This is a genomic window from Brevibacillus laterosporus (assembly GCA_007833815.1).
Taxonomy (GTDB): Bacteria; Bacillota; Bacilli; order Brevibacillales; family Brevibacillaceae; genus Brevibacillus_B; species Brevibacillus_B laterosporus_D.
The window spans coordinates 3,640,416-3,698,086 of the sequence record CP033464.1 but is presented as its reverse complement, the minus strand read 5'-3'; the positions used below and the strand labels follow the sequence as shown (position 1 = coordinate 3,698,086).

Below are 57,671 nucleotides of genomic sequence, written 5' to 3'. Positions count from 1 at the left end.
ATATGCTCATCTAATGTGTCCATTACATCTAATAATGGATACCTATCATTAATCGGCATCAACTTACTTCGTTGTTCATTAAAAGGAGAATGTAACGAAAACGTCAAATTGACTTGCGGATAATTCAGAGTCATTTTTTTTATACTTGGTATAATACCAATAGTCGAAATAGATAACCTACGAGGGCTTAAAGCAAACAGCGTAGGATCAGTGAGTACATCTAAGGCATCAAAAACTTGTACATTGGCTAACGCTTCTCCCATCCCCATAAAAGAAATACTATCAATTGAGTGACCTTGTAAGTAAAAATGGAGGATTTGGTCAGTTATTTCATCTGAGGTCAAATTTCTTTTTAATCCAAGGTCACCTGTTGCACAAAATTTACACCCAAAATTACATCCGCACTGAGAAGATATACAAAATGATTCCCAATACATGAGGCAAATCGTACGGGGGCAATAGGATGTCAAAAACGCAACGTTTGATCGAAATGATGATGACAATTAATGCGAAACGAAAATTTACGGCACGGGAACTGGCTCAAGAGTTTGGAGTCTCTTATCGGACGATTTTGCGCGATTTGAATGAATTAAGCGTGTTAGGCGTTCCTATTTATTCGGAGGTGGGAGCAAGCGGCGGCTATTATTTATTGCAGGACCGCATGCTGCCTCCTATCTTTTTTAAAGAGTCAGAAGCAGTTGCTATGTTTTTTGCCTATCAATCGTTGCAGTTTTTTGATTCCTTACCTTTTCGATCAGAAACTAGAACCGCGTTAAAGAAGTTTTATCACTATTTACCGGAAGATGTAAAAAGACGAATTGATCAGATGCAAGATCGAATTGTCTTTTGGAATCCTACTTATTCGCAATCCTCTCTTCATTTAGAAGTTCTACTAGAAACAGCTATAGACCAATCTGTTATTACTATTCATTACGATGGAAAAAAGGGCATCACCGAGCGAATGATACAACCCATCGGTTTATACAGCTATAATGGATTTTGGTATTGTCCAGCTTATTGTCTACAACGTCAAGCTTATCGAATGTTTCGCGCTGATCGCATTAAACAGGTGGAAATTCCATCTACTGAAGCGAATGTATTGGAGCAGGATCACGGGAATGCCTCTTTTCCGAAAAAAGCGTCGGTAGAGCAAAGCTCAGCTGGACATAGGAAAAAACAGTTATTTGGCTCCATTATGGACTGGATTACATACAGTGAACAGAACGGGAGAAATCTCGTTCCTTTTGCCGTTGAGCTGACAAGAGACGGTACGAGACAGGCAAAATCAGTGTTGGACTTAGTACGTGTGGTTGAAGAACGAAAGGATGGGACAGGCTGGATAGATACGAAGATCCCCCGCTCAGAAATCCCTTTTTTTGCTGAGCTTATCTGGAATTTAGGTTTGGAGGTCACAGTCAAGGAGCCGAAAGAACTCATTACCTATATGAAGGAAAAGATTGAAAAAATGAGAAAGCATTATGGATAAAAGGTGTTTTTGACAATCTTAAATCATGACAGGAATTGTCACTATTAGCTGGTAGAGTTAAGAACAGAAGGATACATGCGAGATGAGAGGATGAAGAAGTATGTCCAATGTTTCCGTGTTACGTGATGAATTATTTCACCAAATGAAAGTAGGCATTCAAAGTACGATCTTACTTCTCCAAAAAGTCAAAGAGGACGACTGGGAGTACAAACCCGTTCCAAACATGCGCAGTCTACACGAACTAGCCTGTCATTTGGTAGCGATACCAGAAGTAGACCTCCTGATCATGCAGGAGAAAGAGGAGGAAACGATTCGACAGGTGGAACAAAAGTACAATAGGATGAACACGTCTACGTTACTTGCACAAGCAATGGAACAAGGGTATCAGCTGTGTATTGATTATCTGTCATCTTTATCAGAAGAAGAGTTTCTTACCAAAAAAACAACGCCTTTTTATCATGATCAAGCGGGTACTCAAGCCCACTGGTTTACGGAGAGTGTCACGCATATCTTTCACCATCGATCGCAGTTGTTTACCTATCTAAAGATACGTGGATATGAAGTGAACATGTTTGATCTATATGTTTAATTGTTGCTTGTAGTGAGTTTGGGAGATAATTAGATGGAAATCATTGTCGGGATCGTTGAAAGAGAAGGGATTGATTACGTATTCCTTCTCTCGCAGCGTCCTTTTTTATGTACAAGCTATTTTTTCTAAGGTGAACATACAGATGAATGGTGTGAACATGCGAAGGTTTGTTGCAAAAAGAAAGTGCCGGGATTACAACATCATTGTTTGAATGAGTAATGTTCGTGTGAAAGCACTCCTTTTTCAAGCTTTATATTAGTTATGGTCAAGCAATTCATAGGTGGGAAATTCAAGCTATGGGTTTAAGTTTGAATGAACAAAAAACACTAGTTCGATGAGCCGGTTGGTTAAATCGTCTTTGTTAGGAGATTTCAGACTGAACGATAGTAGTTCATCGTTCTGGAGGAGGCCAGAGTAATACGAAGAATGGTTTGATCGATTAAAAAGTAGATGATAGAATTTGGAACTATAAGAAAGCCGAACCCACCATTAGCACGGTAATCACCGGCTGTTTTTTTGTTCGAGCCTTCTTAATGATATGCCAGGATGGACCCTTCAAAGATTTGATAATGTAAAAATAAATGAATAAATGGGAGAGGTACATATATGGACTATACAACAAGAAGAAAAATCCGCGAGCTAGGAATAACTGTAGGATCATTACCAACAGGAATGAAAAATTGCATAACCGATGTGAGCGGAGTACGTATCGGGCATGTCACCATAGATCGACCACTAGATGATCCTGAGCAAGACTATGCGTGTACCGGGGTAACTGCTATCCTACCGCATGGAGGCAATTTATTTCGTGAAAAAGTGACAGCCGCTAGCTATGTAATTAATGGTTTTGGCAAAACAACAGGTCTAATACAGGTAAATGAACTAGGGGTATTAGAATGCCCAATCATGCTAACTAATACGTTTTCGGTACCAGCTGTCATGCAAGGCACACTTCAGGAAATGTTAGAACAAAATCCAGAGATTGGAGACACGACAGGAACAATCAATCTGGTAGTGGGTGAGTGTAATGACGGGTACCTAAACGCGATACGCAAATGTATGGTTCAACCAGAAGATGCTGTACGTGCGATTAAGAATGCGACAGAAGAACAAGCACAAGAAGGAGCTATTGGCGCAGGAAAAGGTATGGTCTGCTTTGGATATAAAGGGGGAATAGGCAGTTCTTCTCGATTGATCCATGTAGGTGATGAGACATATACAGTTGGCGTACTTGTGTTAAGCAATTTTGGAAAAAAAGAAGAATTTCAAATAGATAGATATAAAGATCAGCTAGTAAGGATAGATCATCAAACGAAAGCTATTGATCATACATCAGATGGCTCTATTATTATTGTTCTTGCTACAGATGCACCGGTGAGTGATCGTCAATTATTGAGAATGGCGAAGCGATGCGCAATTGGACTTGGGAGAACGGGTAGCTATTATAGTCATGGTAGTGGAGATATTGTGATTGCCTTTTCAACAGCTCGTAAGATTTCCCATCGTAGTGAACAAGTTGTGGAGAGTCGGGTGCAGGTTCGTGAAGATCATCCCGTGATGAATCAATTGTTTACTGCTGCAAGTGATGCGACAGAAGAAGCAATCCTGAATTCACTGTCTCAAGCCGTGACAACTAAGGGTCGTATTGGAAGAGTTGCTGAAGCTTATCCATTTACATAAGCAAAACGACAAGGAGAAAGGAATCAATTACCTCCAAGGGTAGTTTGACATGAAACCAAAAGGTGTCATATAATCGTAAATGAAACTAAAAGGTGTCGTATTAAAAGGTTATAGCTAGAAGGGGTAATTTGGAAACGATGGCACAAAATAAGACATCAAATAGACCCATTAGTAATGTGGAATAGACCAGATATGGTCAGCTGCACGTTCTCATCCAGCAGATAAAGTCCAAGTCAATCATATTCGGAGGTAAACAATATGGAAACGAATAATCCTAACACTCTGCCTGATATTCGCCAAAAAGTAGTTTGTAATGCTCCTATTGAAAAAGTATGGGATGCTGTTGCTACATCAGATGGAATTGCCGCTTGGTTTATGCCTAATGATTTTCAGCCAATTGAAGGGTATGAATTTCAGTTGAATGCTGGTCCTTTCGGCATGTCTCCTTGTAAAGTAGTGGAGCTTGATCCGCCTCATCGTCTTTCTTTTACATGGGGAAAAGATTGGACACTTACTTTTGAACTAACCGAATTAGAGAAAGGAAAACAAACGGAGTGTACACTCATCCACAGTGGTTGGGACCCAGATAAAATTACGGAGTTTGGTGAAACACATACGCTTGTACGAGACAGAATGGCAAACGGCTGGGTAGGTTTGCAAAAAGCATTGATCACATACGTAGAGGCCTAATATGGCAGTACCAGCTCCTAAGTACGATGTGTTTCAAGCCATCGCTGATCCAACTCGCCGGCAGCTACTAGAATTGTTAGGTGATCAAGAGCTATCTGTTACCGTAATAAGTAGCCATTTCCCCATGACTAGGACAGCTGTATCTAAACATTTACGAATTTTGACAGAAGCTGGGCTACTTACAGAAAAAAAAGTAGGACGTGAAACAAGGTATCGACTTAAAGCAGAGCCGTTGCTCGAATTAAAGAAGTGGCTCGATTACTATGAACGTTTCTGGGAAAATAAATTGTCTGCATTGAAGCGGTTTGTGGAGGCAGATGAAAGCAAAGAAATAGGTCGCTGAGAGGCGGCCTGTTTTACGTATCAACATAGCTCTGTTGTGGAGCTTACTTTAAGAGTGGTTATACAGAGTCGAGTGGACAATTGGTAGGTATCAAGAAAAACGGTCTTCTAAAATGAATAACAGCCAAATAGAACTTGTGTTCCTGTGCCGTGAAAATCGGCATTTCTAATCTTTTTATAAAGGATTTTAATGGACTTTAAGGAAATTAAAGTTAAAAATTAACGGACTTTTCTTGATTTTGGGGAATGTAAATACCTATTTCGTTCTTTTGGTGAAAGTCTAAAACAACATGTATATACTAGCTTTGGATTTAGTATATCTGTCTGTATACTACCACTGAAATCGTATAGGTATAAGGATTAGAAGGTGTTTACTATTCGAACTAATAGCGGCATGTAAATAGAATAATACGTTTTAGAACAAATGTTCCTATATTGAGAATTTCGGCATTTTTAACAGAAAACCAAGCTATTAAACACAAAAAACCTGGAGGGAGCATGAAGATTCTCCTTCAGGTTTTTTGTGTTTTTTATTAACCATCTTTAAATGTGGAACCTGAATCTTATTCTTATTTCTCTATGAACTGAGTTACTCAGCCCACGTTATTTTTTGAATACATTTCCCCAACTGCATGGGAATGACTGAGTCATCTACGTTTGGTATGACTTCAGGCTTGAGTAGCTGATGCTTTTTCATCTGATAATAATCAAATAATGCTTGCTCTAGTGTCATGTGGTGCTGTACCAAAAAAACAGGATTGAGCAAATTTTGCAGTAAAAGTTCATCCTGAACAATCAATAATGAAGGATTAACAGGAAGAAATACGCCTTCGCTATGACCAGCTTCATAAAACTTTTTTAAATGATCGTTACGCACTTTCTGCGCTTCAACAATTTGCTGGTATAAATGAGGATACATGTTTTTTAGATCCTGTAATAATAGATCAGATAAAAAAATGGCGAGTACAACTGAGTTTTCAAAAGCTTTTTGAAAACGTCGAACATAAGAAACAGACAGGTTCTCTGATAGCTCATTAAAGTTCTTAAGAATATAATCCACGTACACTTCTACTGTAGATTCTATGATTTCTTTTTTTGAAGAAAAATATTTATACATGGTTGCTTTACTGATATCCATATACTTTGCCATGTCTTCAATTTTTAACGAGCTGATCCTTTGCTTCTTAATAAAGGGGAGAATTTTAATAATCAACTCTTTTTTCATTTCTTGCTCATTTATTCGTGATCTGCCACGAGTGTTTCTCACTACAATGCCTCCCAATCTAGAACATCAAAATACATTATAACGCAATCTCATAAAATAAACATGCCACTAACATTTAACTATACTAAATAAACAAAAAAAGTTTAATTAATTCATTTTGTATGGTAAGATAGGCATGAAAAGATGGAATTATAGTAAAAATTAGGGAGGATATTACAAATGAATGAAGCAACCAATAATCAAATTTTACTTACAAGTAGACCAGTTGGCACTCCAACTAGCAACAATTTTGCAATCATCACATCCTCTATTCCTCAACCAAATGACAATCAACTTTTGATACGTACGCTTTACTTATCTGTTGATCCTTACATGAGAGGTCGAATGAATAATCAAGAATCATACATACCTCCATTTCAACTAAATGAAGTTCTTACAGGTGGAGTAATTGGAGAAGTCATAGAAACGAAATCATCAGATTTTCAAGTAGGGGATGTTGTTCTCGGACACTTGGGATGGCAAAATTACTCAGTAGCTGATGCTAATCAAGTAAAAAAAATAGATGCTGATTTAGCACCGATTACAACTGCTTTGGGTGTACTCGGGATGCCTGGTATGACTGCTTATTTTGGTCTATTAGATATCGGTCAACCTCAGGAAGGGGAAACTGTTGTCATTTCTGGTGCGGCAGGAGCAGTTGGGATGCTTGTGGGACAACTAGCAAAAATGAAAGGCGCACGGGTTGTAGGGATTGCTGGTTCAGATGAAAAAATCCGTTATTTAATCGAAGAGCTCGGATTTGATACAGCAATTAATTACAAAACAACATCAAATATCCAACTAGAATTAGCGAAAGCATGTCCAAACGGTGTTGATATTTATTTTGATAACGTGGGTGGTACAATATCAGACGCTGTCTTAAGCTTAATTACTCAGGGAGCGCGCATCCCCATTTGTGGTCAGATATCTCTATACAATTCAGAGAAGCAAGATGTTGGGCCAAGAATACAAGTACAGCTTCTAAGAAAAATGGCTACAATGAAAGGCTTTTTGGTGGGTCAATACACAGATCGTTATGAAGAAGGAATGACTCAAATGGCCCAGTGGATAAAAGAGGGAAAAATCAAATATTCAGAGAATATTGTGGAAGGACTTGAAAACGCACCTAAGGCTTTCTTGGGACTGTTTTCTGGAGATAATACAGGAAAACAATTAGTAAAAGTAGCAGATTGTTAGAAATAAAATAAATGTAAACTAGAATAAGGAATAAATAGAATAAAGTAAAAAATTAAGACCTTCCACAAGAAAGGTCTTGATTTTTTATCGATCTGGCAAGGGATTGTTAAGATATTGGTATAATTGTCAGAATATTAAGACTTATTATCCGTTTATTGTAATTGCGTGAAAGATATTGTAAATTTAGATATAATACATAAAAAGTCAAGTTTTGTAAAACTAGGTGAGTAATACCACTTTGCTAAATAGTGGTTTCCAGCAGAAACAATTTTTCGGGCAAGAGCAGTGAAACGGATGCTTGGAGAAAAAGTAACATTTTATTTTCGTAATATTTCGGGTTTTATAATTCATAGGATTATTACAAAAGATTGATGATTATTTCTACTATGACCGATATAGTATAAGTAAGAGTTAGTTATAGGATTTAACAAAAAATCCATTATGTTACTAAAAAGATATAGAAAATGCTGTAGATGGCGTGAACAATCCTCAATGTAACCTCTTAGACCTACACAAAGTTCCCTCTGTGATAGACTCCTGCTTTTTTAAATTTATAAAACAAATTCATATTTTCGTTTCTATAATATTGAGTAAACCGCTACCTGAAAATACATCCCATTTGAACTCACGTAAAGGTGAATACGAGGAGGTGTTACATATCGTCAGTACAATTAATTGATGACATGATCATAGTACTGTAGAATTTGTCCGATCACAGGAGGTTAAACTGTAATGGTGAACAGTCATACACGAACCACACCGTACCCGTATGATAAAACAATTCATCAACTTTTTGAAGATCAAGTTGAGAAGACCCCAGACAATCCTGCCATCATCTTTGAAAAAGAAAAACTTACCTATCGAGAGATTAATTGCAAGGCGAATCAACTCGCACGATTATTGATTGAAAAAGGCGTTCAAACAGACCATATTGTCGGGATTTTTATGGAAAGATCAATAGACATGGTCATCTCTATTTTAGCGATTTTAAAAGCTGGTGGGGCATATGTTCCCATTGATATTGAATATCCACAAGAAAGAATTCAATATATGCTCAGGGATAGTCAAGCCAAAATTGTACTAACTCAGAAGTCTCTAGTGGGCCTTATTCGTGAAGCTGATTTTCATGAGCAAGTTGTTACTCTTGAAGAGCAGACAATGATCATACAAGATGATGTAAACCTTAATCTGCCGTGTAATGTTAGTGATTTAGCCTATGTTATATATACATCTGGTACTACTGGCAATCCAAAGGGAACAATGCTGGAGCATAAAGGAATTGCAAACTTAATCGATTATTTTAAAAAAATTCTTGAAATCACACCTGAAGACCGGGTTGGACAGTTTGCCAGCATCTCTTTTGATGCATCTGTGTCGGAATTCTTTATGGCATTATTAACAGGCGCTAGCTTGTACATCATTCCTAAGGATACTATAAACGATTTCGTGACATTTGAAGCATATATGAACCAAAATGAAATTTCTATTATTACATTACCACCTACGTATCTTATTCATTTAGATCCAGACCGTATTTTATTCTTACGCAAGCTAATCACTGCCGGTTCAGCTACTTCTTTTCCCCTAGTGAATAAATGGAAAGATAAATTAACATATATCAATGCATATGGTCCAACCGAATCCAGTATTTGTGCGACCACATGGATAGCAAAATCAGAAGAAGTAGAAAAGCAGTCGGTTCCGATTGGATCACCCATCCAAAATACACAGATTTATATAGTCAATCAAGCTCTAGAAAACGTACCATGTGGTGAAATTGGTGAGCTATGTATTAGTGGAATTGGATTAGCTAGAGGATATTGGAATCGTCCAGATTTAACTACTGAAAAATTTGTCACTAATCCGTTTGTACCAGGTGAAAAAATGTACAGAACGGGGGATTTAGCGAAATGGTTTCCCGATGGCACGATTGAGTATGTAGGACGTATGGACCATCAAGTAAAAATCAGGGGTCACAGAGTTGAATTAGGAGAAGTAGAAACTGTTTTATACCGGCATTACAAGATAAAAGAGGCTGCTGTCATTGCCAGGAAAGATGCGCATGAACAAGCATACTTATGTGCCTACTTCATCGAAACAGAGCAAATTTCGATTGCAGAGCTAAGAGAGTATGTAGCAAGAGAACTTCCGATGTACATGATCCCTTCTTATTTTGTACGCCTAGATAAAATGCCGCTGACACCTAATGATAAAATTGATCGAAAAGCATTGCCTGAGCCTGATACTACCTATCTAGAAACGACAGAATTTGAAGCGCCGACTACTGAAAAAGAAGAAATTCTTGCAGATATTTGGCAGAGCGTATTAGGGAGTAACCGAGTCGGTATTACAGATAACTTTTATACACTTGGCGGGGATTCTATTAAAGCCATCCAAGTAGCTGCCCGATTGTATGCCCATCAGCTAAAGCTGGAGACAAAGGACTTACTCAAGCATCCAACAATTAAAGAGCTTGTACCTTTATTAAAAAGTACCAATAGAAAGAGTGAACAAGGAATCGTGGAGGGGGAAGTGGGATTGACTCCTATCCAACGCTGGTTCTTTGATCAACAATTTACTGACATGCATCATTTTAACCAATCTTATGTGCTTTATCATTCAAATGGAATTGATGAATCTCTCATTCGAAAGGTTTTTGACAAAATTATTGATCATCATGATGCTCTTCGCATGGTGTATAAACAGCAAAACGGGAATGTGAGCCAAATAAATCGTGGTAGAGAAGGTTCGTTATACGACTTTTTTACACTCGATTTACGTGCTCATCCGGATGAGCAGCAAGCGATCTATGAGGAGTCCTGTCGTTTACAAAGTCAGATCAATTTAAATGAAGGCCCGTTAGTAAAGCTTGCGTTATTTCATACCCAAAACGGCGATCACCTATTTATTGCCATTCATCATTTGGTAGTAGATGGCATCTCATGGAGAATATTGTTTGAAGATATAGGTACGGCTTATGCACAAGGCTTGGAGCATAAAGAGATTTGTTTACCTGAAAAAACGGATTCATTTAGAGACTGGTCATTGCAACTAAAGGAATATGCCAATAGTAAAGAGTTATTAAACGAAATCTCCTATTGGGAAATGCTTGAATCAACTGCAAATAATGCTCCACTTCCCAAAGACTTTGAGAATACCTCAGTCAAACAAAGTAGTATACACCATATGAAAATGGAATTATCACTAGAAGAGACGGATAACTTGTTGAAAAATGTGAATCATGCTTATCGAACAGAAATTAATGATATTTTATTATCCGCATTGGGACTTACGTTACAAGAGTGGGCTAAGACAGATCAAATCTTAATCAATTTAGAGGGGCATGGGCGTGAGGAAATCATCGAACAGGCTCATATTTCAAGAACAGTAGGCTGGTTTACTTCCCAATATCCTGTTTTACTTGATATGCACAAATCAGATGATCTTTCCTACCATATAAAGGTTGTAAAAGAGAATCTGCGTAAGATACCTAACAAAGGTATTGGTTATGAAATTTTAAAATATATCACAACAAAAGAATTGAAACCTTCTCTATCCTTTAAACTGACACCCGAAATTACTTTCAATTATTTAGGACAATTTGACTCTGATTTAGATCGTAAATCGTTTATCCGTTCTCCATATAGTGGAGGAAATTCTCTTGGAGCTGACGGTAAGAATAATATTAGTCCAGATACGGAGAGTTATATGGTTCTAAATATCACGGGAGTCATTGAAGGCAGGAGATTGAACCTATCGTTTTCTTATAGTGACCAACAATATAAGGAAGAATCGATTATAAAACTTAGCGAGAGATATAAGCATCATCTCCTTCGTTTGATTACGCATTGTGTGCAGAAACAAGAAACAGAACGTACTCCAAGTGATTTTAGTATTAAGGGATTAGAATTAGAAGATGTGGATGATATTTTCAGTCTGTTAGAAGAGTCAATAAAGTAATAAATAGTTAGCTATAGAGCTTTGAGGGATATGCATATAGTTTCGTTCCATATTATTGTATGAAAGGCAAAAAATAAGAAGTGAGGGGTGCTTGGGTGAGTACTTTTAGGAGAGATCAGGTCCAGGATATGTATGTATTGTCTCCTATGCAAGAAGGGATGCTGTTTCATTCCCTACTAAATAGGGAGAATAACTCACATTTAGTACAAATGTCTATTACCATCCAAGGAAAAATGGATGTTGATCTTTTTACCAAGAGTTTACACATGCTAGTAGATCGATATGATGTATTTCGGACCACTTTTTTGCATGAGAAATTGAAGAAGCCCGTGCAAGTAGTGTTGAAAGAACGACCAATTCCCATCCAATTTCATAATTTGACCGCGTATGATGAGCAACAAAAGAAAGAACGAGCTGAACAATATAGAAGAAATGATCAGAAAGCAACGTTTGATATAACCAAAGATCCTCTCATGAGGGTAATTATCTTGCAAATGAGCGCGGATGATTATCAGGTCATTTGGAGCTTTCATCATATTATTATGGATGGTTGGTGCTTCAGCATTATTTTTGATGATCTCTTACAGATCTATCTCTCTTTAAAAGATAATAAATCTTTGTCGTTACATCCGGTGCAAGCATACAGTACGTTTATTAAATGGTTGGAGAAACAAGATCAACAAGCAGCACTTCAGTATTGGCTGAAATATCTGGAGAATTATGAAAATCAAGCTGTATTACAAAAAAATGGAGCTGACAAGGAGCAAGAGGATTTTTTACCTAAGCAATATCATTTTTCGTTTGGTCGTTCGCTCACACAACAATTACAGCAAATCGCTCAAAATAATCAAGTGACACTTCCGATTGTTTTTCAAACCATTTGGGGGCTTGTGCTTCAAAAGTATAATTCGGCAACAGATGTGATATTTGGGTCAGTTGTTTCAGGTCGTCCATCTGAATTAAGTGGTATCGAGAGAATGGTTGGACTCTTCATTAACACCCTCCCAGTGCGTGTTCACTCGAAAAAAGATCAATCCTTTGGTGAGGTTGTGAAAGATGTTCATCAAAGAACGCTTAGTTCTCAGCAGTATGAGCATGTTCCTTTGTATGAGATTCAAAACCATTCTGAATTAAAACAAGATTTGTTTGATCATATTGTTGTTATCGAAAATTATCCACTTGTAGAAGAATTGAAAAAGAATAGTGTCATGCAAGAGGTGGAGTTTTCGGTTCATTCTGTCGAGATGTTTGAGCCAACCAATTATGATTTAACAATCATGGTGCAACCAAGAGAAGAAATCCATATTCGATTAGACTATAATTCTGCCGTTTTCGATACTACGTTTATGAAAAGAATTGAAGGGCACATGAAAGAAATAGCTGCATGCGTAGCAAATAATCCAAACGTGCAGATCAAAGACATTACTATGCTCACGGAAGAGGAATATCAACACGTGGTCGTGGAGTTAAATAACACGGAAGTTCAGTATCCGGATAAAACCATTCATGAGCTATTCGTAGAACAAGCAGAGAGAACACCTGAGCAAATCGCTGTTGTTTTGGAGGATAAGCAACTAACATACAGACAATTAGATGAAAAATCTAATCAATTAGCTAGATTCTTAAGAAAAAAAGGAATTAAGTCAGATCAGTTGGTCGGGCTTATGATGGATCGGTCGATTGATATGATTGTGGGTATATTAGGAGTTTTAAAAGCTGGTGGGGCATTTGTACCGATCGATCCTGAATATCCAGAAGAAAGAGTTAGCTATATGTTGGAGAATAGCGCGGTACAGCTCTTTCTGACACAGCGGCATCTAATGCATAAAAGTCCTTCTGCAATAGAGATAGTGGACATTCAAGATAGTAGCATCAACCTAGAAAGTATGGATCATGTAGAAAACCAGAATAGCTCAAATGACTTGTTTTATATCATATATACATCAGGAACAACAGGTAAACCAAAAGGGGTCATGCTTGAACATAAGAACATGGTTAACTTGATGCAGTTTACCTTCTCGAAGACCAATATTTCATTTGATGAAAAAGTATTGCAGTATACGACATGCAGTTTTGATGTATGCTATCAGGAAATATTTTCTACATTACTAAGTGGAGGACAGTTGTATCTCATTACTGATGACATGAGACGTAATGTAGAGAAGCTATTTACCTTCATTGAGAGAGAAAAAATTAGTATTTTGTCATTGCCTGGTGCCTTTCTAAAATTTATTTTTAACGACAAGGGTTTTGCTACGATTTTCCCAACTTGCATTAAACATATTGTTACTGCTGGGGAACAATTAGTTGTAACTCTTGAGCTGAAACGATATTTACGCAATCATCGGGTTTATCTGCATAATCACTATGGTCCATCGGAAACACATGTTGTGACAACATATACAATTGACCCTAACAACGAAATTCCTGAGATCCCGTCCATTGGTAAACCAATTTCTAACACAGGTATTTACATTTTGGATGAGGAACAAAAGCTACAGCCACAAGGTATTGCAGGTGAATTATTTATATCCGGCGCCAACGTGGGAAGAGGCTATATCCATAATGCTGAGTTGACTGCAGAAAAATTTAGTATAAATCCTTTCAAACCAACTGAAAAAATGTATCGGACAGGTGATTTAGCCCGTTGGTTGCCAGATGGAAATATTGAATATCTAGGCAGAATTGATCAACAGGTAAAAATAAGAGGTCATCGTATAGAGCTTGGTGAAATCGAATCACACCTACTCAACCATAAGGATATAAAAGAAACGGTTGTAGTGGATCGAATCGATGAAAACCAAGCAAAATATTTGGTTGCATATATTGTTCAAAGTAAAGAAGTAAGTGATATTGAACTACGTGATTATTTAGGTAAAACTCTTCCTGACTATATGGTTCCTTCTTTCTTTGTAACACTGGAAAAAATCCCGCTTACACCCAATGGAAAGATTGATAGAAGATCGCTTCCAAAACCTGAAGGAACGATAGGTACAGGGGTAACGTATGTAGCTCCTACCAATGAACTGGAACAAAAGCTTGCAATTATTTGGCAAAGTGTTCTGGGTATCCCTCAGATCGGTATTCATGATCATTTCTTTTCACTGGGTGGCCATTCTTTGAAAGCGATGAGTCTTATTTCACTTATACAGAAAGAATATGGGGTAGATATTCCACTACGAATACTATTCAAGACCCCGACTATTCAAGCAATTGCAAAATATATAGAAGGTGGACATATAGACGAGAGTTATACAGCTATTCCATCAGTACCAGGTAAGGAATTTTATCCAGTATCTTCCGCACAAAAGAGAATGATTATTTTAAACCAAATTTCTCAAGAGGGTACGGGGTATAACATCCCTACTGTAATGGTAGTAGATGGTACGTTAGATTATGGGCGCTTTGAACAGGCAGTTGAGAGCTTAGTCCAGCGCCATGAAATTCTACGTACTTCTTTTCATACCGTAAATGGGGAAGCCGTTCAACGTGTGAATCAGGATGTCAAAATCAAAATAAACTATTTGGAGTCCATAGAAGAGCAAGCTGAGCAGGTCATAGAGGAATTCATTCAGCCGTTTACTCTTGAATCAGCTCCGTTAATTCGTGTAGGTCTAGTCAAGCTGAACAAAGAACGCCATTACCTACTCATTGATATGCACCATATTATTTCAGATGGAGTATCTTCAAACATCTTTATTAATGAATTAACCAGATTTTATCAAGGTGAATCACTTCCTGAGCTTCGAATTCAATATAAAGATTTTGCAGTCTGGGAAAATGAGTTCTTCCAAACCGAAGCTTTTAAAAAGCAGGAAGATTATTGGGTGACTGCTTTTTCAGGAGAAGTTACACTTTTGAATCTGCCAACTGATTATCCAAGACCTACTATCCAAAGCTTTGAAGGTGACCGCTATTCATTCGGGATGGAAAAAGAATTAGTAGATGGATTATATCGAATAGCTTCAGACAGAGGGACAACACTCTATATGGTCTTGGTAGCGATTTACAATGTCCTGCTTTCGAAATATTCCGATCAAGAAGAAATTATTATAGGCACACCGATCGCGGGTAGATCGCATGCAGATACAGAAAATCTTCTAGGGATGTTTGTAAATACATTGGCAATGAGAAATAAGCCTGTGGGTAACAAATCATTCACGGAATTCCTTGCTGATGTAAAGAACAATGCTTTGCTTGCTTTTGAAAATGCTGATTATCCATTTGAATTATTGGTAGAAAAAATCGATCTATCAAGAGATATGAGTCGAAATCCTTTGTTTGACACCATGTTTATTCTACAAAACACGGATCACAACTCTTTTGAAATAGACGAAATGAAGTTTACTCCATATGTGCCAAAGGGCAAGCATGCTAAATTCGATTTCTCATTAGAGGCAAGTGAAGAAAAAAATGAAATGAAGTTCTGCTTTGAGTATTCCACGAATTTATACAAGAAAGAAACAATAGAAAGAATGGCAAATCATTGGCTTCAAATCATCCGTACTGTAGTCGAGAATTCAGAAATCTCCTTGTCTGAAATCGACATGCTAACAGGTGCAGAGAAACAGCTTTTGATCGAGGAGTTCAATGATACGCAAGCTGAGTTTTCACCTGATCAAACCATCCAACAACTATTTGAAGCCCAGGTAGAAAGACTGCCTCACGAAATAGCTGTTGTGTTCGAGCAGACTCAATTGACATATCAAGAATTAAATGAAAAAGCGAACCAGCTTGCGAGATTGCTACGTGAAAAAGGTGTCCAATCCAATCAGCTTGTAGGCATCATGGTAGAACGATCGCTAGACATGGTAATAGGCACGTTAGCGATTTTAAAATCAGGCGCAGCCTTTTTACCGATTGACCCTGAATATCCAGAAGATCGTATTCGGTACATGATAGAAGATAGTCAGGCAAAATGGGTGCTTGCGCAGCCGCATGTAATGAATAAGGTAGCGTGCAATACTGAGTTTATTAATGTGGGCGATCAGGTTATAGATGGCATGGCGCGTACTAATCTACTTCCTATCAGTCAACCTACTGATTTAGCGTATGTGATTTATACGTCGGGTACGACCGGTAAACCTAAAGGCGTTATGCTAGAGCACACCGGAATAGCTAATTTAAAGACGTTCTTTGAAAATGGTCTTGGCGTAAGTGAACAGGATCATATTGGACAATTTGCTAGCAATTCGTTTGATGCTTCTGTATGGGAAATGTTCATGGCTCTATCAACAGGTGCCAGACTAACGATCATTTCGAAAGAGACAATTACAGATTTTATGAAATTCGAGAATTATGTTAGTCAGCAAGGCATTACCGTACTTACCTTGCCTCCAACGTATGTCATTCATCTGGAACCAGAACGTATTCCATGCCTACGCACTCTTATCACGGCAGGGTCGGCTACGTCATTTGGTTTGGTAAATAAATGGAAAGACAAAGTGACCTATATCAATGGATATGGTCCGACCGAAACCTCCATTTGTGCTACCTACTGGAAGGCACATGCAGAAGAGAATGCAGGGCAGTCTGTTCCTATTGGTGTTCCCGTTCAAAATGCGCAAGTTTATATCGTAGATCAACGTCACCAGCTACAGGCGATTGGGGAAGTAGGCGAAATGTGTGTAGGTGGTGTAGGGCTAGCTAGAGGCTATTGGAATCGACCCGAACTCACCGCTGAGAAATTTGTTGATAACCCGTTTGTACCTGGCGAAAAAATGTATAAAACAGGAGACTTAGCACGATGGCTTCCCGATGGAAACATTGAGTATCTTGGCAGAATCGACCACCAAGTGAAGATACGTGGCCATCGAGTAGAGCTAGGTGAAATCGAGAGTCTTTTGTTACAACATCACCAGATAAAAGAGGCTGCTGTTCTAGCACGTGAGGATCACCAAGGACAATCTTATTTATGCGCCTACATTGTTTCAGATGAAAACGTGGCTATGGCAGAGATACGAGGATATGTAGCAGATGAACTGCCAAACTATATGATCCCTTCCTACTTTGTACAACTAGATAAAATGCCATTAACACCAAATGATAAGATTGATCGTAAAGCATTACCAGAGCCAGATAAAAATCAGGATTCAGGAAAAGCATATGACGCACCACGAAATGAATTGGAACAATCGCTAACAGAAATTTGGCAAGAAGTTTTAGGGATAAAAAAGATCGGGATCAAGGATAACTTTTTTGAATTGGGTGGTGATTCACTAAAAGCTATGTCAGTGATCACCCAGATGCATAAAAAGCTTCAAATTGAGCTACCTTTAAAAGTGTTGTTTGAAGCCCAGATAATTGCGTCCCTATCAGAATATGTGTCTCAATCTGAGAAGAAATTATTTACTTCCATTCCATCAGTACCACAACAAGAATACTATCCTATTTCGTCTGCTCAGAAACGGATGTACATTCTTCACCAACTAGAGGGTTTAGGTATCAGTTACAATATGCCTGGAATGATGGTAATTGAAGGGACATTAAATAAAGATCGTTTCAAACATGCGTTGCAAAAGGTGATTAATCGACATGAGAGCTTGAGAACAAGTTATCTCGTGATAAAAGAACAAATCGTTCAAAGCATTCAAGAACATGTAGAGCTTGATATGGGGTATATGATAGCCTCAGAACATGAAATAAGTGAAATTTTCCATTCATTTGTGAAGCCATTTGATCTTACTGTCTCCCCACTTTGCAGAGGCGGTCTAGTGAAAGTGGGAGAGGAACGGCATATCTTCCTGTTTGATGTTCATCATATTGCTTCAGATGGCACATCTATCGGGATTATTCTCAAAGAAGTAGCAGACATTTATGAGGGCAGAGAACTACCTCATCTACCTATTCAGTATAAAGACTTCTCTGTATGGCAAAATGAATATTTCCAAACAGATGCCATAAAAGAACAAGAAGATTATTGGTTGAGTACGTTCGTAGGTGAGATTCCTATAGTGAACCTGCCAACAGATTATCCTAGACCATCTATTCAAAGCTTTGACGGTGATCAATTTATGATGGGAATGGGAAAAGAGATCTTTGATGGTTTGCATAAGGTGGCAGCTGAAGCGGGCACAACGCGCTATATGGTTTTGTTAGCGGCTTACAATGTACTACTTTCCAAGTATTCTGATCAAGAAGATATTATTGTTGGCGCTCCTATTACGGGAAGGTCACATGCAGATTTAGAGAATGTCGTCGGAATGTTTGTTAATACACTAGCGATGAGAAACAAACCAGCCGGTAATAAAACGTTCAAAGAATTCCTAAAGGAAGTAAAACAGAATGCGCTACAAGCCTATGAAAATCAAGATTACCCATTTGAAGAGCTTGTAGAGAAACTGCAACTGGAAAGAGACCCGAGCAGAAATCCGCTTTTTGACACCATGTTTATTCTGCAAAACAGTGATGTGGAAACAAGAACCTTTGATCAGCTTGTGATGCGTCCATACGAACAAGGAGACAGCGTAGCAGTATCCAAATTTGATATGGCTTTTCATATGACGGAAGGGCCTGAAGAAATCCTATTCCGTATTGAATATGGCACGAAGCTGTTTACTCGAAAAACCATCGAACGAATAGCAGGTCACTTTCTACAAGTCGTACGAACAATCATTGCTAATATGGAAGTTCCTTTATCTGAAATCGACATGCTAACAGAGGCGGAGAAACAACTTCTGTTAGTGGAATTTAATAATCATTCAGCTGATTTTTCATCAGATCAAACCATCCAGCAATTGTTTGAAGCACAAGTAGAAAAACATCCGCATGAAATAGCTGTTGTGTTCGAACAGACCCAATTGACCTATCAGGAATTAAATGAAAAAGCGAATCAGCTTGCGAGGTTACTACGTGAAAAGGGCGTACAATCTAATCAACTAGTAGGCATTATGGTGGAACGATCGCTAGACATGGTGATAGGTACGTTAGCTATTTTAAAATCAGGCGCAGCCTTTTTACCGATCGACCCTGAATATCCAGAAGATCGTATTCGCTACATGATAGAAGATAGCCAGACAAAATGGGTGCTTGCCCAGTCTCATGTGATGAATAAGGCAAGTTCGGATGCAGAATTCATCAACGTGTCAAGTCAGCTTCCAGCTACCATAGCTACCACGAATCTTGACTCAATTACTCAACCAACCGATTTAGCGTATGTGATCTATACGTCTGGTACGACTGGTAAACCAAAAGGAGTTATGCTAGAGCATACCGGAATAGCTAATCTAAAGACCTTCTTTGAAAATAGCCTTGGCGTGAGTGAACAGGATCGTATCGGCCAATTTGCTAGCAATTCGTTCGATGCCTCCGTCTGGGAAATGTTCATGGCTTTATCAACAGGGGCAAGACTAGATATTATTTCCAGAGACACCATCAACGATTTTGTGAAGTTCGAGAATTATGTTAATCAACAAGGAATTACTGTTCTTACCTTACCACCAACGTATGTCATTCATTTGGAGCCAGAACGTCTTTCAACGTTACGTACTCTTATCACTGCGGGCTCAGCTACATCGTTTGGTTTGGTAAATAAATGGAAAGACAAAGTGACCTATATCAATGGATATGGTCCGACCGAAACCTCCATTTGTGCTACCTGCTGGAAGGCACATGCAGAAGAGAATGCAGGGCAGTCTGTTCCTATTGGTGTTCCCATTCAAAATGCGCAAGTTTATATCGTAGATCAGCGTCACCAGCTACAAGGCATTGGCGAAGTAGGCGAAATGTGTGTAGGAGGCGTAGGGTTAGCCAGAGGGTATTGGAATCGACCGGAACTAACCGCTGAAAAATTTGTTGATAACCCATTTGTACCTGGTGAAAAAATGTATAAAACTGGAGACTTAGCACGATGGCTTCCCGATGGAAACATTGAGTATCTTGGCCGAATTGACCATCAAGTGAAGATACGTGGTCATCGAGTAGAGCTAGGTGAAATCGAGAGTCTTCTGTTAGAACATCACCTGATTAAAGAGGCTGCCGTCCTAGCACGTGAAGATCATCAAGGACAATCTTATTTATGTGCTTACTTTGTTTCAGATGAAGCTGTGTCTGTCGCAGAGGTAAGAGGGTATATAGCTGATGAATTACCAAACTATATGATCCCAGCCTATTTTGTGCAACTAGATAAAATGCCATTAACACCAAACGATAAGATCGATAGGAAAGCATTGCCAGAGCCAGATAAAAATCATGATACGGGAAAAGCCTATGACGCTCCTCGAAACGATTTAGAACAATTGGTAACAGAGATTTGGCAAGAAGTCTTAGGCTTAGAAAAGATCGGCATAAAAGATAACTTCTTTGAATTAGGTGGAGATTCAATTAAAGCCATTCAAGTTTTGACACGTCTTACTACTGCTGGTTGGAAATTAGAAATGAAAGATTTATTCCAAAATCCAGCTATTGAGCAGGTCATTCCTTTCGTGACACCTAACCATAGAAAAAGTAACCAAGGTGTAGTAGAAGGTGAAATAGAGCTAACACCTATCCAAAGCTGGTTTTTCACAAGTCAATTTACTGATATGCATCAATGGAATCAAGCAGTTATGCTACATGGGGAAAACGGCTTTGATGAAGATGCAGTAGCTCTCGTATTCCAAAAAATCGTGGAGCATCATGATGCATTGCGAATGGTATACAAACGTGAGAATGACAGAATCATACAGTGGAATCGTGGAATCGAAAACGAAAAATTCCAGCTTCACAAGTTTGATGTAAGAGAAGAAGAAAATGTAAATGAAAAAATTCTTGAATTAACAAATGAAATCCAGAGTAGCATCGACCTTACAGAAGGGCCATTGATGAAAGTAGCGATTTTTCAAACAAAAGAGGGAGATCAAATGTTAATCGCTATTCATCATTTAGTAATTGACGGTGTTTCATGGAGAATTTTGTTTGAGGACTTTGCCACCGCTTATTCTCAGGCACTTCAAAAGCAAGAGATTACATTTCCAGATAAAACAGATTCGTTTAAAGACTGGTCTATTCAAATGCAAAAGTATGCGAATAGTGAGCTGATTATCAAAGAAGTTGAGTATTGGGAGAAGCTAGAGAAAACAGCAAAGGTTACGATGCTACCAAGAGATTTTGAAGTAGCAGAAAATAAACAAAAGAACACTCGCATCCTAAAGACTGAACTTACAATGGAACAAACAGAGAATCTGTTACGAAATGTGAATCATTCGTATCACACTGAGGTAAATGATATTTTGTTAACGGCGGTAGGTCTAACGTTTAAAGACTGGGCCAAAACCAATCAAATGATCATCAACCTAGAGGGACACGGACGAGAGGACATTTTGAATGATATGAATATTTCTAGAACGGTAGGATGGTTCACCTCGCAATATCCTGTTGTACTAGATCTGGAAAAGTCAGAAGATATTTCGCTTCAGATCAAGCTGGTCAAAGAGAACTTGCGACATATACCAAACAAAGGGATCGGTTATGACATCCTACGTTACGTAACGATAAAAGAGCTCCGTCCATCCCTATCCTTTGGGCTACAACCGGAAGTAAGCTTTAACTATTTAGGACAATTTGATTCTGATGTAAAAACTGGAGTATTTTCGCTTTCCCAAAACGAGACAGGTAACCTGTTTAGTCCAGAGTCTGAAAGACCATTTTTGTTAGATATTTCATCCGTTGTAGAAAGTGGAAAACTGCAAATCAGTATTGGCTATAATAGCCTTCAATACAAGGAAGAAACGATTGCAGCACTAGCGGAAATGTATAAGAAACACTTGTTGCTCATTATTGATCATTGCATGTCCAAAGAAGTAGGAGAACTCACCCCAAGCGATTTGGGAGATGATGATCTTTCATTCGAAGATTTAGAGAACATACTTGAGTTAATCTAAATAAACGGATTATACAAATGGTTCCTCCAATAGAAGTTGGCACGATGTGATTTCGTTGGAGGAACAGCTATTTTTCTCTTTTCATATCACGTAGCTGAGGTGCAAAAATGAAAAAACAAGATAATATTGCAAAAGTTTACCCATTAACCCCATTGCAAGAAGGAATGCTGTTCCATTCTATCAAGGATGACAATACAAGTGCTTACTATCTCCAAATGTCTGCTACCATTCATGGCGATTTTGATCTTCAATTGTTTGAGCAAAGTATGAATAAACTGATCGAAAACTATGAAGTTCTCCGTACAGCATTTGTTTATCAAAACTTACAACGTGCGAGACAGGTTGTGTTTAAAGAAAGAAGAATGAATGTATATTTTGAGAATATCACGCGTTTTGCGGATGATGAGCAAAAAGAATATATTGAAACGTACAAAAACAGCGGTAAAGAACAAGGATTTGATTTGGCTAAAGATGTATTAATGAAAGCAGCTATTTTTCAAACAGGTGATAAATCGTATCAATTTGTTTGGGCTCTGCATCACATCATCATTGATGGCTGGGGATTAGGAATTCTTATTCATAAACTTCTTGGCTATTACGCGGTCTTAAGAGCAAATGAATCCATTCCTCGCGAAGCAACCAAACCGTATAGTGAATATATCAAATGGCTGGAAAAACAAAATAAAGAAGAAGCATTGAAGTATTGGAACAATTATTTAGAAGGCTATGAATTGCATACTGAATTCCCTAAAAACAAGATTCAAGCTGGGAAGGAAAACTACGAACTTGAGGAAACCCTTTTTACATTAGATCAGGGCATAACAAAAAACCTCATGCAGATCGCGAATCGTAATCAGGCTACTTTAAGCAATGTATTCCATGCCATTTGGGGCGTTTTGGTTAGCAAATATAAAAATACGGATGATGTTGTATTTGGCTCGGTTGTCTCAGGTAGACCTCCAGAAATACAAGGCATTGAAAATATGGTAGGGCTGTTCATCAATACCATTCCGACTCGTTTACATAGCAATGGTGTGCTCTCTTTTCATGAAGTAATAAAAAGTGCACGGGAAAATTCAATCCAATCTACAAAGTATGACTATGCCCCTTTATATGAAATTCAAAGCCAGTCATTGGTTAAACAAGAACTCATTGATCACCTTGTTACGTTTGAAAATTATCCAGACAATAACATGGAGGCTTTAGAGGAATCTTTAGGGTTTAGTATACGCATAGACAATGGAGAAGAGCAGACAACGTATGATTTGAATGTAGTTGTTGCAGTAGCACCGTGGAATGAAATGATGATTAAGCTAAGCTATAATTCTGCTGTTTATGATTCAGCCTTTATTACTAGAATGCAGGGCCATATCAAAAATATTGTTGTTCAGGTGATCGAAAATCCTGATGTATTACTAAAAGATATTACGATACTGACCGAGCAAGAAAAACAACAATTAGTAGTGGCCTATAATAACACGACATCTGAATACCCACACTCTAAGACGATCTATGAGTTATTTGAAGAGCAGGTGGCTAAAACACCACACCAATTGGCAGCAGTATGCCTAGAAGAACAAATAACCTATCAGGAGTTAAACGAAACCTCCAATCAACTGGCGCATTTGTTAAGAGAGAAAGGAGTTACTGTCGATAGTGTTGTTTCAATTATGGTAGAACATTCCTTAGAGCTAGTTGTGGGGATACTGGCTATTTTAAAATCTGGGGCTACATATTTACCTATTGATCCTGATTATCCAGAAGATCGAATTCAGTATTTGCTAGAAGATAGTCAAACAACTATATTGCTTACACAGCAAAAGCTTTCACATAAACTTGATTTTAACGGAGAGATTCTTTACCTAGACAATCAAGAGCTGTACCAAGGAAATTCTGCCAATCTTGAATGTGTAAACAAAACGAGTGACTTGGCCTATATCATCTATACCTCAGGTTCTACTGGAAATCCTAAAGGAGCCATGATCACTCATCAAGGGCTTGTCAATTATATTTGGTGGGCCAAAAAAGTGTATGTGCAAAATGAGACGGTTCATTTCCCACTCTATTCTTCCATTTCGTTTGATTTGACAGTCACGTCAATTTTTACACCGCTTGTTTCCGGTAATACGATCCACATTTATAGAGGAGAAGACAAGGTACAGGTCATTCAAGACATCCTCAAAGAAAATAAAGTTGGAATCATTAAGTTAACACCAACACATCTAAGGTTAATGGAAGAGTTCGATGGATCAACTAGCAATATTAGAAGATTTATTGTTGGCGGTGAGAACTTACATACACAGCTAGCTAACAAAATATATAGCAATTTCGGTGGAAATGTCCAGATTATGAATGAGTATGGGCCTACTGAAACCGTAGTAGGTTGCATGATTTATGTATTTGACCCTAACAATACTGCACAAAATTCGGTCCCGATTGGAGTACCAGCCGACAATGTCAAAATCTATCTATTAGATGATGCCTTGCATCCCGTGCCTATCGGCTCAATTGGAGAGATGTACATTGCTGGAGATGGAATTGCCAGAGGATATTTGAATCGCCCTGATTTGACAGCAGATAAATTTATGGAAAGTCCCTTTATACCGGGGGAGAGAATGTATCGGACAGGTGATCTTGCGAAATGGTTGCCAGATGGAAATATGGAATATGTAGGAAGAACCGACCATCAGGTAAAAATTAGAGGGCATCGGATCGAAATGGGCGAGATTGAAGCAAAATTAGTACAGCATCAAATGATCAAAGAAGCTGTCGTTATTGTAGAGAAAGATGAATCATCTCAAAACGTTCTATATGCTTACCTTGTTTCTAATGTTGAGTTACCTATTTCCGAACTCCGTGAACATGTAGGAAGCACCTTGCCATCCTATATGATCCCATCCTACTTCATCCGATTGGAAGAAATCCCTTTAACATCCAACGGTAAAGTAGAAAGAAAAAAATTACCAAAACCTGACGGTGTGATTCGCACAGGTGTGGAATATGTGGCACCACGAAACCTAATCGAAGACCAAATGGTTACGATTTGGAAGAGTGTATTAGGTGTAGATGAGATTGGCGTTTTGGATAACTTTTTTGAATTAGGTGGACATTCTCTAAAAGCGATGACGGTTATTTCGCAGGTATCTAAGGCATTCAATGTTGATTTACCCTTGAAGGTACTATTTGACACACCTACCATTGCTGCCATTTCTCATTTTATTGCCAACACTGAAAATGGAATGTACTCTGCTATTCAACCTGTAGTAACACAAGAATACTATCCAGTTTCTTCTGCTCAAAAGAGAATGTATATCCTTCATCAGCTTAATGAGGATAGTGTTAGCTATAATATGCCAGGCGCTTTAATCATTGAAGGAAATTTAGATACTCAGCGTTTTGAATATGCAATGAAAAGTATAGTGAATCGACATGAAGCATTACGTACTTCCTTCCATTCTGTGAACGGAGAACCGTCACAAAAAGTGCATCTTGATGTTAATTTACAAATGATTCGGATGGATTCCACGGAAGATCAAATAGAACAAATTGTTAAGGATTTTATTAAGCCATTTGATCTATCTGCTGCTCCTTTGCTTCGAGTCGGCTTGGTTACTCTGGAAGAGCAGAAGCATCTCTTCATCATGGATATCCACCATATCATTTCCGATGGAGTATCTATCTCTGTGTTTGTCGAAGAATTTATGAAGCTCTATCATGGTGAGACCTTGCCTGAGCTACGCATTCAGTATAAGGATTTCGCTGTTTGGCAAAATGAGTTGTTCCAATCTGAGATATTTGAGAAACAAGAGAACTACTGGGTCGGCACATTAAAAGGTGAAATCCCGGTACTTCAGCTACCTACGGATTCGCGAAGACCATCTGTTCAAAGCTTTGAAGGTGATGGTGTTGATTTTGTTATTCCAAAACAAATGGCTTCTGGTCTATACGACGTAACAGCAAAATCGGGAGCTACCTTGTATATGGTGTTGCTCTCTGCATACAGTGTGCTTTTATCCAAGTATGCTGGGCAAGAAGAAATTATTGTAGGCTCGCCAATTGCGGGAAGAAGACATGCTGATGTTGAGCGTATTATGGGAACCTTTATTAATACACTTGCAATGCGAACTTACCCAGAAGCAAGTAAAACAGTAAGCGAGCTTATCGCTGAAGTGAAACAAATGACACTAGGCGCGTATGAACATCAAGATTATCCATTTGAGGCTTTGGTTGACAAATTGGATTTACCTCGGGATTTTAGTCGAAATCCGTTGTTTGATACAATGCTTGTGTTGCAGAACATGGACCAAACCACATTTGAGCTGGATCAGTTGACAATAACACCATATGCCTTTGTTCACTCCATCTCTAAAGTGGAAATTACACTTTTTGCTACTGAAGAAAACGGAGAAATTCATTGCAAATTACAATACAGTACAGCCTTATTTAAGCGTGAGACCATCCAGCAGGTTGCTAATCATTTCCAAATGATACTACGTGCTTTTGTTGAAAATGTAGAGCAAAAACTTGTCGAAATCCCACTTCTAACCAAAGAAGATCAAGTGAAAATTATGGATAAGACATCTGGGGTGATAGCTGATTTTCCACGTGATCTAACCTTGTATAACTTGTTTGAATCGTGCGTAAAGAAATATCCGTTACAAGATGCAGTTGTGTTCGGAAAAGAAAAATTAACTTATCAGGAACTACATGAAAAAGCAAATCATGTAGCAGCTCTTTTACAAGAAAAAGGTGTAAGTTCGAATAAGATTGTTGGAATCATGACACCGCCATCCTTAGAAATGATTGTCGGAATCATGGGGATATGGGGAGCAGGTGGGGCTTATCTACCAATCGACCCTGATGCTCCAGAAGAGCGGATTAGCTATATGTTAGAAAACAGTGATGTAGATGTCATTCTTACTTTGAGCGATTTGTCAAATACTCTTCCAACGACAGTAAGCACGATCTCGTTGAATAAAGTAATGACGAAGCATGATTTGCGTTTACCAAAAGTAACGGAGGTAAGCTCAGAGGATCTTGCTTATGTCATTTATACATCAGGAACTACAGGAGTGCCTAAAGGAGTACAGATAGCTCATCGGAATGTAATAAACTACGTATCTGCATTTTCACGTCAAGCTCATTTAACACCTGAGGATAGAACGGTACTTGTCTCATCCTACGCATTTGATTTAGGTTATACAGGAATTTTTTCAGCTCTTTTGTCAGGCGGTCAATTACACTTATTAACAAAAGATGAGTACATCCATACTGAGCATCTAATGTCGTATATGAGAGAGAATCAGATTACGTACGTAAAAATGACTCCTTCACTGTTTAGCGTGATTGTGCAAAGTGAATCTTTCATGATGACAAATGATTGCGATTCTCTGCGGCTAATCGTTATGGGAGGAGAGCCAATTCGAGTTGCTGATGTTACAAGGTATCTTGAAAAATATTCCTCTGCACAAATCATGAATCACTATGGGCCAACTGAGACGACCATTGGATGTGTAACTCATCTATTGGATACAAAAAATATTACTGAATTTGTAGAACGACCATTCATCGGAAAACCGATTGCGAATACGCAGGTATACGTGCTTGATGGAAGGAACCAAATCGTGCCATCAGGTATCGTTGGAGAGTTATGCATTAGTGGTGAGGGTGTTTCCAAAGGCTACTTGAAACAGACTAGCTTAACAGAGGAAAAATTTGTTCCAAATCCATTTATATCAGGTGCCAGCATGTACCGCACTGGAGATTTGGCGAGATATTTGTCAGATGGAAACGTAGAGTTTTTAGGTAGAGCAGATCATCAGGTAAAAATGGCAGGATATCGTATTGAGCTAGGTGAGATTGAGAAGCAATTATTACAGCACGAGTTCATTAAAGAGGCGGTCGTTATTGCTCAACAAGCGGACAATTCTCACTCGCTGTATGCTTACATTGTTTCGGAACAAGAAATAACTGTATCAGATTTGAGAGCGCATGTTGGAAATGCTCTACCAATCTATATGATTCCTTCTTATTTTGTTCGGATGGATAAAATCCCGCTTACTCCAAATGGGAAGGTGGATCGTAGTGCCCTTCCTAAACCTGATGGTTCTATTGTTACAGGTGTAGAATATGTAGCTCCTCGTAACCATATTGAAATGCAGGTAAGTGAAATATGGAATGAAGTTCTATCTGTAAACAAAATCGGAATGGAAGATAACTTCTTTGAATTAGGCGGTCATTCATTAAAAGCGATGAACATGATCTCTAAGATAAATAAGGTGTTTCAAGTAGATGTACCGTTTAGAATGATTTTTGAAAATCCAACGATTGCAAAATTAGCTACATACATCGCAAATGCTGACAAGGGCGATTATTCGGATATTCAACCAGTACAGCCTCAGGAATACTATCCTGTTTCATCCGCTCAAAAGAGAATGTATATTCTTCGCCAGTTAGCTGGGGCTGATCTTGGTTATAACATGCCAGGGGTAATGTACATTGATGGCAGTCTGGATGTACAGCGTCTTGAATTTGCAATGAAAACGTTGGTTCAAAGGCATGAATCGTTACGAACTTCTTTCCACTCCATGAACGGAGAAATTGTTCAACGTATACATGAAAATATTGATTTACCAATCTCCTATTCAACATCAACAGAAGATCAGGTAGATACACTTGTTACTCAATTTATTCAGCCATTTGATCTTTCGCTTGCACCACTGTTGCGTGTGGGAATTGTCAAGTTAACAGAGGAGCGTCATCTCTTCTTGTTAGATATGCACCATATTATCGCGGATGGGGTTTCATTAGGAATCTTTATCAAGGAATTTGTGCAGCTGTATCAAGGTAAGGATATGACTGAACTTCGTTTACAATATAAAGATTTTGCTACTTGGCAAAACAAATGGTTTGAATCTGGTGTTTTGAAGAAGCAGGAAGCGTATTGGCTCCATACATTTGAAGGAGAAATTCCTCTCCTAAATCTGTCGACTGATTTCCCACGGCCTCTGACTAAAAGCTTTGATGGAGACCGATTCATTTTTCATACAGGAACAGATTTGATGGAGGAGTTATATCAAATTGCTAATGATACAGGTACAACTCTCTACATGGTTCTATTAGCAGCCTATAATATTTTCCTTTCCAAGTATTCTGGACAAGAGGATATTATCGTAGGAACTCCTATCGCAGGCAGATCACACGCCGATGTGGAGCAAATTATGGGGATGTTTGTTAATACTCTGGCTCTTCGAAATTATCCAGTTGGAACGAAGTCGTTTAAAGAATTTGTAGAGGATGTAAAACAAAACACGTTACAAGCCTATGAAAATCAGGACCATCCATTTGAAGTGCTTGTTGAAAAACTGGATATACACCGTGAACTGAGCCGAAACCCATTATTTGACACGATATTCATCTTACAAAATACTGACAAGAAAATATTTGAAATTGAAAATTTAACTTTTAGCCCGTATATTACCGAGGTTAAACAAGCTAAATTCGATCTTACTTTAGAAGCAACCGAAGAGAATGCAGAGATCGTGTTCTGCCTTGAATATTGCTCTAAGCTATTTAAACAGGAAACCATTGAAAAAATGGCAACTCATTTCCTACAAATTGTACGTGCAGTGACGAAAAATCCAGAGATTGCTTTATCAGAAATAAACATGCTGACCGCAGAGGAAAGACAACAAGTACTAGTTGACTTTAATGATTTTCATGTACATTATCCAATGGACAGCACGGTGCAGAGTTTATTTGAAGAACAAGTAGAAAAAACACCTGACCACATCGCATTACATTATGCTGGACAAACATTGACTTATAGACAGTTAAATGAGAGAGCTAACCAATTAGCCGTGGTTCTGCGGAATAAAGGAGTACAACCCGATCAAATTGTAGGTATCATGACAGAACGATCAGTTGAAATGATTGTGGGGATATTTGGGGTTTTAAAATCAGGAGCAGCTTATTTGCCAATTGATCCAGCTTATCCACAAGATCGTATTGAATACTTACTTGAAGATAGTGGTGCTACTATACTTCTTACTCAATCACATCTGATAAAACAAATAGCAACCGAGATCAAATGGATGGATCTTCATGATGAGCAAAACTATGTAGGCGATGGCACAAACCTATCCCGCGTGAATCAAGCTACTGACCTTGCCTATGTAATTTATACATCGGGTACAACAGGCAAACCAAAAGGCGTCATGATTGAACATCGGTCTATCGCCAATTGCTTACAATGGCGAAAAGTGGAATACGGTTTTAACCCAAATGATAAGGTTCTATTGATCTTCTCCTTTGCTTTTGATGGATTCGTGGCTAGCTTGTTTACTGCAATGATGGGAGGAGCAACTTCCATCTTGCCTAGGGAAGAAGAAGCAAAAGACCCATTCGCTCTAAAAAAATTGATCGTATCTAAAACCATTACGCATTACCATGGCGTACCTAGTTTGTTTCAGGCAATCCTTGATTGCACTACGTCAGAAGACTTACACCAATTGCGATGCGTATCACTAGGGGGAGAAAAATTACCTCCTCAGATTGTGCAAAAGGCTAAACAAAAAAATCATTCCATTGAGATTAACAATGAATACGGCCCAACAGAGAATAGTGTTATTGCAACGATTCAGCGTTCAATTGAAGTAGGGCAAAATATCACAATCGGTCGTCCTTTAGCAAATGTAGCTGTCTATATTCTTGATAGCAATCATCTCCTACAACCTATTGGTGTGATCGGTGAATTATGCATCGGTGGATCGGGATTAGCAAGAGGATATTTGAACAGACCAGACCTTACAAAAGAGAAATTTGTTCCTAATCCGTTTGTACCAGGTGAACGCATGTATAAAACGGGTGATTTTGCTAAGTGGTTGCCAGATGGCACGATTGAATATATTGGTCGCATGGATGAACAGGTTAAAATTAGAGGCTATCGGATTGAAATCGGTGAGATCGAAAATGCTACTCTAACATTCGATAAAATGAATGAGGCAATAGTGGTCGTCCATCAGGATACAAATGGACAGCAATTCTTAACTGCGTACTTTACAGCGGAAGAAGAAATTCTATTACCTGAGCTGAGAGCACACCTAGCGAAAGAATTACCTGAGTACATGGTTCCGACTTATTTTGTACAACTGGAAGCATTCCCCACAACGCCAAACGGAAAAGTAGACAAAGGAGCATTGCCAAAACCAGAGGGAGATCCAGTTTCGGGAACCGTATATGTAGCTCCTCATAATGAAACAGAAGAAAAACTGGTTGAGATTTGGGAGAATGTATTAGGACTTAACAAGATTGGCGTAAATGATAGCTTCTTTGATTTAGGTGGTCATTCGTTAAGAGCTATGACGGTTATGTCTCACGTGCATAAAGAATGTGGTGTTGAACTTCCTCTGAAGTTGATATTTGAGAAGCCTACTATTGCACAGTTAGCTACGTTCATTAATCAAGCAGAGAAAAGTAATTATGCAGCCATTCAACCTATCCTGCCAAAAGAATATTATCCGGTTTCGTCCGCACAGAAAAGAATGTACATCCTTCGACAGTTTGAAGGAGCTGGAACCATCTACAACATGCCTAGTGCTCTATACATGGATGGTAAGCTGGACCATCAGCGCTTTGAAGCCGCCCTTCAACATTTAGTGAACAGACATGAAGCGTTGAGAACCTCTTTCCATTCTGTTACCGGTGAACCAGTGCAGCGTGTACATCAAGTGGTGGAATTAGAAATTTTCTATAAAGAAGCATCGAAGGAACAAGTAGATCAAGTGGTGGATGAGTTTATTCAAACCTTTGACCTTGAGGTAGCTCCGTTATTACGTGTTGGACTTATCAAAATAGAGGAAGAGAAACATCTATTCCTAATGGATATGCATCATATTATCTCAGATGGTGTATCAGCAGGGATTGTCTTTGAGGAATTTGCTCAATTATATCGTGGTGAGAGCTTGCCAGACCTTCGAATCCAATACAAGGATTTTGCTGTATGGCAAAATGAACTGTTTGAATCAGACATTTTCAAGAAACAGGAGGCCTATTGGATCAATACATTTGCAGGAGAAATCCCTGTTCTTAATTTGCCAACAGATCATTCTAGACCGACTATGCAGAGCTTCGATGGGGATCAAGTTGTTTTTCATACTGGAAGACAAGTCATGGAGGATTTATACAAACTCGCTAATGAAACATCAACAACGTTATATATGGTATTGTTGGCAGCCTTCAATGTCTTACTTTCCAAGTACTCTGGTCAAGAAGAGATTGTGGTAGGGTCTCCTATTGCTGGTAGATCACATCCTGATGTAGAAAAAGTAATGGGAATGTTCGTTAATACACTGGCTTTAAAAAATAATCCAAATGGTATGAAAACGTTCAAAGCATTTTTGACAGAAGTACAACAAAATACCTTGGAAGCCTATGAAAATCAGGATTATCCATTCGAAGTACTCGTCGAAAAGTTAGAAATTCAAAGAGACCTAGGTAGAAATCCTTTATTTGACATCATGTTTATTTTGCAGAATATGGAGAAGAAATCTTTTGCATTAGAAGAGGTGCAGGTAACTCCTCATGTTGCACAAAGAGGCTATTCGAAGTTTGACCTTACACTGGAAGCGAACGAAGAGAAATCGGGATTACAGTTCTCATTCGTATATAGCACGAGATTATTTAAGAAAGAAAGCATGGAAAGAATGGCTAGTCATTTCTTACAAATAATCCATGCTGTCACTAAGCAGCCAGAGGTAGCTTTGTCAGAGATCAGCTTGTTATCTGAGGAAGAAAAGCAACAAATCATTGTTGAATTTAATGATACAAAAACAGATTACCCAAGGATGATAGCCATTCACCAATGGTTCGAGGAGCAAGTAGAAAAGACTCCAGATTATATAGCAGTCATATCAGAAGGGAATACATTAACGTATCAAGAGTTAAATAATAGAGCCAATCAAGTAGCGAGTGCACTACGCCAAAGAGGCGTAGAGTCAAATCAGGTTGTCGGTCTTTTGGCTGATCGCTCTCATGAAATGATTGTAGCGATCATGGGGATTCTCAAAGCAGGAGGAGCTTATTTAGGGATTGACCCTGAGTACCCTTCTGAACGAATTTCTTACATGTTAGAAGATTGCGAAGTTAAAATTGTTCTTTCGTTACGTCATTTAGCTCCACTTGTACAGGAAGAAGTAGACCTGATTCTATTGGATGATGAAAGCTTATACCAAGGAGATGCTACTAATCTTCCAAGTATCAATCATCCGAATGATTTGGCTTATATCATGTACACATCCGGTTCCACTGGAAAACCAAAAGGTGTTATGGTCGAGCATAGAAATGTGGTTCGTCTAGTGAAAAACACCAATTATGTCCAGGTGAAACCAGAAGATCGAATGATTCAGACAGGTGCTATTGGTTTTGATGCGATGACTTTTGAAATTTTTGGTTCCTTGCTGCATGGAGCACGCTTATATCTTGTCAACAAGGATATTTTGTTGGATACAGAGTTATTAGGCGGCTTCTTACAGACAAACCAAATTACGACAATGTGGCTAACATCACCACTATTTAATCAATTATCACAAGACAATGAGGAAATGTTTGCTGGCCTTACAGACTTAATTGTTGGTGGAGATGTCTTGTCACCTAAACACATTAATAAGGTGAAACAAAAAAATCCTAGCCTAGTGATCTGGAACGGCTATGGACCAACAGAGAACACCACATTCTCTACATGCTTCCGAATTGATGAGGAGTTCAGTGATAACATACCGATTGGTAAGCCAATCAGTAACTCGACAGCTTATGTTCTCGATCCATTTAATCAACTACAACCAATCGGGGTTCCGGGTGAGTTATGCGTTGGAGGAGAAGGGGTTGCAAGGGGGTATATCAATAAACCTGAGTTAACCGCAGAAAAATTTGTCTCTAACCCATTTGTCCTGGGAGAGCAATTGTATCGTACAGGAGACTTGGTCAGATGGTTACCTAATGGAACGATTGAATACTTAGGACGAATCGACCAACAAGTAAAAATTAGAGGGTTCCGTATTGAAATTGGAGAGATTGAATCTGTTCTTGCTAGACAAGATAAGGTGAAGGAGTCTGTCATAACCGTAGTGGAGGATAAGAGTGGCCAAAAAGCATTGTGTGCATATTACGTGTCAGAAGACAATATCCTTTTATCAAAATTGCGAGAGCAACTAGCTGAGGAACTCCCTTCCTATATGGTACCGACTTTCTTTGTTCAGCTGGAGAAAATGCCACTCACACCAAATGGAAAAGTAGATCGCAGGACATTGCCAAAACCAGATGGAGAACTGACTTCAGGAACAGAATACGTAGCACCAAGTAATCAAATCGAGGAACAATTGGTCGAGATTTGGCAAAATGTATTAGGGGTATTCAAGATAGGTGTGTTGGACAACTTCTTTGAATTGGGAGGGCATTCCCTAAAGGCAATGACAGTGATTTCCTCGGTGCACAAGGTGTTCCATGTTGAATTACCATTAAAAGTCCTGTTTGAAACGCCTACAATCCTTTCCTTGGCAGCCTATATTGCTGGACTAGAAAAAGGAAAGTACGTAGCGATTCAGCAAGCTACGCAGACTGATTTTTATCCCGTTTCTTCGGCACAAAAACGGATGTATATCCTTCATCAATTCGAGGGAACAGGTATTAGTTATAATGTTCCTGGAGTGATGTTCATAGAGGGAAGTTTGGATTACAAGCGTTTTGATTATGCGATGAGAAGCTTGGTCAACCGACATGAAGCACTGCGGACTTCTTTCCACACGATCAACGGTGAGCCTGTTCAGAAAATCCATGATACTGTAGATTTTTCTGTTACTTATCAAGAGTCATCAGAGGATCAAGTCGAACAAATTGTGGAAGAGTTTATACAACCATTTGATTTGGAAATAGCTCCATTATTTAGAATAAGTCTTGTTACCTTATCAGAAAAACGTCATCTCTTCTTAATGGATATGCATCATATCATTTCTGATGGTGTGTCCATGCAGATCATCATCAAAGAATTTGCCCAATTATATAATGAACAAAATCTGCCTGAACTTGACATCCAGTATAAAGACTATGCAGTGTGGCAAAATGAGTTGTTCCAATCTGAGGCCATTCAAAGACAAGAAGATTTTTGGGTTCATACATTTGCAGGGGAATTACCGATCCTGAACCTGCAAACTGACTTCCCAAGACCTTCTGTACAGAGTTTTGAAGGAGATCACATTATTTTTGGCTCAGGAAAACAGCTTATGGCAGATTTACAGCGTTTGTCTAATGAGACGGGAGCAACATTGTATATGCTTCTGTTGGCAGCTTACAATGTGCTATTGTCCAAATACACTGGTCAAGAAGAAATTATTATTGGTACACCGATTGCTGGTAGATCACACGCAGATGTGGAGAATATCGTCGGTATGTTTGTTAATACCCTCGCTTTGAAAAATGCACCACTAGGCGAGCTAACTTTCCGTGAATTTGTAGCTGAAGTGAAGCATAATGCGCTAGGGGCTTTCCAAAACCAGGATTACCCATTTGAGAATCTTGTTGAAAAGCTACAAATTCGACGTGATTTGAGCAGGAATCCATTGTTTGACACCATGTTTAGTTTAGGAAATACCGATTCAACAGGCTTTGAAATAGATGGACTTATCTATATCCCTTATGAAATGAAGGGACAAATTGCGAAGTTTGATATTTCATTGGATGCCTTTGAAAAACACGATGAAATTCAATTCCAATTTAGTTATTGCACTAAATTATTTACAAAGCAAACGATAGAACGTTGGGTAATCCATTATTCTCAAATTTTACAGTCTATCGTGACACAGCCGGATATGAAGCTTTCGGAAATTAGCGTATTGTCAGAGTCAGAAACAAATCAAATTTTGTTTGACTTCAATGAAACGACTGTTTCGTATCCGATGAATAAGATGTTCCATCAGCTATTCGAGGAACAAGTAGAAAAAACACCAAATGATATCGCCGTCATTTATGCAAACGAACAGCTCACTTATCAGGAGTTAAATGCTAAAGCGAATCAGCTAGCACGAACTCTACGCCAAAAGGGAGTTCAACCTGAACGGACAGTAGGTATCATTGTAGATCGTTCTCTGCACATGGTTGTCAGTATGTTGGCCGTTTTAAAAGCGGGCGGGGCGTACGTGCCTATTGACATGGACTATCCACAAGATCGCAAGGAGTTTATGCTTGAAGATAGTAACGCAATGCTGTTACTTACCTTGCAAAAACTAGCAGGACAGCTTGTGTTTGCAAACGAAGTCCTGTATTTGGATCAAGAGGAATGCTACCAAGAAGATGCATCCAATTTACAGAATATCTCTGAGAAACATCATATGGCTTACATTATTTATACATCTGGTACTACAGGTAAACCAAAAGGGGTCGTTATTGAGCATCAAAGCTATATCAACATAGCATTTGCTTGGAAAGAGGAGTATCACTTAGAAGCATTCCCTGTTCGCTTACTTCAGATGGCTAGCTTCTCGTTTGACGTATCGGCTGGCGATTTTGCACGGGCCTTACTTCATGGTGGACAATTGGTGATATGCCCAAATGAGGTAAAACTTGATCCTGCTTCTTTATATGACATGCTTAGCAGATATCAAATTACCATATTCGAATCAACACCTGCGCTAATTGTTCCTTTGATGGAGTACATTTACGAACAAAATCTAGATATTAGTCAGGTAAAACTCTTGATTATTGGAGCAGATAGTTGCTCGATGGAAGATTTCAAGACGTTGCTTGCTAGATTTGGAAATTCCGTTCGGATCATTAACAGCTATGGTGTTACAGAGGCATGCATTGATTCAAGTTATTATGAACTACCGCTTGAACTTTTACATGCGGTTGGGACAGCACCAATTGGAAAACCGCTTCCTAACACGACCATGTATATTATGGATCAGCATGTAGGTCTTCTGCCAATCGGAGTCGTGGGAGAATTATGCATAGGCGGAGCGGGGGTCGCTCGCGAGTATCTAAACCGGCCAGATCTTACAGCAGAAAAGTTTATTGATAGTCCATTTGTGCCGGGAGAAAAGCTATATCGATCAGGAGATTTAGCAAAATGGTTACCTGATGGAAATATAGAGTTTCTTGGTCGAACAGATCATCAAGTGAAGATCAGAGGAGTCAGAATCGAGCTTGGTGAGATTGAATCACAGATGCGTAAGCTTGATGGTCTAAGAGAAGTGATTGTCATCGCGAAAGAGGATCAGGCGAAGGAGAAATTCCTATGTGCCTATATGGTCACTGATAAAGAAGTGAGCATAGCGGAAATACGCGCGCATCTGGCAGCAGAACTTCCTATAGCGATGATTCCAACTACTTTTATCTTACTTGAAGCAATGCCATTAACCGCTAATGGAAAAATTGACAAGCGCTCGTTACCAGAGCCAGACGATACTTTACTTGCTAAAACGGACTATGTTGCTCCAAGTACACAATTGGAAACACAGCTTGCTACAGTTTGGCAACAGGTATTAGGAGTTGATCGAGTTGGACGTAATGATGACTTCTTTGCTTTAGGTGGTCATTCCCTACGTGCCATGATGGTTATTTCTCAGATGCATAAAGAGTACCAAATTGATATTCCACTACGTGTGCTTTTTGAAAAACCAACGATTGAAGAGATAGCCCAATACTTAGAGAAGGATAGTGCGAAGCAAGTTATCTCTATTCAACCGGCTGTGGAGCAAGACTACTATCCAGTTTCAGCAGCACAACGAAGAATGTTTATCCTTAACCAGTTTGACGGTGTTGATATCAGCTACAATATGCCTTCCATCATGGTATTGGAAGGAAAACTAGATCAGTTACAACTAGAAGCAGCTTTTAAAGATTTAATCACCCGTCACGAGAGCTTACGTACATCCTTCGAGCTAGTAAATGGTGTACCTGTACAGAAAATCCATACAGAAGTGGATTTTGATATTCACCTTCAAGTAGCTGTCGAAGAAGAATTGGAAGAGATTATTGATGAGTTTATCCAACCATTCCAGTTAGACATGGCACCATTGCTTCGAGTCAAGCTTGTTCAAACTCGATTGGACCGTCATTTGCTACTAATGGATACACATCATATTATTTCTGATGGAGTATCCTCTGGTATTCTGATCAGCGAATTGGTGGAATTGTATCAAGGAAATATTTTGTCAGAACTTCCTATTCAGTATAAGGATTTCTCTGTATGGCAACATGAACAGTATCAAACTGAAATGTATAAAAAACAGGAAGATCATTGGGTTCAAACGTTTGCAGATGAAGTTCCTGTATTAAATCTACCGACAGATTTTCCAAGACCAAATGCACAAAGCTTTGAAGGAGATTTATTTACCATTGGTACTGGTAAAGAACTTATGCAGGGCTTGTACGGGATAGCTACAGAAACAGGAACAACTCTATATATGGTCTTATTGGCCGCATATAACGTGCTACTCTCGAAATATTCAGGTCAAGAAGATCTGATTGTCGGTACGCCGGTTACAGGTCGATCTCATGTCGATTTGGAGAGCACGGTTGGAATGTTTGTCAATACATTGGCCATGCGAAACAAGCCAGTTAGAACTAAATCATTTAAAGAGTTCCTGTTAGAAGTAAAACAAAATGCATTGCAAGCTTATGAAAATCAGGATTATCCATTTGAAGAGCTTGTTGAGAAGCTTGAGCTACAACGAGATGTAAGCAGAAATCCAATGTTTGATACCATGTTTACTCTGCAAAACAGAGGAGAAGAGTCTATTGAATTAGATGGGCTACGATTTGCAGCTTATGAGGCAGAAAATAAGTCTAAGCACTCTAAATTTGATGTAACGTTTATCGCAACAGAAGAGAGAGACGAAATCATGATTGGTGTAGAGTATTGCACTAAACTATACCGTCCGGAAACGATAGAGTGTTTGACTACTTATTTCCTACAGATTATGAAAGCGATCGTAGAAAATCCAGAAGTAAAATTAGCTGCTATCGAAATGCTGACTGACAAAGAGAAGCAGCAGATTTTACAAGAGTTTACTAACACGGCAAGGAACTATCAGCAGGATACAACGATTCAACAGCTCTTTGAGGAACAAGTGAGAAAAACACCTGATCAAGTAGCTCTTGTATGGAACAAGAATACAATGACCTATCTAGAGCTAAATGAAAGAGCTAATCAATTAGCATATACGCTACGTGATAAAGGAATCGTTCCTAATCAGCTAGTAGCTATCATGGCAGATCGTTCCTTAGAAATGATTGTTGGTATCATGGGTATCATGAAAGCGGGAGCAGCCTATGTTCCTATTGATCCAGCGTATCCTATGGAACGCATTCAGTATGTACTAGAAGATAGCGGTGCAATTCTACTACTTACCCAGTCGCATCTATTCAAAGGATCATCTGCTCAGATGAATTGGATAGATCTAGATGATGATCAAAACTATATAGGCGATGGTACAAATCCTACTGTTGTGAACCAATCAACTGATTTGGCTTATGTGATCTATACATCAGGTACAACAGGTAAGCCAAAAGGTGTCATGATTGAACATCGGTCCATCATTAATTGCTTGCAATGGAGAAGGGATGAATACGCATTTAATCCAAACGATAAAGCGCTACAGATATTCTCATTTGCTTTTGATGGGTTCGTAGCCAGCCTATTTGCTCCCATGTTGGGAGGGGCCGTTTCTATCTTGCCGAGAGAAGAAGAGGCTAAAGATCCGTTCGCTCTACGAAAATTGATCGCGTCTGAAAACATTACGCATTACTATGGTGTTCCGAGTCTGTTTAATGCAATCATCGATAGCGCTACAGCAGAGGATATGCACCAATTGCGTTGTGTCACTCTAGGAGGAGAAAAATTATCTCCTAAAATCGTGCAAAAGATCAAACAAAAAAATTCTACGATCGAGATTAACAATGAATATGGTCCTACTGAGAATAGTGTCGTTACTACCATTCAAAGGGCAATTGAAGTGGGTCAAGATATTACTATCGGTCGTCCACTTGCCAATGTAGCGGTCTATATTGTTAATACCGAGCATCATTTACAGCCTATAGGTGTGGTTGGTGAGTTATGCATAGCAGGTCGTGGACTAGCTAGAGGGTATTTAAACCAATCAGAATTAACGGAGGAAAAGTTTGTTGCTAACCCATTTATACCTGGTGAGCGTATGTATAAAACAGGTGATTTGGCGAAGTGGACTACGGATGGCACGATAGAATACATTGGTCGGGTAGATGAACAGGTTAAAGTGCGTGGTTTCCGAATTGAAATCGGAGAGATTGAATCTACCATTCTCAACTATCCTAGCGTTAAGGAAGTAGTTGTTACTGCTCAAGAAGACCAACACGCACAGCAATATTTATGTGCCTACTTCGTTGCTGAAGAGGAACTAGAGCTGACAGATTTGAGAAAATATGTTGCCAAGGAGCTACCGGGCTACATGGTTCCTACTTACTTCGTACAGCTTCTTGAGCTACCTATTACTGCAAACGGAAAAGTAGATAAGAGAGCATTGCCAGAGCCACAGAGGGTCGGAATCGCAACCAAAGAATATGTTGCTCCAAGAAATATGACAGAGGGACAGTTGGTAGCTATTTGGCAAGAAGTATTAGAAGTGGAGCCAATTGGTATTACAGATCATTTCTTTGAAATTGGAGGACATTCTTTAAAAGCAATGCATCTCATTTCAAAAGTGTATGAGTACATGCAAGAAGAGTTGCCATTACATCTTGTATTCCAGCATCCTACGATTGAAAAAATGGCAGAGTTTATTTTGCATAAGCAGTACGAGCAACATGCAGGGCACCCGATTCTATTGAATAAAGAAACGATTCGACCTGTATTTAGCTTTACACCAATCGGAGCCCACAGTACCTTCTATCAAAAGCTTGCTGAAGAAATCCATGATATTTCTTTATATAGCTTTGATTTCATAGAAGAAGACAATCGTATTGAGCAGTATGCCAATGCAATCGTTCAGATCGATGCTGAAGGTCCGTATACCTTAGTGGGGTATTCTTCAGGCGGGAATTTAGCGTTCGAAGTAGCGAAAGAGCTGGAAAGCCAAGGGCATCAGGTGTCCAATATCATTCTATTTGATTCTTATTGGAAGGATAAAGCAATTGAACAAACAGCTGCTGAAGCAAGAAAAGATATTGAAACTTTCTTTACAGAATTAGGGGTTCATAACGAGATTTTTAATATGACAAGAGAGGATCTCGATCTATTCTTGACCAACGATTTTGTCAAACAAAGTTTTATTCAAAACATGCTCAGTTATCTAATGTTTAATAACCAACTGGTGAATGTTGGTACTACCGAGGCTACTATTCATCTCATCCAATCAGAGTGCGAGGAAGGTAACGTGGATGCCTATGATGCTGCAAAATGGAATGAAGAAGAATGGGCGAAAGCATCAGACCGATTCATAACATACAGTGGCTATGGGGAGCATTCGAAAATGCTTGGCGGGGAACAAGTTACTAGAAATGCTTCCGTTCTCCAAGAAATTCTCCAAGAGATTTTTGTGCTGAAGTAAACGTAGTTTCCGTGATTTCCCCTATAAAGGATTCGTGTTTGTAGGGGAAATCACTATTTATCTTTTTGAGAGGAGCAGCAGATGAATTTTCAAAAACAAGAGCAAATAACCCCAAAAAAGCCTGTGTTCCAGTGGGTATTAACACATGTAAAACCATATCGTTTTTGGGTTTTTCTCTGTATCGTTACTTCTCTTATCGTAGCGGCAGTCGAAATTTGGATGGGAATCTTAATTAGAACAATGGTAGAAAATACAAATGACTATCAAAAACTAGTAAGTTTCGCTATCTTAATTTTAGGGTTGACGATTGTCGGTTTTATATCAAAATATTTCATTAAATTTTCTGCTGTAAAATTTAGTGCAAGTGCCTTGCGGGATTTGAAAAATAATATTACCTATCACATCGAAAAAATGCCTATCGCTTCGATTGAAAAATATCATTCGGGAGATATCACTTCCCGTTTAACAAATGATGCCACTTTATTGCAAAATTTCTTGCAACAACATTTCTATCAAATTTTTTATATGCCTGTTATTTTTGTAGGGGCGCTTTGTTTGCTAGTGTCGACCAATTGGAAGTTGGTATTGCTTAGTATTTCAATATTGCCTGTAGCTATTTTGATTATGGGCGTAATGAGTAAGCCGTTACGAAAATATACAGAAGAACTGCAACAGCATTTAGGAAAAGCGAACTCAATTGCACAAGATACTGTTTCGGGAATACATATGGTAAAGGCTTTTAATTTAAAAGATGTTTTATTAGAAAAATATTCATCCACTATGGCCCTCGTTTTACAAAAAGGAATCTTAGTAGAAAAAAAGCGAGCGTGGATGACTGCTCCCGGAATGTTACTTTTTTCCGCGCCAATTATCTTTTTTGTAGCATACGGGGGATACTTAATTCAGACTGGGGAATTAGATTTAGGAAATTTAGTGTTGTTTAGTTATTTGCTCAACTATATTATAGAGCCACTTTCCCTGATGCCAGTTTTATTTGCACAAGTACAGGAGGTATCAGGTGCGTCGAAACGTATGTTCGAGATTCTTGAACAACCGATTGAACAAGAAGATAAGCCGAGCTTAGACATGGATCTACATACAGAGCCAGTCGTATTCAAAAATGTATCGTTTGCGTATGATGGTCATGAAAAAATACTGGATCGTGTCAGTTTTACTTTATCAAAAAATAAAACAATCGCATTAGTAGGGGCAAGTGGAAGTGGAAAAAGTACCATTTTAAAACTATTATGTGGCTTTTATTCAATAAAAGAGGAAAAAGAGGATAGCTGTATTACCATTTTTGGACATACCCTACAGGAATGGAACATAACTGAAATGCGAAAGCACATTTCCTTGGTTTCTCAGGATACATACCTTTTTCCAGTAACGATCGCAGAAAATATTGCGTACGGTTGTCAAGATGCTACTAGAGATGAAATCATCGCTGCGGCAAAAGCGGCAAATGCCCATCAGTTCATCATGGAGCTTTCTGAAGGGTATGAAACGATAGTGGGGGAAAGGGGTTCACGTTTATCAGGAGGACAAAAGCAACGTATTGCAATTGCTCGGGCTATTCTAAAAGATGCTGCTATCCTCTTATTAGATGAACCAACCTCCGCGTTAGATACACAGTCTGAAGCAATGGTACAAGAAGCACTGGAAAACATGATGAAAAATCGTTCTGTTCTAGTTGTTGCCCATCGCCTATCAACGATTAAGGAAGCCGACGAGGTGTTGGTAGTTGACAAAGGACATATTGTGGAGAGTGGGACACATAACCAACTACTCACCCAAAATGGAGTGTATGCGAGATTATATAAAAAACAATTTATCGCTGACGAACATGGAAGGATGGCAGAAGAGGAGGTATACACATGTTCATAAAAAAATGGATGAACGAACTTGTATATCTGCTATCTTTTATGGGCTCTAAAAAGAAAAAATACCTTTTGGGTATGCTAGGCGACGGTTTTATTCAAGCAGCTATCGTTATCGTTCTACCGTTTGTGTTTAAAGATTTAACTGATTTTGCAAGCGGGAAGGATTCTGCTTTGTTAATTCGAGCAGTAATCATGATTAGCGGAACGTTACTATTGGTAAGTATTTTGTCCCCTACGTTTAGTTATATTTATCGTCGTACGGTGAAGGAGGTAATGGCTGATATAAGACTTATTTTGTTTAAACAGGTGGGGAAATTTCCATCCCGTTACTATGAGCAGCATCATTCGGGCGATATTATGTCTAGATTGAGTAATGATTTACTGACGATGGAGCGTACGTATTCCGAACATATTAAGACGATTACGATCGTTCTGATTTCTTTACTAGGGTCTTTGATTGGAATGTTTATATTAGATTGGAGATTTGCTTCCATACTTGTAGTACTTAGTTCGATAACTCTCTATATTAATACAAGATTTGCTAAGTCAGTGCGCAGGATTAGTGATAAAACTCAACAACAGCAAGGTGTTTTGACGGAAAGATTGAACGATTTTCTATCGGGGCTCCCCATCATTAAAATGTTTCATTTACATCAAGTAGTAACACGGCGCTATACGGAAGTGAATGAACAAGTAACGTCATCTACAATTGAACAAGGCCACAAAAATGCCTTATTAGAAGGAACCAACTTTTTTATTAACTTTTTAAGTTTTGGAGGAATGCTGGTTTTTGGTATCATCATGGTTTCACAAGATGTAATTGGTGTGGGGTCTCTAGTAGCGATTATTCAACAGCAGCTATTAGTAACATTAGGATTTCTACACTTGGGTCAAGTTTTGTCTATTTTGCAAAGCTCCCTCTCTGGCGCTTCCCGCGTAATTGAACTTCTTCAAGAGCCAATTGAACCTGAGCGTTATCCATCAATAGATGAAGAGCTTCCTCATCACAAGGGTATGGTGCTAGAAATGAATCAGGTTGTTTTCGAATATGATCCTGGTTCTAAGGTGTTAGATCATTTTTCATTCTCTATTGCAGAGGGGGAAACGGCTGCACTTGTAGGAGCTAGTGGAAGTGGTAAAAGCACGGTTATCAAATTATTACTGGGCTATTATCCGGTACAAAGAGGCGCCATTCGTTTGTTTGGCAAAACAATTGGGGAATATACACTTCCAGAAATGAGAAGCTTGGTTTCTTATGTTCCACAGGACGCCTACTTATTTGAAGGAACGATTGAAGAGAATATTCGCTATGGAAAACTAAATGCCACTCATGAAGAAATAGTAGAGGCCACAAGGGCGGCATATGCACATGATTTCATAATGGATCTTCCAAATGGTTACCAAACAAGAGTGGGAGAGCGTGGAGCTATGTTATCGGGTGGACAGCGCCAAAGAATAGCAATTGCTAGAGCTATTGTAAAAAATGCGCCGATTCTCTTATTAGATGAGGCAACGTCTGCGTTGGACTCAGGTTCAGAGTATTGGGTGCAGAGAGCTTTATCAGAATTGATGCAAGAAAGAACAACGCTGATCATCGCGCATCGCCTGTCCACAGTAGAAGACGCTGATACGATTTATGTTGTAGATCAAGGAAAAGTAGTTGAACAAGGGCGTCATAAAGAACTTCTCAAGCAAAATGGTTTCTATTCTACCTTATATGATATGCAAACCAGTCTATCAGAAGAGCATGAGTTTGAAGCATCTACTATCTGATCATTTTTTCAATATTTGAAGAAACAGCATCGTAGATCTTGACACAAGGAAAAAGCTAGCTATAATAAATAGAAAGTAACTTCGTGTCACACGTTGTTAAAATTTATATATGAAGGCATTGAGAAGGATAGTAGATAATCATGTTTGTGATAGAGAGCCGCCCCTTGGCTGGAAGGGTGGTGACGGACTGGTTATTGAATGTCACCTTTGAGCTTTACTCGCCAAAGAATGAGTGTGTACGAGTAGTGAGTAACGGTTAGTCTCGTTAAAAGACTTGAGTCATTATGATTGACTTACAGAGCTTGTTTTTGTGAAAAAGCAAGAAAGCTGAGTGGTACCGTGTAAATATATACGCCTCAGAATGAGATGATAGATGTCATTTCGTTCTGAGGTTTTTTGTTTTTTTAAAAGAGATGTAAAATTTCATATTTTCTTTACTTGCAATGAGTAGGAGGAGTAGGAAAAGGCTCTAGATGTACAGAAATCCGTTCCATGGCTGAGAGAACGGTCACTATCTTTTTCCGAAGTCGCCTATGAGCTGTGTATGTGAAAAGCATAAAAGAGAGTAGATGCCTATCGTAATATACACCGGATGATCCACGTTATAGGATGTAAGTCTCTGACTTCATAATGTCTAGTTCTCGTGAGTGAATTAGTAAAACTGGGTGGTACCGCGAACCTCTCGCCTCAGTCATCATTTTTTTTAATGTGATGATAAGGCGAGAGGTTTTATTTATTGATAAAAAGGAGAAGAGAAAATGAAACAGCTAGAATGGAAGGAACAGTTGTATATCGGACTTATGTTGTTCGCTTTATTCTTTGGAGCAGGAAATCTTGTTTTTCCACCAGCTCTTGGTTATTCAGCAGGAGAAAATGTATGGCAAGCAATGATTGGTTTTCTGATTACAGCTGTCGGTCTCCCTATCTTAGGAGTAACCGCGATTGCTAAAAGTGGGGGCTTAGATATCTTAACAAATCGAGTTCATCCTATTTTTGCCGTGGTATTTACTATGACGACTTACTTATGCCTAGGACCATTTTTAGTTATACCACGTGCGGGAAATGTTGCTTTTGAGATGGGGGTTGTTCCTTTCTTACCTGAATTTTTACGTTCCAATCCTTTCACATTATCGGCGTATACTGTCATATATTTTTGCTTTAATTTTTGGCTCTGCCTCAATCCTTCCAAAATGTTTGCTCGGATTGGAAAAATCCTAACGCCTATTTTACTTACAATGATTACAATTATTTTCATACAAAGTTTGTTTCATCCGATTGGTACTTTTGGAAAACCAGCTGATGTATATAGTCAGACAGCTACATTCAAAGGTTTTATGGAAGGCTATATGACAATGGATACACTAGCTGCATTACTATTTGGAGGAGTCATTGTTGCGGCTTTTGAGAGAAAAAATATTTCTAATAAAAAACAGCTTGCTCGTCTTACAATGAGAACAGGATTATTTGCTGGTTTTCTATTGGCTCTTATTTATCTCATGCTGGGTTACTTGGGATCAGTTAGTCAATCATTATTGCCATCGTATCAAAATGGAGGAGAAATTTTGACAGCTGTTTCCACTTATTTATTTGGCCAATATGGAACGGTATTGTTAGGAACGGTATTTACGCTTGCATGTGTCACTACATCAGTTGGCCTGATCACCTCTTGTGGACAATATTTTGCAAAGCTTATGCCACGCTTTTCTTACACAGCTTGGACTGGAATTGTTTGTTTTACTAGTATGGTCATTGCTAATTTGGGACTAAATCAAATAATTGTTTTTTCTGTGCCGATTCTATTAGTGATTTATCCAGTGACGATCGTTTTAATCGTTTTATCGTTTGGACACTCTTTATTTAAAGGGTACAAAACAGTATATATAGTAAGCTTGATGTGTACGGCCATGATTAGTTTGGTAGACGCCCTTCAACAAAGTAATATAGATGTCTCTGTCATCACAGATGTATACCGCTATATTCCGTTGTATGAGAAAGGGATAGGATGGGTTTTACCAGCAATAGGGGGGGCTTTTATCGGATTCTTATGGGGAAAAGGAACGGAAAATCGCTTGCAACATGTAAAAAGAGATAAAGTATCTCATGAGACTTTTTCACAGATAGAAGAAAGACGTTAAATATCAGTAAATACCTCGACAGTCGATTTCACTACTATAGGGTGAAGCCGGCTGTTTTTTTGTCTAGATATCTTTATTAGGTTACCAAAACGTTACTATCAGGGGTACCGTCAGGAAAATGCGTATTCTTTGTATTTATTTGTCCACGTAAAATGACTTCTAATTTTGGATACTTACTTGCTTTATCTATTGTAAATAATTTCGAGTCCGATAAATCTCTTATTCTTGGAGTAAATTTAAATCCTAATAAATGAGTCAGTCCGAAAATTTGGTCTGTGTAACCAGCATTATTGTACTAGTATTAGAAGTAGTTATTAACGTATCTAACGATAACAACTACTTCTTTTAGATTTCTTTAAAGAATCATTATGTGTACTATGAAATTTATGAATATATATATCCTATGAAATCAGAGGGTGATAATGTTGAAAGTACAAGAAATTCTAATTCAAGAGAGGAAAAGATATCTGTTAATTGACAAGAGTGGCTATCCTGTCATACCGGTTGCAAAGTATATAAAGTATTTAGATAACATTGGAAAAGCTGAAAACACACTGAAATCATACTGTTACCATCTAAAGCTCTACTTTCAATTCCTAGAGGAGTATGGGTTAAGCTATCAAGAAGTAAACCTTGATATTTTGGCTCGATTCATCGGTTGGCTGAGGATTCCTGACCAATCTTCAAAAATTATTTACTTTGAAGAGACCTTAGCGAAACGATCAGAAAAAACAGTAAATACCATCATAACGTGTGTAATCGGGTTCTATGACTATATGGCTCGTAATGAGGATTACGGAAAAAATATATCCGATCAATTGAAAAAGCAAGTACCAGGGCGTTTCAAGACATTTAAACCTTTTCTTCATCATATTACAAAAGATAATTCGTTTGATAAAAACATTCTTAAGATTAAGGAGCCAAGACGTACAGTCAAAACTTTAAGTAAAAACCAATTGCAAGTAATTCGTAATGCGTGCAGCAATATAAGGGCCCTATTTAATTTTTGTGTAATATGACAATGCCTTTAAAAGATAGTAGAATGTCTTTTTTATTCTGCAATCGGGCCATTTAATTGAATAAGGTGTATTAATAAATACCTTTTTCACAATTGAGGAAAAAGAGGTAATTTACATAAGAAAGGGCTATAGTCTATGCCATAGCCCTTTTTTCATTAACTTGGTGTGGACTAATTTAATTCCTTTTGTTTTTTCTCCATATATTTTTTACCCCACTCTCCCATAATGTCCAATACTGGTATAAAGCCTTTCCCTTGTATTGTTAGCGAGTATTCTACTTTAGGAGGAACTTGTTTATACACTTCTCTGTGAACCATTCCGTCCTCTTCCAACTCTCTCAGTTGTCTTGTCAATATTCCTTTTGAAATGCCCGGTAACAACCTTTGAAGTTCGTTAAATCTTCTTGTTCGCCGACTTAAATACCATAAAATAATAATTTTCCATCTTCCAGCGATTACATTTTGAGTAAGTGTCAAAGAGCATACTTCTTCTTGTTCTTCAGGAGGTGGTTCTCCTTGAAAATTAAATCGAGCCATTGATTCTATTTTCCCTCTCTCTCATAATGGTACTTTTTTTGTGACTATGTCACAAAAAAATACCTACTTTTATTATTGTGACTATGGATATAGTATATACCTAGGCTTCATAATTCAATATGAAAATTTAATTGGAGGGAAAGAAAATGAAAATATTAGTTACAGGTGCAACAGGAAAATTAGGGTCAAAAGTTGTAGAAGCATTATTAAAAAATGTACCAGCGAGTGAGTTGGCTGTTAGTGTTCGAAATCCAGAGAAAGCAGAAGGATTGCGAGCTCTTGGAGTGGAAGTTCGACACGGAGATTTTGATCAACCAAAAACATTAGATTCTGCTTTTTCAGGAATTGATCGACTTTTAATTATATCTACGTTTGGGGATCATGAAACAATAATGAGACATCATACGAATGCCGTAGCCGCTGCTCAACGTGCTCAAGTGAAATTTATTGCTTATACTAGTGTAACAAATGCAAGTGAAAGTAAATTTTTCCTCGCTTCATCTCATAGAGCCAGAGAAGAAGCCATTTTGAAAACAGGTATTCCCTACTCATTTTTACGCAACAATTGGTATTTTGAAAATGAAATTGGAGGCATACAAGGCGCGATGGCAGGAGCACCTTGGGTTACATCAGCAGGAAAAGGAAAAGTAGGCTGGGTACTTCGACAAGATTTAGCGGAGGCAGCATCAAAGGTATTGACTGGAAAAGGACACGAGAATACAATTTACGAGCTTTCCGGTAAGCTAATGACTCAAGAGGAATTAGTATCTGCTCTTGGAGATGTATTAGGGAAAGAAGTCCATGTACAACAAGTCGATGATGCTACTTATGCCGACATTATGAAGGATGCAGGGGTACCAGAAGCCTATATTCCTATGCTCGTAAATACGCAAAAAGGTATTCGAGATGGTGGATTAGAGATAAAAAGTAACGATTTAGAAAAATTACTCGGTCGCCCTGCTACACCAATAAACGAAGCTTTAAGCCAAATTGTTAGTCAAATCTCTCAAACAGGAAATTAAGTTTAATCAAAAAAATGACCTTCTCATATGTAATGGAGGTCATTTTTATATAAAAGGACTAGGAGGCTTTACTTCTGAAGAATGTGAAATAATGTATGTCAACTAATGAGTGGTGTTAGTTGAAGATAATAAGCTTATTTGCATCTTGTGTTTCTATTTTTGTTATTCCATTAAAGGGCGCGATTATGGAAGGTGATGGCCAACAATTTTGAATCGTTAGTTATTTTTAAATCATTCTTTAAATACATGTCTATAATGAAAGAACCCATTTAAATTCTAACTTTTTTATAAAAAGGTATTGATAACCAGCAGTGTCTGTATAATGCTCTTCTATGTTTAGATCCGTCTCATGGTGCAACAAATCATCCAAAACATGAATCGCATCCCTTGAATTAGTATGAATAATCTTTGTGTAGTAAGAAGAGAATTGATCACTAGTAAAACGGTAGATGGTGGCTCCTTTTCCAGTTCCATAATGTGGGTTTGCATCTGCACGTAATGATGAAACACCTATCTGCATTCTCATACCATCACTCTCGTATAAATGCTTTTTCCAACGTTTTGAAATAAAATCCACCGGTGAGTCATCAGGTACTTTTCGCTTTGATTAATGCTTGTCCATTGTTTCTGAATTTCTTCTTGAGCCTTTCGTCCCTTCGATAACAAACTTAGTATTTGTCTATCATGAATTTCAAAAGCTTTATCTGTTAGCTCTTGAGTAAGATGTAATAAATATACGGCTAATATCGAATAACGCTTATTTTCCTGAAAGTCACGAAAAGCATAAGGCTCATATCTTGAGCCTAAACGGGATAGCTGTAACAATCGATTGCGATGCAAATGACTAATGCTAACTGTTTCTAATTCCATTCCTCGTATGTATTCAAGTCGTTCTATCACTTTTAGAAATGTTTCAGGTGAAGGATGACCCGGCGGTTCCTTTAACCAACCTACTATAGTTTTATTTGATTCGTGTGAAGTAATGATCTCTTCAAGCTTTTCTTTTTGGTCATTTGTTAGAGATTCACTAACCGTATTAAATAGCTTCTTTTCAGCCATTGCCCTTGCCTCCCACACCATTCTTTCAAGTGTAGTGATAGCAGGTAGTATGATTTGTTTTTCCTTAGAAAATCTATGCATTCATGTAGTAGATGCACGGCATCACCATTTTCCAAAGCTGATTGATGAAGATGCTTAAATACCATTCGATATTCTTTTAGAGTAAACTTCGAATTTCTTTCAAATGATCCCAAAGTGTATTTTCTCTTTGAGGATAAAGACTAAGCAAAGATGGAGTGGCACCGATTTGTTTCGATATATAATGTATGACTGAATCCGGGATGCTTTTGATATGAGTGTATGGCCAACTGGGATACCGAAGAACGGCTAATTGAACGGCGAACCCTAAACGGTTTTCTTCTCTCCTTCGTTTATTTATAATTTCTAAATCTCGTTTGGAAAAAGTGTAGTAGGTTCCTAGCACCCACTCATCTTCAGGAATTTACATAAGAGCCTGTCGCTGTTCCGGTGTAAGCAATTCTCTACCTCTCGCAATTTTCATACAGTATCATCTCGTTTCTTTAATTATTCAGTTAATTAGTTCAATTATATATCAATAGAGTGTACTCTATTGATACAAGTGTAGTAGACTGATAAAATCATAGTTAAGAGCGTCTCATAAGACTTGTCTCAAAAATGAGGTGATATTTTGCGGAAAATCGGTTATATTCGTGTCAGTTCGACTAGCCAGAATCCTTCAAGACAATTTCAGCAGCTGAACGAGATCGGAATGGATATTATATATGAAGAGAAAGTTTCAGGAGCAACAAAGGATCGCGAGCAACTTCAAAAAATGTTAGAGGATTTACAGGAAGATGACATCATTTATGTTACAGACTTAACTCGAATCACTCGTAGTACACAAGATCTATTTGAATTAATCGATAACATACGAAATAAAAAGGCAGGCTTAAAATCACTAAAAGATACATGGCTTGATTTATCAGAAGATAATCCATACAGCCAATTCTTAATTACTGTAATGGCTGGTGTTAACCAATTAGAGCGAGATCTTATTCGGATGCGACAACGTGAAGGGATTGAATTGGCTAAGAAAGAAGGAAAGTTTAAAGGTCGATTAAAGAAGTATCATAAAAATCACGCAGGAATGAATTATGCGGTAAAGCTATATAAAGAAGGAAATATGACTGTAAATCAAATTTGTGAAATTACTAATGTATCTAGGGCTTCATTATACAGGAAATTATCAGAAGTGAATAATTAGCCATTCTGTATTCCGCTAATGGGCAATATTTTTAAAGAAGAAAAGGAAACAATATAAATAAAAACTCTAAATTATTCAACTAACTTCACACTGTTAAACTAACTTTGCGGAACTAACTATCAAAAACTGATGTTTTTTTATGATACAACTTCGTATGACTTATTGACGATTAATGATAACTTTGTCTAGGAGTGGAATAAATGAAAAATATAACAATATTAATAGCTGATGATGATGTTGAAATTGCTGATTTGGTTGCTATACATTTAGAGAAAGAAGGGTATCGTGTCATTAAGGTATCGGATGGGCAAGAAACCATTGATGTTATCCAGACTCAACCAATTGATTTACTGATTTTGGATATTATGATGCCGAAAATGGATGGATATGAAGTTACACGTCGCATTCGCGAAAAACATAATATGCCCATTATTTTTTTGAGCGCTAAAACGTCTGATTTTGATAAAGTGCAGGGACTCGTGATTGGAGCAGACGATTATATGACGAAACCATTTATACCTATTGAATTGGTAGCTCGGGTAAATGCACAGCTGCGACGCTTTATGAAGTTGAATCAACCTAAAACCAAACAGAACTCAAACTTGGCATTTGGAGGATTAACGATTTCTCCTGAACAACGTACAGTTACTCTATATGGTAAGAATATTGAGTTAACACCTAAAGAGTTTGAAATTTTATATTTATTAGCCAGTAATCCAAATAAAGTTTATAGTGCAGAAGATATTTTTCAGAAGGTATGGGGGGATGCATACTATGAAGGTGGGAATACCGTTATGGTTCATATTCGTACTTTGCGGAAAAAACTTGAAGAGGATAAACGAAAAAACAAATTGATAAAAACTGTATGGGGGGTAGGTTATAAATTCAATGGGTAAAATACTACGAGGCTTTCGTTCAAAAATGATAATATTGTTAGGTTTAAGCATGTTGTTGTCTAGCGCCATAACATACCTACTCTTTAAAGTACTCCAATTGTATTATTATACAAATGTTAGTTATGGAGATACACTAGCTTATTTTCGCAAAATCATACAAAATATTGGAGACCTTAACGTCTTTTTACTGTTATTTATCACGCTTTCGATATTATTTTTCTTTTTACTTACAAAACCCTATTCTGCCTATTTCAATGAGATTTCAAAAGGAATTCATTATCTCGCTCAGGGTGACTTTAAGCATCGAGTTCAAATATTGTCAAATGATGAATTTAGTGATATTGCACAAGGCATTAATCTGGCAAGTGAAAAATTGGAACAAGCCATAGAAAGGGGTGACTTTTCGGAAAGTAGTAAAGAGCAGTTAGTAGTAAATTTGGCTCATGATTTGCGCACACCTCTTACCTCTGTTTTAGGTTATTTAGATTTAATCCTTAAGGATGATAGCTTGACTGAAAATCAGATCAGGCATTATTTAACGATTGCCTTTACCAAATCTCAACGCTTAGAAAGGTTAATTGATGAATTATTCGAATTAACTAGGATGAATTATGGCATGTTACCAATTGAAAAGAAACAAATCGACTTAAGTGAGCTACTTATTCAATTGAAAGAAGAGTTGTATCCTGTCTTCGAGAAAAACGATTTGATAGCAAGAATGAATATTACTTCCCCTTTATCTATTATGGGTGATGGAGAGTTGTTGGCACGTGTGTTTGAAAATCTTCTGATTAATGCAAATCGCTATGGGTATGAGGGGCAGTATGTAGATATCAACGGTTTTATTGATTCAGAGGAAGTAGTTATTCAAGTTATCAATTATGGGGATGCCATTCCTCCAGATGAACTGCCTCATATTTTTGATATGCTTTATACTGGTGACAAAGCACGAACTCATCAAGAAAATAGTACAGGTCTCGGTTTATTCATTGCGAAGAATATTGTAGAGCAACACAATGGGACAATAACTGCCGAAAGTGATTTAATACGCACTATATTTGAAGTCCGATTACCAATGGCGGATTCCTAAGAAGATTAATAATAAAATCCAAGTAAAAATTTAAGAAAAATTTAATATTTACCCCACTTTTTATTTTAAAAGTTTTTCCTATCCTATAAACAAGTTACATCAAGGAGGAGACTAAAAATGAAAAAGTGGGGATTTTTATTGGTTTTTGCATTATTTCTAGTTTTTATTTTTAATATATTACCGATATCCCAAGATAAAGTAGAGGATCAAATATATGAACAAAATGATAATACAGCTACTGAAAATACCCAAAAGATTGAGATTACAGAAGAGCAGATCTATCAAGGGAATCTGCTTTTGGTTAACAGTGAATATGCTGTTCATCAAGCTGGTATAAAATCGGATATCATAAATTTATTTACACACAAAGAATTAACAACCGGATACCAGTTACTTAATAGTGAAATAAAATTATCAGAAGAAATAGCTGAAAAATTTTCGGAGATGATAGCTGCGGCTGAAGAGGATGGGGTTAGTAATTTCTTAATTAGCAGTGGTTATCGAGACTTTGATGAGCAAAACAGACTGTACGAGGAGATGGGGGCTGACTATGCTTTGCCAGCTGGTCATAGCGAACACAATTTAGGATTAGCACTTGATGTAGGGTCTACTCAAATGAAGATGGAAGAAGCACCTGAAGGAGAGTGGATAGAAGGAAATTCTTGAAAATACGGCTTTATATTACGCTATCCCTTGGATAAAACGGATGTTACAGGAATTCAATATGAACCTTGGCATATTCGCTATGTCGGCTTGCCTCACAGTGCGATTATGCAGGAAATGAATTTAGCTTTGGAAGAATATTTGGATTATTTAAAAGAAGAAAAGAGCATTTCTGTTAGTGTTGATGGGAAAAAATATACAATTTCATATTATCCCATTTCTCAAAACGAGACAATTGAAGTTGAAGTACCAGCGAATGAACAGTATGAAATATCTGGTAATAATATTGATGGAGTGATTGTGACCACATTTTCTTGAATTAGGTTCTAAAATGATAAAGTCATAGGTTTAAATGTAAAGTTAGGAGACGTATTCTATATGCTTACACTTACAGTTTTGTATACTTATTTTTGTACTATTATTTTTTGTATTGTGTTTCAAATTGGATTTTTATTAAAGGCGCAAAAAAATTTATCTATTAAGCATTTTCTATGGGTGTATGTTTTTCTTTTCTACCTTGCGCTAGTGTATATGGTGACGGGGATAGGGAATATATGGGTAATAGGAAGATATGAAACATTAATTCGTATAAGTGAAATCAACTTACTCCCTTTTGCTTCTGAAGGCAGTACTACGTATATTTTGAACATTATTTTATTTATGCCGTTAGGTTTTTTATTACCAACTATTTGGCCGCAGTTTAGATCAATTAAAAATGTTGCATATACTGGATTATTTTTTTCATTGGCTATTGAGCTAAGTCAATTGGTAAATCATAGGATTACAGATATTGATGATTTACTTATGAACACCCTAGGGGCGATTATTGGGTATTTAATATATAGTGCTTTATTTGTAATGGTACATAAAAGAGGTGAAATAAAACCTGATATTAAATCCTCTCTAGTAGTAAAATACGAGGCTGTTTTTTATTTAGTTTGCTCATTTATAGGTATGATATTACTTCATTATCCAATTTTATTTCGAAAAATTATCTAAATGAACATTATGATTGTCTGTATATATAACGAGGAAAGGGGTTAGGTTATCAGCTGCCTGAGGGCCAAAAATTATTTGACAAGAGAGAGGTTGATAGTATGAAAAATATCGGCATTACCATTTATGGATGTGAGAGGGACGAGGCTGAAGTGTTCAATGAACTTTCGCCACGCTTTGGTGTCATACCTGCCATTACAAGCACTTGATATTGTTATACAGCTGATGGAGGGAAAACATTCCCGTTTCGTGGTAAAGGGATTAATCTTATGCCAACACTTGATGAAGTACTTAACCATTTTCCAGATCGTTCTTTTCTTATTCATATTAAAAGTGATGATGAAAATGAAGGAATCCAATTGGCTACTCACCTCAAGAAATTACCAGCGCCTTGATCAACTAACTGTATATGGTGGCGATAAACCAATTGCTGCGATAAAAGAGCGCATCCCTAGTTTACGAACAATGTCAAAAGCAACCATGAAAAAGGATCTTCTTACTTATATTGCGTAAGGGTGGACTGGCTACATGCCTTCAAGCCTGGAGCATGGAGAGTTACATATACCAGACAAAGTAGCTCCTTGGCTTTGGGGATGGCCAAATCGTTTTCTTAATCGAATGGATAAAGCAGATACTCGAGTTATCGTTGTAGGAGGAAATGGGTTTGGATTTTCAAGTGGATTTGACTCATCTGAAGATATAAAACGCCTTCCTGACGATTATACAGGTGGAATTTGGACAAATCGCATTGATAAAATATCACCTTTATTTAAGAAATAAGGGATGATATAACAATCAAAGTTTTTTCATCTGTTTAACCATTTATATTTTAAAAGAAGACTTATTAATAATGTTGAAGTTTTATATACCGATAAACACCCCTGATTTCCATTATGTATAGGAAATCAGGGGTGTTTTTGGATGAATGGAACTCTTTATTTATATTACTTTCAAACTCTTAGGTTGATGGGCATGGGGCGGCAGACTCAAGCCGTCCTCGGCCTCGCAAGATAATTTGACGCAGGAATATCAATTGTATGTAACAGATATTACATTTGTAGCACTGAACGATCGATTTTATTACCTATTGGTAATCCAAGATCTCTTTAACAACGAAGTTGTTGCCTGGAAGGTTTCTCATCGGAAGGATTTTAAAACTTGTTTTAGATACTTTGGAGCAGTTAGCAAAACAAAGAGACGTGTATTGGAAGCCATCCTGCATTCTGATCAGGGCTTCCAATACACGTCTAAGCAGTACAATAAGAGACTGAGGGATTTTGGTGTGAGAGGCAGCCACTCTCGCAAAGGAAACTGCCTCGATAACGCCTGCATAGAATCCTTCTTTTCTCATCTCAAAACAGAGACATTGTACTTTTCTGAGTGTAAAACAGATGAAGAGCTCTTTCAAGCCATTGAAAAGTACATATGGTTCTATAACCATGAACGATTTCAGAAAAAACTAAACCAGTGTGCCCCGGTCGAATACCGGAACATACTGGCTGCTTAGGCTTTTTTAATGCTGTCTACTTGACAGGGGTAAGAACAAAGGTCTGAAGAACCGTCTTTTGTTGTTTATTTAGCTATCGATCTCCGTTAGTTCAATCTAAGCTCCATTCTTCTACTCTTCGTTGTCATTCCGATTGATTCATAAAATAAAATTGCAGAAGCATTTTTCTCCGATACCCCTAATTCAATACTATCAACCTTCAGACTTCCCCCGAAATCAATAACATATT

Annotated in this window: 21 protein-coding genes and 7 pseudogenes (2 of these 28 cut by a window edge); 22 read left to right on the top strand and 6 right to left on the bottom strand. The window is 38.0% G+C overall.

What is annotated here, in order from left to right; translation table 11 throughout:
* Window positions 1–431: pseudogene (locus EEL30_18730) on the bottom strand (23S rRNA (adenine(2503)-C(8))-methyltransferase Cfr) (it extends 325 nt beyond the left edge of the window).
* A 32-nt stretch (window positions 432–463) separates the two neighbouring features.
* On the opposite strand from EEL30_18730, the gene EEL30_18725 reads away from it, so the two are divergent.
* The 5 genes from EEL30_18725 (at window position 464) to EEL30_18705 (ending at window position 4,788) form a co-directional block, all read left to right on the top strand.
* Window positions 464–1,486, top strand: a complete 1,023-nt coding sequence (locus tag EEL30_18725; protein QDX94139.1) for a YafY family transcriptional regulator — start codon at window positions 464–466, stop codon at window positions 1,484–1,486.
* Window positions 1,487–1,586: 100 nt separating this feature from the next.
* Window positions 1,587–2,075, top strand: coding sequence for a DinB family protein (locus EEL30_18720; protein QDX94138.1), 489 nt, complete (start codon window positions 1,587–1,589; stop codon window positions 2,073–2,075).
* Between the two features lie 606 nt (window positions 2,076–2,681).
* Window positions 2,682–3,755, top strand: coding sequence for a S58 family peptidase (locus EEL30_18715; protein ID QDX94137.1), 1,074 nt, complete (start codon window positions 2,682–2,684; stop codon window positions 3,753–3,755).
* 258 nt (window positions 3,756–4,013) lie between these two features.
* Window positions 4,014–4,445 (top strand): SRPBCC domain-containing protein, encoded by a 432-nt coding sequence (locus tag EEL30_18710; GenBank protein QDX94136.1) that lies wholly within the window; start codon window positions 4,014–4,016, stop codon window positions 4,443–4,445.
* A 1-nt stretch (window position 4,446) separates the two neighbouring features.
* Window positions 4,447–4,788: an ArsR family transcriptional regulator gene (locus EEL30_18705; GenBank protein ID QDX94135.1), complete on the top strand. Its 342-nt coding sequence runs from the start codon at window positions 4,447–4,449 to the stop codon at window positions 4,786–4,788.
* A 588-nt stretch (window positions 4,789–5,376) separates the two neighbouring features.
* Here EEL30_18705 and EEL30_18700 read toward each other — a convergent pair.
* Complete coding sequence (locus tag EEL30_18700) at window positions 5,377–6,054, bottom strand: TetR/AcrR family transcriptional regulator (GenBank protein QDX94134.1); 678 nt, start codon at window positions 6,052–6,054, stop codon at window positions 5,377–5,379.
* Between the two features lie 177 nt (window positions 6,055–6,231).
* Here EEL30_18700 and EEL30_18695 point away from each other — a divergent pair, with 177 nt between their 5' ends.
* From EEL30_18695 to brnQ, 7 genes are all read left to right on the top strand, one after another.
* Complete coding sequence (locus tag EEL30_18695; GenBank protein QDX94133.1) at window positions 6,232–7,248, top strand: NADP-dependent oxidoreductase; 1,017 nt, start codon at window positions 6,232–6,234, stop codon at window positions 7,246–7,248.
* 732 nt (window positions 7,249–7,980) lie between these two features.
* The gene (locus EEL30_18690) at window positions 7,981–11,208 is read left to right on the top strand and encodes an amino acid adenylation domain-containing protein (GenBank protein ID QDX94132.1); all 3,228 of its coding nucleotides are present in this window, start codon (window positions 7,981–7,983) and stop codon (window positions 11,206–11,208) included.
* A 95-nt stretch (window positions 11,209–11,303) separates the two neighbouring features.
* On the top strand, window positions 11,304–22,067 hold the full coding sequence (locus tag EEL30_18685) for an amino acid adenylation domain-containing protein (protein ID QDX94131.1): 10,764 nt from the start codon (window positions 11,304–11,306) through the stop codon (window positions 22,065–22,067).
* A gap of 107 nt (window positions 22,068–22,174) precedes the next feature.
* Window positions 22,175–41,641, top strand: coding sequence for an amino acid adenylation domain-containing protein (locus EEL30_18680; GenBank protein ID QDX94130.1), 19,467 nt, complete (start codon window positions 22,175–22,177; stop codon window positions 41,639–41,641).
* Window positions 41,642–41,722: 81 nt separating this feature from the next.
* Window positions 41,723–43,525 carry an ABC transporter ATP-binding protein gene (locus tag EEL30_18675; GenBank protein ID QDX94129.1) on the top strand — a complete coding sequence of 601 codons (1,803 nt, stop codon included), beginning with the start codon at window positions 41,723–41,725 and terminating at the stop codon, window positions 43,523–43,525.
* A complete protein-coding gene (locus tag EEL30_18670) occupies window positions 43,516–45,294 on the top strand; it encodes an ABC transporter ATP-binding protein (protein QDX94128.1) in 1,779 nt (592 codons plus the stop codon). Before EEL30_18675 ends, EEL30_18670 begins: the two co-directional genes overlap by 10 nt.
* A 758-nt stretch (window positions 45,295–46,052) precedes the next feature.
* Complete coding sequence (gene brnQ / locus EEL30_18665; GenBank protein QDX94127.1) at window positions 46,053–47,429, top strand: branched-chain amino acid transport system II carrier protein; 1,377 nt, start codon at window positions 46,053–46,055, stop codon at window positions 47,427–47,429.
* A gap of 127 nt (window positions 47,430–47,556) precedes the next feature.
* Here brnQ and EEL30_18660 read toward each other — a convergent pair.
* Window positions 47,557–47,715, bottom strand: a pseudogene (locus tag EEL30_18660) (hypothetical protein).
* A 136-nt stretch (window positions 47,716–47,851) separates the two neighbouring features.
* Between EEL30_18660 and EEL30_18655 the strand changes: the two are divergent.
* A pseudogene (locus tag EEL30_18655) lies at window positions 47,852–48,421 on the top strand (transposase).
* 197 nt (window positions 48,422–48,618) lie between these two features.
* Here EEL30_18655 and EEL30_18650 read toward each other — a convergent pair.
* Window positions 48,619–48,984, bottom strand: a complete 366-nt coding sequence (locus tag EEL30_18650; protein QDX94126.1) for a transcriptional regulator — start codon at window positions 48,982–48,984, stop codon at window positions 48,619–48,621.
* Between the two features lie 146 nt (window positions 48,985–49,130).
* Between EEL30_18650 and EEL30_18645 the strand changes: the two genes are divergently transcribed.
* Complete coding sequence (locus tag EEL30_18645; GenBank protein QDX94125.1) at window positions 49,131–50,006, top strand: SDR family oxidoreductase; 876 nt, start codon at window positions 49,131–49,133, stop codon at window positions 50,004–50,006.
* Window positions 50,007–50,307: 301 nt separating this feature from the next.
* On the opposite strand, the pseudogene EEL30_18640 reads toward EEL30_18645, so the two are convergent.
* Window positions 50,308–51,567, bottom strand: a pseudogene (locus tag EEL30_18640) (Tn3 family transposase).
* 147 nt (window positions 51,568–51,714) lie between these two features.
* On the opposite strand from EEL30_18640, the gene EEL30_18635 reads away from it, so the two are divergent.
* The 8 genes and pseudogenes from EEL30_18635 to EEL30_18600 all read left to right on the top strand — a co-directional run bounded on the left by EEL30_18635 (window position 51,715) and on the right by EEL30_18600 (window position 57,442).
* Window positions 51,715–52,290: a recombinase family protein gene (locus EEL30_18635; GenBank protein QDX94124.1), complete on the top strand. Its 576-nt coding sequence runs from the start codon at window positions 51,715–51,717 to the stop codon at window positions 52,288–52,290.
* A gap of 200 nt (window positions 52,291–52,490) precedes the next feature.
* A complete protein-coding gene (vanR, locus tag EEL30_18630) occupies window positions 52,491–53,186 on the top strand; it encodes a VanR-FM family DNA-binding response regulator (GenBank protein ID QDX94123.1) in 696 nt (231 codons plus the stop codon).
* Window positions 53,179–54,276 (top strand): sensor histidine kinase, encoded by a 1,098-nt coding sequence (locus EEL30_18625; protein QDX94122.1) that lies wholly within the window; start codon window positions 53,179–53,181, stop codon window positions 54,274–54,276. Before vanR ends, EEL30_18625 begins: the two co-directional genes overlap by 8 nt.
* Window positions 54,277–54,393: 117 nt before the next feature.
* Window positions 54,394–55,257: pseudogene (gene vanY / locus EEL30_18620) on the top strand (VanY-A/VanY-F/VanY-M family D-Ala-D-Ala carboxypeptidase).
* A gap of 60 nt (window positions 55,258–55,317) precedes the next feature.
* On the top strand, window positions 55,318–55,938 hold the full coding sequence (gene vanZ, locus EEL30_18615; GenBank protein ID QDX94121.1) for a glycopeptide resistance protein VanZ-F: 621 nt from the start codon (window positions 55,318–55,320) through the stop codon (window positions 55,936–55,938).
* A gap of 98 nt (window positions 55,939–56,036) precedes the next feature.
* Window positions 56,037–56,141, top strand: a pseudogene (locus tag EEL30_18610) (D-lactate dehydrogenase VanH-E).
* A 9-nt stretch (window positions 56,142–56,150) separates the two neighbouring features.
* Window positions 56,151–56,715 (top strand): annotated as a pseudogene (locus EEL30_18605) (glycerophosphodiester phosphodiesterase).
* Window positions 56,716–56,950: 235 nt separating this feature from the next.
* Entirely contained in the window at window positions 56,951–57,442 is a 492-nt protein-coding gene (locus tag EEL30_18600) for an IS3 family transposase (GenBank protein QDX94120.1), read from the top strand.
* Window positions 57,443–57,528: 86 nt separating this feature from the next.
* On the opposite strand, the gene EEL30_18595 is transcribed toward EEL30_18600, so the two are convergent.
* Window positions 57,529–57,671, bottom strand: the 3' end of a protein-coding gene (locus EEL30_18595; protein ID QDX94119.1) for a GNAT family N-acetyltransferase. It continues 334 nt past the right edge of the window; 143 of the gene's 477 nt are visible here — the last part of the coding sequence; its start codon lies off the right edge, out of view; the stop codon is at window positions 57,529–57,531.

Coding starts and splice junctions, on each gene's coding strand:
- vanR (QDX94123.1), top strand. CDS start 52,491: ATGAAAAATATAACAATATTAATAGCTGATGATGATGTTGAAATTGCT.
- EEL30_18650 (QDX94126.1), bottom strand. CDS start 48,984: ATGGCTCGATTTAATTTTCAAGGAGAACCACCTCCTGAAGAACAAGAA.
- EEL30_18675 (QDX94129.1), top strand. CDS start 41,723: ATGAATTTTCAAAAACAAGAGCAAATAACCCCAAAAAAGCCTGTGTTC.
- EEL30_18725 (QDX94139.1), top strand. CDS start 464: ATGTCAAAAACGCAACGTTTGATCGAAATGATGATGACAATTAATGCG.
- brnQ (QDX94127.1), top strand. CDS start 46,053: ATGAAACAGCTAGAATGGAAGGAACAGTTGTATATCGGACTTATGTTG.
- EEL30_18705 (QDX94135.1), top strand. CDS start 4,447: ATGGCAGTACCAGCTCCTAAGTACGATGTGTTTCAAGCCATCGCTGAT.
- vanZ (QDX94121.1), top strand. CDS start 55,318: ATGCTTACACTTACAGTTTTGTATACTTATTTTTGTACTATTATTTTT.
- EEL30_18695 (QDX94133.1), top strand. CDS start 6,232: ATGAATGAAGCAACCAATAATCAAATTTTACTTACAAGTAGACCAGTT.
- EEL30_18680 (QDX94130.1), top strand. CDS start 22,175: ATGAAAAAACAAGATAATATTGCAAAAGTTTACCCATTAACCCCATTG.
- EEL30_18715 (QDX94137.1), top strand. CDS start 2,682: ATGGACTATACAACAAGAAGAAAAATCCGCGAGCTAGGAATAACTGTA.
- EEL30_18645 (QDX94125.1), top strand. CDS start 49,131: ATGAAAATATTAGTTACAGGTGCAACAGGAAAATTAGGGTCAAAAGTT.
- EEL30_18690 (QDX94132.1), top strand. CDS start 7,981: ATGGTGAACAGTCATACACGAACCACACCGTACCCGTATGATAAAACA.
- EEL30_18720 (QDX94138.1), top strand. CDS start 1,587: ATGTCCAATGTTTCCGTGTTACGTGATGAATTATTTCACCAAATGAAA.
- EEL30_18710 (QDX94136.1), top strand. CDS start 4,014: ATGGAAACGAATAATCCTAACACTCTGCCTGATATTCGCCAAAAAGTA.
- EEL30_18625 (QDX94122.1), top strand. CDS start 53,179: ATGGGTAAAATACTACGAGGCTTTCGTTCAAAAATGATAATATTGTTA.
- EEL30_18670 (QDX94128.1), top strand. CDS start 43,516: ATGTTCATAAAAAAATGGATGAACGAACTTGTATATCTGCTATCTTTT.